General features: G+C 66.1%; 53 protein-coding genes and 1 tRNA gene (2 of these 54 only partly in view). 29 read left to right on the forward strand and 25 right to left on the reverse strand.

Translation table 11 applies throughout. The features are described 5' to 3' along the window. The 5 genes from ABZ720_RS11025 to ABZ720_RS11045 form a co-directional block, all read left to right on the forward strand. Nucleotides 1-313 carry the end of an alkaline phosphatase D family protein gene (locus ABZ720_RS11025; protein WP_366555577.1) on the forward strand. The gene continues 1,118 nt to the left of window position 1, outside the view, so the window shows 313 of its 1,431 coding nt (coding positions 1,119-1,431); the start codon falls outside the window, past its left edge; its stop codon occupies nt 311-313. A 60-nt stretch (nt 314-373) separates the two neighbouring features. Continuing rightward, nucleotides 374-1,507: a DNA-processing protein DprA gene (gene dprA / locus ABZ720_RS11030; RefSeq protein WP_366555578.1), complete on the forward strand. Its 1,134-nt coding sequence runs from the start codon at nt 374-376 to the stop codon at nt 1,505-1,507. 57 nt (nt 1,508-1,564) lie between these two features. After that, on the forward strand, nt 1,565-4,180 hold the full coding sequence (gene topA / locus ABZ720_RS11035) for a type I DNA topoisomerase (RefSeq protein ID WP_366555579.1): 2,616 nt from the start codon (nt 1,565-1,567) through the stop codon (nt 4,178-4,180). A 648-nt stretch (nt 4,181-4,828) separates the two neighbouring features. Next, entirely contained in the window at nt 4,829-5,323 is a 495-nt protein-coding gene (locus tag ABZ720_RS11040) for a hypothetical protein (RefSeq protein ID WP_366555580.1), read from the forward strand. A gap of 12 nt (nt 5,324-5,335) precedes the next feature. Next, nucleotides 5,336-6,343 carry a fatty acid desaturase gene (locus ABZ720_RS11045; protein WP_366555581.1) on the forward strand — a complete coding sequence of 336 codons (1,008 nt, stop codon included), beginning with the start codon at nt 5,336-5,338 and terminating at the stop codon, nt 6,341-6,343. A gap of 125 nt (nt 6,344-6,468) precedes the next feature. Here the strand turns inward: ABZ720_RS11045 and ABZ720_RS11050 are convergent, their stop codons facing one another. Then, nucleotides 6,469-6,930 (reverse strand): DUF1178 family protein, encoded by a 462-nt coding sequence (locus tag ABZ720_RS11050; protein WP_366555582.1) that lies wholly within the window; start codon nt 6,928-6,930, stop codon nt 6,469-6,471. 47 nt (nt 6,931-6,977) lie between these two features. Between ABZ720_RS11050 and ABZ720_RS11055 the strand changes: the two genes are divergently transcribed. The 3 genes from ABZ720_RS11055 to ABZ720_RS11065 all read left to right on the forward strand — a co-directional run bounded on the left by ABZ720_RS11055 (nt 6,978) and on the right by ABZ720_RS11065 (nt 8,815). Next, a complete protein-coding gene (locus ABZ720_RS11055; protein WP_366555583.1) occupies nt 6,978-7,532 on the forward strand; it encodes a class I SAM-dependent methyltransferase in 555 nt (184 codons plus the stop codon). Nucleotides 7,533-7,623: 91 nt separating this feature from the next. Next, on the forward strand, nt 7,624-8,259 hold the full coding sequence (locus tag ABZ720_RS11060; protein WP_366555584.1) for a DedA family protein: 636 nt from the start codon (nt 7,624-7,626) through the stop codon (nt 8,257-8,259). A gap of 73 nt (nt 8,260-8,332) precedes the next feature. Then, the gene (locus ABZ720_RS11065; RefSeq protein WP_366555585.1) at nt 8,333-8,815 is read left to right on the forward strand and encodes an RrF2 family transcriptional regulator; all 483 of its coding nucleotides are present in this window, start codon (nt 8,333-8,335) and stop codon (nt 8,813-8,815) included. A gap of 18 nt (nt 8,816-8,833) precedes the next feature. Here the strand turns inward: ABZ720_RS11065 and ABZ720_RS11070 are convergent, their stop codons facing one another. From ABZ720_RS11070 to hemC, 4 genes are read right to left on the reverse strand one after another with little or no spacing between them, the layout of a single operon-like run. Continuing rightward, on the reverse strand, nt 8,834-10,216 hold the full coding sequence (locus ABZ720_RS11070; RefSeq protein WP_366555586.1) for a heme biosynthesis protein HemY: 1,383 nt from the start codon (nt 10,214-10,216) through the stop codon (nt 8,834-8,836). 4 nt (nt 10,217-10,220) lie between these two features. Continuing rightward, nucleotides 10,221-11,768: a COG4223 family protein gene (locus ABZ720_RS11075; protein WP_366555587.1), complete on the reverse strand. Its 1,548-nt coding sequence runs from the start codon at nt 11,766-11,768 to the stop codon at nt 10,221-10,223. Continuing rightward, the gene (locus ABZ720_RS11080; protein ID WP_366555588.1) at nt 11,765-12,493 is read right to left on the reverse strand and encodes a uroporphyrinogen-III synthase; all 729 of its coding nucleotides are present in this window, start codon (nt 12,491-12,493) and stop codon (nt 11,765-11,767) included. The genes ABZ720_RS11075 and ABZ720_RS11080 overlap by 4 nt, the downstream gene beginning before the upstream one ends. After that, entirely contained in the window at nt 12,493-13,431 is a 939-nt protein-coding gene (gene hemC, locus ABZ720_RS11085) for a hydroxymethylbilane synthase (RefSeq protein WP_366555589.1), read from the reverse strand. The genes ABZ720_RS11080 and hemC overlap by 1 nt, the downstream gene beginning before the upstream one ends. Before the next feature lie 135 nt (nt 13,432-13,566). Between hemC and tsaD the strand changes: the two genes are divergently transcribed. The 3 genes from tsaD (at nt 13,567) to ABZ720_RS11100 (ending at nt 15,559) form a co-directional block, all read left to right on the forward strand. Beyond that, a complete protein-coding gene (gene tsaD / locus ABZ720_RS11090) occupies nt 13,567-14,646 on the forward strand; it encodes a tRNA (adenosine(37)-N6)-threonylcarbamoyltransferase complex transferase subunit TsaD (RefSeq protein WP_366555590.1) in 1,080 nt (359 codons plus the stop codon). Nucleotides 14,647-14,724: 78 nt separating this feature from the next. Beyond that, nucleotides 14,725-15,009 (forward strand): YciI family protein, encoded by a 285-nt coding sequence (locus ABZ720_RS11095; RefSeq protein WP_366555591.1) that lies wholly within the window; start codon nt 14,725-14,727, stop codon nt 15,007-15,009. An 88-nt stretch (nt 15,010-15,097) separates the two neighbouring features. After that, complete coding sequence (locus tag ABZ720_RS11100; protein WP_366555592.1) at nt 15,098-15,559, forward strand: PA2171 family ribosome-binding persister protein; 462 nt, start codon at nt 15,098-15,100, stop codon at nt 15,557-15,559. Nucleotides 15,560-15,599: 40 nt separating this feature from the next. Here ABZ720_RS11100 and cobT read toward each other — a convergent pair whose 3' ends face one another. From cobT to cmk, 9 genes are all read right to left on the reverse strand, one after another. Further along, the gene (cobT, locus tag ABZ720_RS11105; protein ID WP_366555593.1) at nt 15,600-17,489 is read right to left on the reverse strand and encodes a cobaltochelatase subunit CobT; all 1,890 of its coding nucleotides are present in this window, start codon (nt 17,487-17,489) and stop codon (nt 15,600-15,602) included. A 48-nt stretch (nt 17,490-17,537) separates the two neighbouring features. After that, nucleotides 17,538-18,185 (reverse strand): phosphoribosylanthranilate isomerase, encoded by a 648-nt coding sequence (locus tag ABZ720_RS11110; RefSeq protein WP_366555594.1) that lies wholly within the window; start codon nt 18,183-18,185, stop codon nt 17,538-17,540. Beyond that, complete coding sequence (locus ABZ720_RS11115; protein ID WP_366555595.1) at nt 18,182-19,006, reverse strand: hypothetical protein; 825 nt, start codon at nt 19,004-19,006, stop codon at nt 18,182-18,184. Before ABZ720_RS11115 ends, ABZ720_RS11110 begins: the two co-directional genes overlap by 4 nt. A 69-nt stretch (nt 19,007-19,075) precedes the next feature. Further along, on the reverse strand, nt 19,076-19,813 hold the full coding sequence (pyrF, locus tag ABZ720_RS11120; protein WP_366555596.1) for an orotidine-5'-phosphate decarboxylase: 738 nt from the start codon (nt 19,811-19,813) through the stop codon (nt 19,076-19,078). Continuing rightward, nucleotides 19,813-20,754 carry a bifunctional Delta(1)-pyrroline-2-carboxylate/Delta(1)-piperideine-2-carboxylate reductase gene (gene lhpI, locus ABZ720_RS11125; RefSeq protein WP_366555597.1) on the reverse strand — a complete coding sequence of 314 codons (942 nt, stop codon included), beginning with the start codon at nt 20,752-20,754 and terminating at the stop codon, nt 19,813-19,815. The genes pyrF and lhpI overlap by 1 nt, the downstream gene beginning before the upstream one ends. A gap of 44 nt (nt 20,755-20,798) precedes the next feature. Next, complete coding sequence (locus tag ABZ720_RS11130) at nt 20,799-21,113, reverse strand: lipopolysaccharide assembly protein LapA domain-containing protein (RefSeq protein ID WP_366555598.1); 315 nt, start codon at nt 21,111-21,113, stop codon at nt 20,799-20,801. A 30-nt stretch (nt 21,114-21,143) separates the two neighbouring features. Continuing rightward, entirely contained in the window at nt 21,144-21,461 is a 318-nt protein-coding gene (gene ihfB / locus ABZ720_RS11135) for an integration host factor subunit beta (RefSeq protein WP_366555599.1), read from the reverse strand. Between the two features lie 165 nt (nt 21,462-21,626). Next, on the reverse strand, nt 21,627-23,357 hold the full coding sequence (gene rpsA, locus ABZ720_RS11140; RefSeq protein ID WP_366555600.1) for a 30S ribosomal protein S1: 1,731 nt from the start codon (nt 23,355-23,357) through the stop codon (nt 21,627-21,629). Between the two features lie 81 nt (nt 23,358-23,438). Further along, on the reverse strand, nt 23,439-24,128 hold the full coding sequence (cmk, locus tag ABZ720_RS11145) for a (d)CMP kinase (protein ID WP_366555601.1): 690 nt from the start codon (nt 24,126-24,128) through the stop codon (nt 23,439-23,441). 251 nt (nt 24,129-24,379) lie between these two features. On the opposite strand from cmk, the gene ABZ720_RS11150 reads away from it, so the two are divergent. From ABZ720_RS11150 to ABZ720_RS11170, 5 genes are all read left to right on the forward strand, one after another. Beyond that, nucleotides 24,380-26,086: a cation:proton antiporter gene (locus ABZ720_RS11150; RefSeq protein ID WP_366555602.1), complete on the forward strand. Its 1,707-nt coding sequence runs from the start codon at nt 24,380-24,382 to the stop codon at nt 26,084-26,086. A gap of 157 nt (nt 26,087-26,243) precedes the next feature. Further along, the gene (sdhC, locus tag ABZ720_RS11155) at nt 26,244-26,630 is read left to right on the forward strand and encodes a succinate dehydrogenase, cytochrome b556 subunit (RefSeq protein ID WP_366555603.1); all 387 of its coding nucleotides are present in this window, start codon (nt 26,244-26,246) and stop codon (nt 26,628-26,630) included. A gap of 11 nt (nt 26,631-26,641) precedes the next feature. Continuing rightward, the gene (sdhD, locus tag ABZ720_RS11160; protein ID WP_366555604.1) at nt 26,642-27,016 is read left to right on the forward strand and encodes a succinate dehydrogenase, hydrophobic membrane anchor protein; all 375 of its coding nucleotides are present in this window, start codon (nt 26,642-26,644) and stop codon (nt 27,014-27,016) included. 54 nt (nt 27,017-27,070) lie between these two features. Continuing rightward, the gene (gene sdhA, locus ABZ720_RS11165) at nt 27,071-28,858 is read left to right on the forward strand and encodes a succinate dehydrogenase flavoprotein subunit (RefSeq protein ID WP_366555605.1); all 1,788 of its coding nucleotides are present in this window, start codon (nt 27,071-27,073) and stop codon (nt 28,856-28,858) included. A 31-nt stretch (nt 28,859-28,889) separates the two neighbouring features. Next, nucleotides 28,890-29,669, forward strand: coding sequence for a succinate dehydrogenase iron-sulfur subunit (locus ABZ720_RS11170; RefSeq protein WP_366555606.1), 780 nt, complete (start codon nt 28,890-28,892; stop codon nt 29,667-29,669). A gap of 115 nt (nt 29,670-29,784) precedes the next feature. Here ABZ720_RS11170 and ABZ720_RS11175 read toward each other — a convergent pair whose 3' ends face one another. Beyond that, nucleotides 29,785-34,653 (reverse strand): NAD-glutamate dehydrogenase, encoded by a 4,869-nt coding sequence (locus tag ABZ720_RS11175; protein ID WP_366555607.1) that lies wholly within the window; start codon nt 34,651-34,653, stop codon nt 29,785-29,787. Nucleotides 34,654-34,828: 175 nt separating this feature from the next. Between ABZ720_RS11175 and ABZ720_RS11180 the strand changes: the two genes are divergently transcribed. Together ABZ720_RS11180 and ABZ720_RS11185 are read left to right on the forward strand one after the other, a co-directional pair. Continuing rightward, complete coding sequence (locus ABZ720_RS11180; protein ID WP_366555608.1) at nt 34,829-35,257, forward strand: antitoxin Xre-like helix-turn-helix domain-containing protein; 429 nt, start codon at nt 34,829-34,831, stop codon at nt 35,255-35,257. Further along, complete coding sequence (locus ABZ720_RS11185; RefSeq protein WP_366555609.1) at nt 35,254-35,778, forward strand: RES family NAD+ phosphorylase; 525 nt, start codon at nt 35,254-35,256, stop codon at nt 35,776-35,778. The genes ABZ720_RS11180 and ABZ720_RS11185 overlap by 4 nt, the downstream gene beginning before the upstream one ends. Nucleotides 35,779-35,798: 20 nt before the next feature. On the opposite strand, the gene ABZ720_RS11190 is transcribed toward ABZ720_RS11185, so the two are convergent. Together ABZ720_RS11190 and ABZ720_RS11195 are read right to left on the reverse strand one after the other, a co-directional pair. Beyond that, nucleotides 35,799-35,875, reverse strand: a tRNA-His gene (locus tag ABZ720_RS11190). Between the two features lie 63 nt (nt 35,876-35,938). Continuing rightward, nucleotides 35,939-36,916, reverse strand: a complete 978-nt coding sequence (locus ABZ720_RS11195) for a lysophospholipid acyltransferase family protein (protein WP_366555610.1) — start codon at nt 36,914-36,916, stop codon at nt 35,939-35,941. A 231-nt stretch (nt 36,917-37,147) separates the two neighbouring features. Here ABZ720_RS11195 and ABZ720_RS11200 point away from each other — a divergent pair, with 231 nt between their 5' ends. From ABZ720_RS11200 to ABZ720_RS11245, 10 genes are all read left to right on the forward strand, one after another. Next, nucleotides 37,148-37,912, forward strand: coding sequence for a sterol desaturase family protein (locus ABZ720_RS11200; protein ID WP_366555611.1), 765 nt, complete (start codon nt 37,148-37,150; stop codon nt 37,910-37,912). Nucleotides 37,913-37,924: 12 nt separating this feature from the next. Beyond that, nucleotides 37,925-39,067, forward strand: a complete 1,143-nt coding sequence (locus ABZ720_RS11205) for a GNAT family protein (RefSeq protein ID WP_366555612.1) — start codon at nt 37,925-37,927, stop codon at nt 39,065-39,067. Continuing rightward, entirely contained in the window at nt 39,064-39,882 is an 819-nt protein-coding gene (locus tag ABZ720_RS11210; RefSeq protein ID WP_366555613.1) for an NTP transferase domain-containing protein, read from the forward strand. The genes ABZ720_RS11205 and ABZ720_RS11210 overlap by 4 nt, the downstream gene beginning before the upstream one ends. A gap of 54 nt (nt 39,883-39,936) precedes the next feature. After that, nucleotides 39,937-40,854: a metallophosphoesterase family protein gene (locus ABZ720_RS11215; RefSeq protein WP_366555614.1), complete on the forward strand. Its 918-nt coding sequence runs from the start codon at nt 39,937-39,939 to the stop codon at nt 40,852-40,854. A 50-nt stretch (nt 40,855-40,904) separates the two neighbouring features. Then, nucleotides 40,905-42,092 carry an LptF/LptG family permease gene (locus tag ABZ720_RS11220; RefSeq protein ID WP_366555615.1) on the forward strand — a complete coding sequence of 396 codons (1,188 nt, stop codon included), beginning with the start codon at nt 40,905-40,907 and terminating at the stop codon, nt 42,090-42,092. After that, complete coding sequence (locus ABZ720_RS11225; RefSeq protein WP_366555616.1) at nt 42,089-43,177, forward strand: LptF/LptG family permease; 1,089 nt, start codon at nt 42,089-42,091, stop codon at nt 43,175-43,177. The genes ABZ720_RS11220 and ABZ720_RS11225 overlap by 4 nt, the downstream gene beginning before the upstream one ends. Nucleotides 43,178-43,190: 13 nt before the next feature. Continuing rightward, the gene (locus tag ABZ720_RS11230; protein WP_366555617.1) at nt 43,191-44,147 is read left to right on the forward strand and encodes a diacylglycerol kinase family protein; all 957 of its coding nucleotides are present in this window, start codon (nt 43,191-43,193) and stop codon (nt 44,145-44,147) included. Nucleotides 44,148-44,155: 8 nt separating this feature from the next. Next, nucleotides 44,156-45,055, forward strand: a complete 900-nt coding sequence (locus tag ABZ720_RS11235) for a hypothetical protein (RefSeq protein WP_366555618.1) — start codon at nt 44,156-44,158, stop codon at nt 45,053-45,055. 327 nt (nt 45,056-45,382) lie between these two features. Next, nucleotides 45,383-45,808 carry a hypothetical protein gene (locus tag ABZ720_RS11240; RefSeq protein ID WP_366555619.1) on the forward strand — a complete coding sequence of 142 codons (426 nt, stop codon included), beginning with the start codon at nt 45,383-45,385 and terminating at the stop codon, nt 45,806-45,808. After that, nucleotides 45,787-46,161 carry a hypothetical protein gene (locus ABZ720_RS11245; RefSeq protein WP_366555620.1) on the forward strand — a complete coding sequence of 125 codons (375 nt, stop codon included), beginning with the start codon at nt 45,787-45,789 and terminating at the stop codon, nt 46,159-46,161. The genes ABZ720_RS11240 and ABZ720_RS11245 overlap by 22 nt, the downstream gene beginning before the upstream one ends. A gap of 116 nt (nt 46,162-46,277) precedes the next feature. Here the strand turns inward: ABZ720_RS11245 and ABZ720_RS11250 are convergent, their stop codons facing one another. The 8 genes from ABZ720_RS11250 to ABZ720_RS11285 all read right to left on the reverse strand — a co-directional run bounded on the left by ABZ720_RS11250 (nt 46,278) and on the right by ABZ720_RS11285 (nt 55,115). Continuing rightward, nucleotides 46,278-46,703: a GFA family protein gene (locus ABZ720_RS11250; RefSeq protein ID WP_366555621.1), complete on the reverse strand. Its 426-nt coding sequence runs from the start codon at nt 46,701-46,703 to the stop codon at nt 46,278-46,280. Between the two features lie 22 nt (nt 46,704-46,725). Then, nucleotides 46,726-47,940, reverse strand: coding sequence for a serine palmitoyltransferase (spt, locus tag ABZ720_RS11255; RefSeq protein WP_366555622.1), 1,215 nt, complete (start codon nt 47,938-47,940; stop codon nt 46,726-46,728). Further along, nucleotides 47,940-48,194: an acyl carrier protein gene (locus ABZ720_RS11260; protein WP_366555623.1), complete on the reverse strand. Its 255-nt coding sequence runs from the start codon at nt 48,192-48,194 to the stop codon at nt 47,940-47,942. The genes spt and ABZ720_RS11260 overlap by 1 nt, the downstream gene beginning before the upstream one ends. Continuing rightward, nucleotides 48,191-49,192, reverse strand: a complete 1,002-nt coding sequence (locus tag ABZ720_RS11265) for an NAD-dependent epimerase/dehydratase family protein (protein ID WP_366555624.1) — start codon at nt 49,190-49,192, stop codon at nt 48,191-48,193. The genes ABZ720_RS11260 and ABZ720_RS11265 overlap by 4 nt, the downstream gene beginning before the upstream one ends. Before the next feature lie 63 nt (nt 49,193-49,255). Continuing rightward, on the reverse strand, nt 49,256-51,031 hold the full coding sequence (locus ABZ720_RS11270) for a fatty acyl-AMP ligase (RefSeq protein ID WP_366555625.1): 1,776 nt from the start codon (nt 51,029-51,031) through the stop codon (nt 49,256-49,258). 296 nt (nt 51,032-51,327) lie between these two features. After that, nucleotides 51,328-52,707, reverse strand: a complete 1,380-nt coding sequence (locus tag ABZ720_RS11275) for a phosphotransferase (RefSeq protein WP_366555626.1) — start codon at nt 52,705-52,707, stop codon at nt 51,328-51,330. Nucleotides 52,708-52,710: 3 nt separating this feature from the next. Further along, nucleotides 52,711-53,472: an SDR family NAD(P)-dependent oxidoreductase gene (locus ABZ720_RS11280; RefSeq protein ID WP_366555627.1), complete on the reverse strand. Its 762-nt coding sequence runs from the start codon at nt 53,470-53,472 to the stop codon at nt 52,711-52,713. Then, a complete protein-coding gene (locus tag ABZ720_RS11285) occupies nt 53,469-55,115 on the reverse strand; it encodes an acyl-CoA synthetase (protein WP_366555628.1) in 1,647 nt (548 codons plus the stop codon). Before ABZ720_RS11285 ends, ABZ720_RS11280 begins: the two co-directional genes overlap by 4 nt. Nucleotides 55,116-55,226: 111 nt before the next feature. Here ABZ720_RS11285 and ABZ720_RS11290 point away from each other — a divergent pair, with 111 nt between their 5' ends. Beyond that, a protein-coding gene (locus ABZ720_RS11290; protein ID WP_366555629.1) for a DsbA family oxidoreductase crosses the window boundary here: on the forward strand, nt 55,227-55,822 show its 5' portion. It continues 73 nt past the right edge of the window; 596 of the gene's 669 nt are visible here — the first part of the coding sequence; its start codon is at nt 55,227-55,229; the stop codon falls past the right edge of the window.

The raw sequence follows: 55,822 nt of genomic DNA on the forward strand, positions 1-55,822 counted from the left end.
CCTCTCGGGCGAGATCCATCTGGCGACACGGGCTGAGATGCGTCTGGAGCAAGGCGCGCTGCACCAGCTGGTGGCCTCCGGCATCGCCCATCCGCCGCCGCCAAAAGCCTATGCGCGCGCACTGGGGCTGCTGGCCAGTTTCGGCGAAACGCCGCTGCCGGGCCGCCCGATCTCGCTTTATCCCTTACCGGGGCGAAGCAAAATCTATGCCGCCGAGCGCAACTTCCTGCTGCTGAACTGCAACGAGGCCGGCAGGTGGCAGGCTGTCTGGTTCCTCGAGGAAAGTGGCTGGACCAACCCGCTCGACCTGTAGGCGGTCCACGCTCTCCCGACGCGACTTGACCGAGTAATTTTTTCGGTTAAGAGTTGCATTATGGCAATCACAACGGCATGCGGCCTCTCCGAGGCGGAACGCCTGGCGCGCCTGCAACTGGCGCGCACGGAGAATGTGGGCCCGGTGACCTTCCGGCAGTTGCTGCAGCGCTATGGCAGCGCCGACGCCGCGCTCGATGCACTCCCCGAACTGGCACGGCGTGGCGGCCGGCGGCGACCGGTGAAGCTCTGCAGCCGGGAGGCAGCAACGCGAGAGGTGGAGCGGCTGGCCGGGATCGGGGCGCAGCTCCTGATCTACGGCGATAACGACTATCCGCCGCCGCTTGCCGCCGTGAGCGACGCACCGCCGACACTTTCACTGCAAGGCCGGCGCGATCTGCTGGACCGTCCGGCGCTGGCCGTGGTGGGGGCCCGCAATGCCTCGAGCAGCGGGCGCAGCCTGGCACGGCACCTTGCCCGGGACCTGGCGGCTGAAGGGCTTCTGATCGTATCCGGTTTGGCACGCGGCATCGATGCGGCCGCGCATGAAGGTGCGCTCGACGACGGCACCGCGGCCATCCTCGCCGGCGGCATCGACTGCATTTATCCCCCGCAGAACGAGGCGCTGCATCAGGCCATCGCCGAGCAGGGACTGCTGCTGGCGGAGCTGGCCCCGGGAACCGAGCCGCAGGCGCGGCACTTCCCCCGGCGCAATCGCATCATCTCCGGACTGAGCCGGGGCGTCCTCGTGGTGGAGGCCGCACCTCGCTCCGGCTCCTTGATCACTGCCCGACTGGCCGCCGAGCAGGGTCGCGAGGTCCTTGCCGTGCCCGGATCTCCGCTCGATCCCCGCGCCCGCGGCTGCAACGACCTGCTGCGCCAGGGGGCCACCCTGGTGGAAACTGCAGACGATGTGCTCCAGGCGCTGGCCGGCCCGCTCACGCCGCTACGTGAAGCCCCGCCGGTCGACTTCGAGCTGCCCGAGCCCGAAGAAACCGACAAGAATGCAGCCGATTCAGCCCACCGGGAGCTGCGCGAGCTGCTGTCTCCCACCGCGGTATCGGTTGACGAACTCCTTCGCCAGTGCCAATTCTCCGGACCGACGGTCAGCCTTGCGCTCCTGGAGATGGAGCTTGCCGGCTCGATCGAACGTCGTCCGGGCAACCGCGTGGCATTGGCCGCCGAGCCCGGCTAACGGCCGTCCGGCGCGCAATCCGGACGCCCCTGCTTCTGGATAGCGCAGTAAAACCGCATGCACGTTGTCGTTGTCGAATCCCCCGCCAAGGCCAAGACCATCAACAAATATCTGGGCAAGGATTTTGAGGTCCTGGCCAGCTATGGTCATGTCCGCGATCTGCCCTCGAAGGATGGCTCGGTCAATCCCGAGGCCGACTTCGACATGGCCTGGAGCGTCGATGATCGTGGCGAGAAGCGCCTGCGCGACATCGCCCATGCCGTGAAACAGGCCGACCAGCTCTATCTCGCCACCGATCCGGATCGCGAAGGCGAAGCGATTTCCTGGCACATCGTCGAGGAACTGCAGCGGCGCAAGGCGCTGAAAAAAGGTACGCCGGTCAAGCGCGTGGTCTTCAACGAGATCACAAAGTCCGCCGTGATCGAGGCCTTCAAGCATCCGCGTGAGCTGAACCGCGAGCTGATCGACGCCTATCTGGCGCGCCGCGCCTTGGACTACCTGGTCGGCTTCACGTTGTCGCCGGTGCTCTGGCGCAAGCTGCCCGGCAGCCGCTCTGCCGGTCGCGTGCAGTCCGTGGCGTTGCGCCTGGTCTGCGAACGGGAATCGGAAATCGAGATCTTCCGGCCGCAGGAGTACTGGTCGCTTGCGGCGGAACTGGAAGCGGTCGGTCAGGGTCGCTTCAAGGCGCGCCTGGCACAGCTCGATGGCGAGAAGATCGAGCGGCTGTCCCTGGGCAACGAGGGCGCTGCCCGCCATGCGGAGGAGGTGGTTCGCGCTGCCGGCACCTACCGTGTGGCCTCGGTGGAACGCAAGCAGGTCCGCCGGCATCCGCAGCCCCCTTTCACCACCTCGACCTTGCAGCAGGAAGCCTCGCGCAAGCTGGGCCTGGGCGCCACCCGCACCATGCGCCTGGCGCAGCAGCTCTATGAGGGGCACGAGATCAATGGCGAGACGGTCGGGCTCATCACTTACATGCGGACCGACGGCGTCGCCATGTCCAACGAGGCCATCTCCCTGGCGCGGGAGCTGATTGTCGAGCAATACGGTGATTCCTATCTTCCCGGCGCGCCGCGGCACTACAAGTCGAAGGCCAAGAACGCCCAGGAGGCCCACGAGCCCGTACGCCCGACCGATTTTCGTCGTACACCGGAGCAAGTACAGCGTTTCGTGCCACAGGACGAGGCGCGGCTTTATGAACTGATCTATTTGCGCGCCCTGGCCAGCCAGATGGAAAGCGCCCGCTTCGAGCAGGTGTCGGTGGACATCGCTGTCGGCGATGGCCGCACCCGCCTGCGCGCGACCGGCCAGATCCCGCTCTTCGACGGCTTCCTAAAGCTCTACCAGGAGGGCCGGGACGAGGACGCCGAAGACGAGAACCAGGCGCGGCTGCCCAAGCTCGAAGAGGGGCAGGACCTGCATCTGCGCGACGTGCTCACCGAACAGCATTTCACACAGCCCCCGCCGCGCTATTCCGAAGCCAGCCTGGTGAAGAAGCTGGAGGAACTCGGCATCGGCCGTCCCTCCACCTATGCCTCGATCCTCCAGGTACTTCAGGATCGCGATTACGTGCGGCTGGAGAAGAAGCGCTTCATACCGGAAGACCGGGGCCGGATGGTCACCGCCTTCCTGCAGGCCTTCTTCCAGCGCTACGTGGAGTATGATTTCACAGCCCAGCTCGAGAACCAGCTGGACGAAATCTCGGGCGGCCGGGAGGACTGGAAAGAGGTACTGCGCCGCTTCTGGAGCGCCTTCTCCACTGCCATTGAAGAGACCAAGGGGCTGCGCATCGCCGAGGTGATCGATGCGTTGGACCGCGATCTCGGCCCGCACTTCTTCCCGGTCGATCCGGAAAACCCGGACAAGGATCCCAGGCTCTGCCCCACCTGCAATGAAGGGCGCCTGGGCCTGCGCATCGGCAAGACCGGCGGCTTCATCGGCTGCTCCAACTATCCCGATTGCCGCTATACCCGGCCGCTGGCGCAAGCCGATGGCGAAGGCGGCGATCTCGCCGCCGAACCGCGCAAGCTGGGCCTCGACCCCGAAAGCGGTCTCGAAGTGACCCTGCGCAAGGGCCCCTATGGGCTGTACGTGCAACTGGGAGAAGCCGCAGCAAAGGGTGAGAAGCCTAAGCGCTCCTCGCTGCCCAAGACCCTGCCGCCGGACCAGGTCGATCTGGAACGCGCCCTGGCGTTGCTCTCCCTGCCACGCACACTGGGCCAGCACGAGGGTGAGGAGGTCACCGCCGGCATCGGCCGCTTCGGCCCCTATGTACGCAAGGGCAAGACCTACAAGTCGATCCCGGCCGACGAGGACGTGCTCACCATCGGGCTCAACCGCGCCGTGGACCTTCTGGCGCAGAAGGTGGAACGCGGCGGCGGCGCGCTGAAGACCCTGGGAACGCACCCGGATGGTGGTGAGATCACCGTGCACTCGGGCCGCTACGGACCATATGTGAAGCACGGCAAGATCAATGCGACCCTGCCCAAGGACAGCGACCCACAGGCGATCACGCTGGACGAGGCCCTGCCCCTGATCGCCGCGAAGGCGGCCAAGGCTCCAGCAGGCAAACGCAAGGCAACCACCGCAAAGAAGGCCCCGGCAAAGAAGGCCCCGGCAAAGAAGGCTCCAGCAAAGAAAGCAGCGGCAAAGAAGACGGCTTCCACTGCGAAATGACGGTGCTTGGCAGGGTGCTAAGCGGGATTGCGGCAACGACGACCAAAGACTCCTGGTCCCGCGCGTGAAGGAGCCTTTGGCGACCCAGCACAAATGCCTGTGCGAGCGCCGGGGGAAGCAGCAAGGGGCGGCAGGACCAATCAAGCATGGGGCAAAGGTGGCAACGACGGGAAAAGAAGGTGGGCAGCGCTGGTCCGGCGCGACACCTGCGATACCTTCAGTCCGATAGCATCAGCTCACCGGTAAAGCGCTAAAATCCAGTTCTGCCAGCCCTCATTCCCCTCTGCGTGCAAGGCGATTGGCTTACCTATCACAGAGCCCTTGTTCTGTCATAAATTATTACCATATAATAAGTGTGTTTATTGCCACGAACGCGCAAGCAATCACTCGTCATCAGATAGAGCGGAATGCGTTTCTGATGAATCATCGCGCATGGCTTCTGAGAAAGTATATTAACGAGCGATTAATTTTCATCTGACTAAAGACCGATATCTTATTGGCGATAGCTGCGATGAAGACTTGATAAAAGCACGCGCGGTAGGTTTACCCGAGGGTTGGTAAACTCAGTTTTTCTGCCTGTAAGATACGGAGTGGAGCGGCAAAGCAGAACGGGTGAATACTCTCAATTCAGCAAGGATGATGCAACTCATGGCCCCCACAACAGCAGACCCTTCTCCCTCGCCACCAGAGTCAACTGACCTTGAAAGGCGGGTTCTGGCCCACGAGCGCATCCTCCAATCCCTTCTCGCCTACATGGCCCGGACTGAGCCGCGCTTTGTCGACCACCTCAGGCAACGATTCGTCGAGCCGATGGCAATGACCCGTCACGAGCATGCCTACAGGGATGTCGACGACTATGCTGAAGAATTCATCCGTGCGGTCATGCACCTCGGGGTACCGCCCGCTCCCCAACGTTCGGAAGGCCAAGCGATCTCCAATTCAACGATCACGTCGGCAAGGGCTCTGGGACGCAAGCGAGCGTCCGCGCGATCGTCTTCTCCTGACACTCGACCCGATCGCGTTCAGCTCAAGGAGAGGGATGGCATGTGGGAGGTGACCGTCGATGGCAAGTTCCGGGGCGATTATCCCCTGAAAGAACATGCACTTGCCGCAGTGGCACTGGCCCATCTTTCCCTAAGGTGATGACTGAGACTTATGAGTGACTCGACCCAACTTCGCCAGAGCGCACGCCGCTTCCAGGCACCGATCCTAAGCAAGAGCGTCGCTCAGGCCATCACCTCATTCGGTGGCTTCTTCGCAACCTGCATCGCGATGTACATTCTGAGCAGCGTGTCCTACTGGCTCCCGCTGGTGCTGGCGCCGCTGGCTGCCGGATTTCTGATGCGCATCTTCATTATCCAGCACGATTGCGGACATCTGTCCTTCTTCCAGGGGCGGCGCGCAAACAACCTGCTCGGTTTCGCATGCAGCCTGCTGACCCTCACCCCCTACGCAGCATGGCGGCGACAACACGCCGGCCACCACGGGGTCTGGAACGATCTCGATCGCCGCAACAGCGGTGCGGATATCTACTCAGCCTGTCTGACCGTGGCTGAATATCGCGCGCTGTCCCCGTTTCGACGCTGGATGTACCGGGCGACCCGTCACCCCTTGGTGGCCAACATTCTCTTGCCTCCATTGGTGTTCCTCGGACTTTACCGCTTTCCCTTCGATACTCCGAAGGAATGGCGGCATGAGCGCAACGCCGTCTATGTCACCAACGCAGCGCTGATTGTGCTCTTTGGAGCGTTGGGATTGCTGCTGGGATTCGGCAAGGTTGCGGCCGTGCACATCCCGATCATCGTACTGGCGTCGATCATCGGTGTCTGGCTGTTCTCCATCCAGCACCGCGGTGAAACGACGATCTGGGCCCGCCACGATGAATGGGACGCCGTCTCCGCGTCTTTGCGCGGTTCGACCTACCTGCGCCTGCCCTCGATCCTGAATTGGTTCACTGGCAATATCGGGTACCACCATGTGCATCACCTGAACCCGCGCATCCCCAATTACCGGCTTCAGGAGTGCCACGAGGCGGAACCGGCGCTGCAGGATGCCACGACCCACTCCTTCCGGGACGGCTTGCATGCAGTGCGATTCGTGCTGTGGGACGAAGCACGCGGCCGAATGGTCACATTTCGTGAGGCAGAAGCGACAGCGGCTTGATCCAGCCGAGACGCTGTAATCAGCGCGATCACCGCAGCGATCGTGCGAAATGCTGATGACCCTGCGAGGCAGGCGATCGAGCGCCTGCCACTGACCGATCTCGATGATTGCGGATCAGATCGCTTTCAGGCGTCTTCGCGCGGCACCCAGGGAACTTGAGCGAAGTCGATGCCCTCGTCCGCCAGCGCTTCGGCCTCTTCCTGGGAGCTTTCGCCGTAGATGGCGCGTTCCTCGGTTTCACCGTAGTGGATCCGCCGCGCCTCCTCGGCAAAGTTCGTGCCGACATAGTCGCAGTTCTCTTCCACCTTTCGCCGCACTGCCTGCAGCAACTGACGCAGTTTCTCAGCCTGCGCCATGACGGCCTGGTTGGTCGGAGGCGTTTCCGTGGCCGACATCGGGGCCTGCTGCTGGTTCTCCACCACCTCCTTGCCCACGCGCGGCGCCATCAGGGCCTTGCTCACCGCAGTCGAACCACAGTGGGGACAGCTGACGTTGCCGCTGGCTGAAAGCGTGTCAAAGGCCTCGGAATTGCGAAACCAGGATTCGAAGCCGTGAGCGTTGTCGCAGGCGAGGGCGTATCGGATCATCACAGGTGTTGCGTAAGAGGTTGCACTGACTGCTAAATGGCATCGCCATGGCAACAAGTAAAGATCACGCGCCGGGATTGCCCCGGCCCTCCGCTTGGATCTGTCGCTTCGCGCCGCTGATTCCGCGGGGCGGGGCCGTGCTCGATCTCGCCTGCGGCAGCGGTCGCCATCTGCGACTGCTGCGCGCCATGGGGCACCCAGTGACCGGACTGGACCGGGATATCAGCCCGCTTGGCGACCTGGCGAACGTCACTGACGCCGAATTGATCGAGGCCGATCTGGAGGATGGCTCGCCCTTTCCGCTTGAGGGGCGACGTTTCGCCGGCGTGATCGTCACGAACTATCTGCATCGGCATTTGCTGCCGTGCCTGCCGGACCTGCTCGCACCGGGCGGGCTGCTGCTTTACGAGACCTTTGCCCAGGGCAATGAACGTTTCGGCCGTCCTCGAAATCCCGATTTCCTGCTGGCGCCGGGGGAGCTGCTGGAGATGGTGCGCCACCGGCTCCAGGTGCTGGGCTACGAGCACGGCGAGGTCTGGGAGCCGAGGCGGGCAGTGATGCAGCGCCTGGCCGCGCGCAAGACGGAGAGCGCGCAAGGCTGACCTGCACGTGCGTCCGTTGTCCCGCCCCACGGCTATGGCTAAATGAAGCGGTGTATATGGCCGCAAGCGGCCGCTGCGCGGAATCCCGACCTTGGAAGCCTTTCTCATACACTGGCTGGAGGTGGGCGGCCTGATTGCCCTGGCCGCCGTCATGGCGAGTGAGCGCTTCCTGCCTATCCTGCCGTCTTACGCCGTTCTCGCACTGGGCGGCATCGCCGCCGCGGAAGGTGCCTATGGCGTTGAGGCGGCTATTCTCGCCAGCGTGCTCGGCTCCTTCCTCGGAAGCCTGGGTTGGTATGCTCTGGGCCACGCCGTCGGGCCGGATCGCGTGGACAACTTCATCGCACGACGCGGTCGCTGGCTGGGCTTGACGCCACGCGCCTACGACCAGGCGGCCCGCGGATACCGCAGGCACAGCCGGCTGCTGCTGGCGCTGACGCAGCTTGTGCCCACAGTGCGCATCTTTGCCACCTTCCCCGCCGGCGTGCTTCGCGTGCCGGCAAAGGGCGTGCTGTTGCCTACCTTCATCGGAATTCTCGGCTGGAACGGGGCCTTCGTTCTGGCTGGCTATCTGTTGGAAGCCAGTCCGCTGGGAGAAGATGGCTTGGCCCTGCCAGTGCTGCTGGGCGTCGTGCTGGTGGAGGCGCTGCTGGTCTGGGGTGGCTATCTGCTTTGGCGCCGCTGGCGGGCCAGGCAGGCCGAACTGGCGGCGAACACCCCGCGTTAAAAAGGGTGACCTTCACGGCATAGATGTTAGGCTCTGCCCCCAACATTCTGAAGACAGATCGGATTGACGCGGAATGATGTCGCAGAAGGCGCGCTACGCCTTGCGTGCCCTTATGGCGCTGGCGCGCCTGCCCGCGCAGCAGACAGTGATGATCTCGGAGATCGCGGCCTGCGAACGCATTCCGCACAAGTTCCTCGAACAGATCCTGCTCGACCTGAAGCACCAAGGCCTCGTCTACAGTCGGCGCGGCCGCGGTGGCGGCTACGGCCTCCTGAAGCGGCCGGAGGAAATCACCTTCGGTCAGGTGGTACGCGGGATCGACGGGCCGATGGCGCCCCTGCCTTGCCTCAGCCGCACCGCCTATCGCCGCTGCAGCGACTGCCCCGATGAGGCGCGCTGCGGCATGCGCCGGGTCTTCGCCAAGGCCCACGCTGCCACGACAGCGGTTCTGGACAGCACCACCCTGGCAACGCTGCTCGACAACCCTGCGAGGGACCAGGAGGCGCCGACGTCCCTTGCCGTGCCGGCAGCGTCTCAGGGCGGTCACCCCGACTGAGCCGCGGCCGGACCCCGGTCAGGCAGCGGCCGGACTGGGAGAGGTTTCCTCCTCGTCCAGATCGACGGTCTCTGCCTCGACCGCCTCCACAACGGCCGGGACCGAAGGGGCCAGATGCGGCGGCGTGCGCCAGCGCAGGGTATCCAGACTGCCGCAGGCGCCGCAGTGGGGCGTCCAGTTCGGGGAAATGGCGCCACAGGTCTCGCAGAGCCAGGCCGGATCGGGAACCGCCACGGTTGCGCGCCGCAGCCACTCCTTGCCCGCCGCCTCGTCGTGCTCGCCCTCCTCGATTTCCGCCATCAAGCGGCAGACCCGCTGCTCGGGAGGAACCTCCGTGCTCAAGGGCGTCAGATGGCGGCGCGCTTCACCCCAAAGCTCGGCGCGCAGATCCACCCGCGCCTGCAGGATGCGGCTTTCGCGATCCTCGCTACGGCCCTGCACAAAGGCGGTGGCCCGCTTTGCCAGATCCAGGGGTGCGACATCGCCATAGAGGTCCAGCCAGGCATCCGCCAGGTCCGGATGGGGCGCACGCTGCCAGGCCTCTTCAAGCAGCGTCGCAGCCTTGCGCTTGCGGCCACGCTCCGCAAGCAGGCGCACCTGAAGCAGCGTCGCAGCAACCAGGTCCGGCTCCAGCTTGGCCGCGGCACGGGCCTTGCTCTCCGCCGTTTCCTTGTCGCCCTCGACCAAGGCTGCCTCGGCCCGCTCGTAGATGATGACGGCCCGCTTGCGCTGCGCTTCCGCTTTGGGCAACACGCCCTGGCGCTCGCTTTCCAGCATGACCGCTTCCGCCGTGGGCAGGTCGCCACTCTTTTCGCTGAGTTCGAAGAGGTTGCCCAGGACCCAGGGCGCATCGGGTTGCAGCGCCCGGGCCCGATCCAGATACTCCCGCGCCTCGGCCTCGTTGCCCTCGCGCAACGCAAGTATGGTGAGGCCGCGCAGGCCCAGGACTCGCGTTTCCTCCGCCTGGAGCATTTCGGTGTAGTGCTTGCGCGCCGAGGCCTCATCGCCGGAAAGTTGCGCGGTTTGTGCCTGCAGCAGCTTCAGCACCGGCTGCGGCTCGAGCAGGCTCGACGCCTTGCGCGACCAGCGTTCCGCACCCTTGGTATCGCCGACATGCACGGCCACCAGCCCCTGAGTCAGCGCCTCCTGGCCAAGACGCTCCCGGCGGCGGCCGAAGCCGCGACGCACACCGCCCGGTGCCCCGACCAGCCCACGGAACAGGTGGTAGAGCAGGACGATCACCACTGCCAGCACGGCCAACGCCAGGACGAGCAGCGCCATGCTGGTATCAATCCGGTATCCCAGCCACTCGAAAGCCACCTGCCCAGGGTTGTTCGCGAGCCAGACGGCAACGGCGACCAGGATCGCCAGCTTGATGAAGAAGAAGATGCCGCGCCACATGGCCTCAGCCCTCCCCGCCGCTCAGGCGATTCAGGGAGACACGGCCCAGTTCCCCCAGGGCAGCCTCGGCCTCCAGACGGCTCTCCGCGCGGGCGCGCCAGGCGCTCATCGCTTCGGCAGGCGCTCCCTCGAGTGCGTCGAGCTCAGCCAGGGCCGCGGCCACGTCTCCACCGTCCAGGCGGCTTTCGGCGCGGGCCAGGATGGCTTCCGCGTCGTTGCCCTCGGGCTCGCCCACGGACCGCACGGAGATGAGGTCCGAGACCCGCTCCCAGAGCATCCCCTGCCATTCGCTGTCGGCGCCTTCCGCCCGCTCGGCGGTGACCGCGCGCTGGGCCGCCTCCGCATAGCTGGACTGGAGCGCGGCGAGCGTCGGCACACCGACCTCGGCCTGCTGCTCGAGGCGTTCCAGAACGGCCTCGATGTCTTCATCCTGGCCGGCAAGTTGGCGCAGGCCGTCGAGTTCTTCGGAATAGGGCCGGCCGGTGCGGAAGGCTTCACGGAGCTGGCCCGCCGCCAGGGCAATCACCGTTTCCTCGCCGACGCGCGCACGTGCCGCGGCCACTTCGTCGAGCGCATCGCGCAAGCGGGCCTCGAGCGCCTCGATCCGGCCGGCCGCCCCTTCGATGCGCCCGTCCAGAGATTCCAGCCGCGATTGGGTGATCTCGTCGGCCTCGGTAGGCGTCTCAGCCACCTCCTGAATGCGGCCGGCCAGTTCCTGCAACCGTGCTTCCAGGGCACCGACCCGCGATTCCTCGTCATCGGCCCCCAGCGTGGTTTCCACACCCTCGAGGCGCTCCGACAGGCGCTCGGTCACCGTCCGCAGGGACTCAAGTTCGCCTGACCCCTCACCGGCGCTGCCCTCGACACTGGCCAATCGGCCATCCATTTCTTCCAGGCGACTGCGCGCCTGCTCGATGGCGCGCTGCATCTCGCTGGCGCCCTCACCGTCGATCCGCTGGTCCTCGAGGCGCTCCATGCGCCGCTCCAGCGCCTCGACCGCTGCCGCCGCTGGCGGCTCATCCCGCGGCATCCAGAGATCGCTCAGCAGGATGGCAATCACCGCGCCGGCAGCCACCAGAACCCCGCCCAACAGCATGGCGGGAAACGGGCTGGTCCGCGCCGGCGGTGCGTCCGCGGTTCCAGTCGCTCCGCCACGCTCCGAGGCCTTGTCCGCCTCCTCTCCGACACTGCGCCAGGGGGTGGCATCGGATTGTTCCGTTTCCAGGGAGGTGCCGCCGTGGCCAGCCTCCGCGTGGGACTCCCGGGTGGCGGCGTCAGCTTCTGCCTCGTCACCGGCATCGCCGCCGGAGGAGAAGGCTGCTTCGAGGTCGCTTTCCTCCAGTTCCAGCCCCTGCTCTTCCGCTGCTTGTTCGATCTGTGATCGACGCGCGGGCGGGATGTGACCGCGGATCTTCCAACCCTGAACGGTGGAAACGGCCACACCCAGCTTTGCCGCCATGGGACGAATACCGCCAAAGCGCGCGATTATCCGCTCCGCAGCGCTCCCGCCGCCCTCTTCGCCACCTGGGGTCTCGTCCCGGTCGTCACTCATGATCGCCCTTCCGCTTCTGTCTGTGCCGGCAGCAGGCTCAACAATGCCGCCTGGTTCGGCGCCGCGGCCGTACGAATTGAGTGCCACGGCATTGAATCCACCGTTTGGGCGACGGCGTCGCTCAAACAGTACGCCGTCATTGCACCGCAAGCCTGCTGCAATCCTGCCCCTTCGATCAAGGCAGCAAAAGTTGCGCCTGTACGAGGGGAGAAGAATAACGCGCCGTCAAGCGTACCCCTTGCCAGGGCGCTGACACAATCGTGTGATAAGTCCTCGGCAGCATCGGCCGCGTAAACCACACAGCGGCGCAGATCGAAACCCGCAGCGCGCAGAGGCGCGCTCAAGCCATCCGCAACATCGCGGCCAGAGGGATGCAGCAGCGCCCCGCCTTGGGGATCGAGGGAGCGACGGATCAGACCGGCGAGCGCGTGGGCGTCGCCGTCGGCGTCATGCACCTCGGCAAAGCCGGCGCGGCGCGCTTCGTCGGCGCTGCCCGGGCCCACGGCATAGACCGGAAGAGTGCGATCGGGCTCATCGGCCAGATAGGCCCGCAGCCCGTTGCGGCTTGTGATCACGAGCGCCTGCAGCTCGGCGCGCGGCGGCCATACCACAGCGAGGCTGCGCAGGCGCAGCAGCGGCTCGCTCACCCCCTCATGGCCAAGCCGATCCAGTGCAGCCATGGTCTCTCCGGCATCCTCGCGCGGCCGTGTGACCAAGAGTCGCATCAGTGGGACGCCAGGGATGCGAAAAACTCTTCCCCGGCCTCCAGGCGCAGCCTTTGACCCAACCCCTGCCCCAGCCGCAGAAAGTCTACCTGCTGTCCGGTCTCCTCGCCCTGCCAGACCCGGGCTCCGTCAGGGGTCGCCACCAGCGCGCGCAGGCGCATACTCCCCTCCTGCGTACACTCTGCCAAGGCAGCGATGGGCGTACGGCAGGAGCCGTCCAACACGGCGAGGCAGGCGCGTTCTGATTCGACCCGCTGGCGTGTCGGCTTGTCGTCAAGGCTGCGGAGCCACGTCTGCGTACGCACGTCCGCCTTACGACATTGCAGGCCGATCGCGCCCTGTCCAACGGCCGGCAGCATTTCATTCGTTTCGAGTACACTGTGCGGTCGGTCGTCCCGCCCCAGCCGACGCAAGCCCGCCAGGGCCAGGAGCGTCGCATCGATTTCTTTCGCCGCCAGCTTGCGCAGGCGCGTGTCGACATTGCCGCGCAGGGAGACGACGCGCAGATCCGGCCGCAGCGCCAGGACCTGGCTTTGTCGCCGCAGGCTCGACGTTCCCACCACCGCGCCCAGGGGCAGATCCACAATTCGACGGCAGTGCGGAGAGAAGAAAGCGTCACGCGGATCCTCACGCGGGAGATAAGTGGCCAATTCCAGTGACTCCGGCGGCCAGGTCGGCATGTCCTTCATCGAATGCACGGCCACGTCGATGCGCGAGTCGAACAGCGCCTCCTCGATCTCCTTGGTGAAAAGCCCCTTGCCGCCGATCTCCGACAGGGGGCGATCCTGGACGCGGTCGCCGGTGGTCTTGATCACGACGATTTCAACGGCGTCAGGCGCCGCAAGTTCCGGATGCGCTTCCGCCAGGCGGCGTTTGGTCTCTTCCGTCTGGGCCAAGGCCAGGGGACTGCCGCGGGAACCGAGACGAAGCAGGGGCATGAAGGCCTCCGGAAAAACAACGGTCAAAACAGGCCGCCCTTATAGGCCGCCTGCCTGCCATGCACAAACCGCGGCTATGCCGCCTTCGTCGGCTTTTGCCATGTCTCCTGCCCGCCCCCATGTTACACAAGCATCATGCTGATCCTAGGTATCGAGACCTCCTGCGACGAAACCGCCGCCGCCGTCGTTTCCGACGCGGATGTGGGCGAGCGGCTGCGCGCAAACCTCGTCTTCACACAGTTGGAAGAGCATCGTCTCTACGGCGGCGTCGTGCCGGAGATCGCCGCGCGCAGTCATCTGGAGCGGATCGACGCCTTGGTGGCCAAGGCGCTGCGCGAGGCCGGCGTGGGCTTTCCCGATCTGGATGCCATTGCCGCGACCACCGGCCCCGGTCTCATCGGCGGGGTCATGGTCGGCATGATGACAGCCAAGGCCATTGCCGCGGTCCACGCCAAGCCCTTCGTGGCGGTCAATCATCTGGAGGGCCACGCCCTGACCGCCCGCCTCACCCATGACCTGCCCTTCCCCTACCTGCTGCTGCTGGTCTCCGGCGGCCATTGCCAGCTGCTGGCGGTCGAGGGCGTGGGCCGCTATCGCCGCTTTGGCGGGACCATCGACGATGCCGTGGGCGAAGCCTTCGACAAGACGGCGAAGCTGCTCGACCTGGGCTATCCCGGCGGCCCCGCCGTGGAACGCCACGCCCACAGCGGTGATCCGGATCGGATCGCACTGCCTCGGCCCATGGTGGGCCGCCCGGGCTGCGACTTCTCCTTCTCCGGCTTGAAGACCGCCGTGCGGAATGCGCTCGGCAAGCTTGAACCCGTCACGGCGCAGGACAGGGCCGATTTGGCCGCAGCCTTCCAGACGGCAGTTGCCGACGTCCTCGCCGACCGTTCTGTCCGCGCGCTGGCGCGCTTCCAGGCGGAAACCGGCCAGGCCGGGCCGCTGGTGGTGGCCGGCGGCGTTGCGGCCAATGCCACCTTGCGTGCCCGCCTCTCACATGTGGCGCAGTCCCAGGGCACCGAACTGATCGCGCCGCCAATGGCGCTCTGCACTGACAATGCCGCCATGATAGCCTGGGCGGGGCTGGAGCGATTTCGCCTGGGTGCCGTCGACGGCTTGGACTTTCCCGCCCGCCCGCGCTGGCCGCTGGACAGTCTGAGCGCACCCGACAGGGTGGCACCGCCAGCAATCGCTCGCGAACGCGCGTCCTGAGCCGTTGCAGAGGCCGCTTGGCGGCCCACCGCAAATCAGGTTAGGCTTTTCACCTGAACGCGCAGGGAGCCCCGGGAAATGCTGTTCGCATTGATCTGTCACGACAAGCCGAACCAGTTGGAGTTGCGCATGCAACACCGCCCGGATCATCTCGCCTACCTGGACGCCCACGCCGATCAGCTGGTCTACGCCGGCCCGCTGCTCGACGAGGACGAGAGCGCGCCGGCCGGCAGCCTGCTGGTGCTCGACGTGCCCGACCGGGGGTCGGCCGAAGCTTTTGCCAGCGGCGATCCCTATGCGCGCGCCGGGCTCTTCCGCGAAGTGCGCATTCTGCCCACGCGCCAGGTGTTCCCCAAAGCCTGACGCGCCCCAGTATCGGACCAGTCTTGGAACCCTCTGCACCGCGACGGGTTACTTCCCGCAGTGTTTCACACCAGCAGGGAGGCCCGACATGCCCAAGGACGCCATTGCGCTGCTCGAGGAAGATCACTCCAAGGTCCGCGATCTTCTTACCAAGCTGGCCAGCACCACCGAACGCGCCGAGAAGAGCCGTCAAGACCTCCTGGCTCAGATCGCAACTGAATTGAAGGTTCACACGGCGCTTGAGGAGGAAATCTTCTATCCGGCCTTCCGCGACGCCAACGGCAAGGAGCATCTCAAGCTCTACCACGAAGCGCTTGAGGAGCACCGGGCGGTCGAGGAAATGATCATACCGGACCTGCAGAAGACCGATCCGCAAAGCGTCCAGTTCTCCGGCCGGGCCAAGGTGCTCAAGGAACTGGTGGAGCACCATGTGGAAGAGGAAGAGGAGATGATGTTCAAGATGGCGCGCGAGAGCCTGAGCAAGGACGCGCTCCAGCAGCTGGGAGACAAGATGGCGACGCGGAAGAAGGCCCTGATGGGCAAGGCCTGAACCGGCCTCAGAACTCCGGACTCATCTCAAGCGAGCAGCTTCAGCGAGCGGCGGCCCGCGTGGTTCCTCCGCGCCGGGCCCCGCCGCGCCCTGCCATCTGGGCCCCCTCCTCGTCAAAGAGTTCGGCCAGCTTCTCCAGCATGGTGCCGCCGAGCTGCTCGGCATCGACGATGGTCACAGCCCGGCGATAGTAACGGGTGACATCGTGGCCGATGCCAATCGCGATCAGTTCCACCGGGCTGCGGGTCTCGATGTAATGAATCACCTCGCGGAGGTGGCGTTCCAGGTAATTGCCCGGATTGACCGACAAGGTGGAATCGTCGACCGGCGCACCGTCGGAAATCACCATCAGGATGCGACGCTGCTCGGCACGGGCCAACAGGCGGCTGTGCGCCCAGAGGATCGCCTCGCCGTCGATGTTCTCCTTCAGAATGCCTTCGCGCAGCATCAATCCGAGGTTCTTGCGCGCCCGGCGCCAGGGCATGTCGGCGTCCTTGTAGACGATATGCCGCAGGTCGTTGAGACGCCCCGGGAGCGGCGGCTTGCCGGCAGCGATCCAGCGCTCCCGACTGTGTCCACCCTTCCACATGCGTGTGGTGAAACCCAGAATCTCCACCTTCACGCCACAGCGCTCCAGGGTGCGCGCCAGTATATCCGCGCTCAGCGCCGCCACGGAGATCGGCCGGCCGCGCATTGAACCCGAGTTATCGATCAGCAGGGTGACGACCGTGTCGCGGAAGTCGGTATCCAACTCGCGCTTGAAGCTGAGCGCGTGGGTGGGATCGACCACGACCCGCGCCAGACGGGCGGTATCCAGGATCCCTTCCTCGATGTTGAACTCCCAGGCCCGGGTCTGCTTGGCCATCAGGCGGCGCTGCAGGCGATTGGCCAGGCGGGCCACCACGCCCTGGAGCGTGTTCAGCTGCTGGTCCAGCAGATGGCGCAGGCGCGCCAACTCTTCAGGATCGCACAGCTCAGCCGCAACCACCTCCTCGTCGAACTCTGTGAGATAGGCCCGGTAGCCGTCATTGGCCTTTTCGTTCTGGCCATCCCAGTTTGGTCGGCGGGCCTGGCTGCCCGGCTTGTCATCCCCTTCGGCGGCCATCATGTCGCCCTCGGGATCGACCTCACCACCGTCTTCCGCCTCGCCGGCCTCTTCGGCTTCCGCGCTCTCGCCCTCTTCGGAAGCGCTCGCCTCGGAGGAGTCCTGCTCGCCACTCTCGCCGCGGCTCTGCATGGAGTCGTCCGGCTGGTTCTCGCCCTCGCTCTCCTGCTCGTCCTCCAGGGGATCCTGGTCGTCGAGGCTGTCGAGAGCAAGATGCTGCAGCATGCGCCGGATGGCCTTGGCGTAGCCCTGCTGGTCCTCCGCCAGATCCGGCAGCTGGGCGAAGTCCTCCAGCGCCTGCGGGTCCAGGTGCGGCTTCCAGACCTCAACCAGGCGCTGGGCCTCCCGGGGCAGGGGCCGGCCGCTCAGCCGCTCGCGGGCCAGCAACCGCAGGGCCTCGCTCAGCGGGATCTCCTCATGGCTCTGCGCCCGATTGAGACCGCGGTTGCGCAGATTCTCCTGCAGTGCGGCATCGAGATTCGCCGCGCTTCCACCGAAGCGCCGCATGCCCAGGGCTTCGCAGCGGGCCTGTTCCACCGCATCGAAGATCTCGCGCGCCTCACCCGGTTGGGGCTGCTGCTCCGCATGCAGCCCGGCATCGTGGTGGCGCAGCTTGAAACCAAGCGAGTCGGCCGAGCCCCGCACCAGGGCCACTTCTTCCGCCGGCAGATCGCGCGCCGGCATCGGCAGACGCGCTTCCGTGCCGGACAAGCCATGGCCGCCGGGCGAAAAGGCCACGGTCAGGTCGTCCCGCTCCGCCAGGGCCCGCATGGTCGCCTCGGTGACGCGCTTGAAGCGTTCGATATCGGATTCGTGCTGGGTCATATAGAGCGAAACATAAGCGCTACGCCCCGAAGGGCCAATCCCCCCGCGCTAGACTTGCCGGGCTGCGGAAAGAAAGGCCGCTATGCGCGCGGGATCCTTGACACCCGGCCGGGCCTCCACCCCCGAAGACACGTCGACGGCTTCCGCTCCGGTGAGCGCCACGGCCTCGGCGAGATTGTCAGGGTCGAGGCCGCCGGAGAGCATCCAGGGCTTGGGCCAGCGCCGCCCGGCCAGCAGCCGCCAGTCGAAACTGAGCGCATTGCCGCCCGGCAGGGCATCCACCATCTCCTTGGGCGCCTTGGCATCGAAAAGGATGCGGTCGACCACCTCGGCATAGTCCGGGACCACCGCAAGGTCCTCGGCCCTGGCGATCTTGATCGCCTTCATCACCGGCAGGCCCCAGCGGGCGCGGATCTCGGCCACGCGGCGCGGCGTTTCGCTGCCGTGCAGCTGCAGCATATCGAGATCGACCCGGCCGAGCGTGGCGTCCAGCAGGGCATCGTCGGGGTCGACGAAGAGGCCGACCCGCTCCACCCGGCCTGCCGCTTCCGCGGCCAGGACGGCAGCCTGCTCGGGCGTCAGCGAACGCGGGGAGCGCGGAAAGAAGACGAAGCCGACCCAGCGCGCCCTGCCCTGCACGGCAGCCTGCAACGCCTCGGGGTCCCTGATGCCGCAGATCTTGCAGTCAACCGTCATGCCTGCATCCTCATGAGCGGCTGTTGCCCGCCCGGCCGCTGCCAGCCGGTACGCTTGGCAAAGGCCACCGCGAGCACGGTGGACGCCAGCGCGACCGAGAGATAGTTGGCCGCCGTGCCGACGGCCGCACGCGGGATCACGAGATTGGTGGCAAGTTGAAGCTGCAACAGCAGCAGGTCGATCAGGGCAATCGCCAGATCCACAGGAAGCACGATGACCACGAACAGTCCGAACAGGGGCGCCAGGGCACCGCGTGATTCGCGCCAAGCGCGCTTGTAGCCGTAGCCACGGCCAAGCGCTGCCGCCGGCAGGGTGAAGCTGAGCCCGAGCGTGGTGATGGCGGCCACGATCAGTGGCCCCAGGATCCAGGGCCCGGGTTGCGGCCCATCCGGCCCCAAACCGCCGCCCATAGACCCGAAGATGAAGCTCGCCGGCAGGGTCACCAGCATGGCGATGGCCATCACACCCAGGCCACGCAGCGCCAGACGCCCATCTGCCGGCCGCCAGTTGGGCAGTGGACGCGCCAGTTCCGGCCCCGGTCCCAACAGCAGCAGCCGAAAGACCGAGCCCGCGAACCAGACCAGAAGATAGAGCTTGGCCCCGACGACGAAGAAGTGAAAGCCGGCTCCCAGGGAGAAATAGAGCGCAACAGCGGTCAGCCCGAAGGCGATCGACACCGGCAGCAGGGCGAGCCGCGCCATCGCGCCGGCATTGAGATACAGCAGGGCGAAGATTTCACGTATCGTCTCACGCAAGGACAGGGCAGCCAGGGGGCGCGCGTCCGGCAAGCGGGAAAAATCCGGTTCATTCTCGCTCGTCACGGCCACCCTCTTTCGCTTTCCTGAGCTTGATCTAGTGGTCGGCACGCCGGGGAGCAAGCAGACTCGGCCTCACGCGATCTGCGCGGCGGCGATTTCCGTAGCGATGCGTCGCGCTGCTTCGGCAGGATCGGGCGCAGCGGTGATTGGCCGGCCGATCACCAGGCGGTCAGCTCCCGCCGCCACGGCCTCGGCCGGCGTCATGATCCGCTTCTGATCGCCGGCCGCCGCCCAGTCCGGGCGGATCCCTGGCACCACCAGCTTGAAGTCCGGCCCACAGGCAGCCCGCAGTGCCGCGATCTCCCGCGGCGAACAGACCACGCCGTCCAGCCCGCAATCCTGTGCCAATCGGGCCAGGCGCACCACCTGATCCGCCACCGGGCCACTTTGGCCAACAGCGGCCAGGTCCGCATCGTCCAGGCTGGTGAGCACCGTGACGGCGATCAGCCAGGGGCGAGGCTTGCCGTGGTCCTGCGCGGCGCGCTCGACCGCCTCGGCGGCGGCACGCAGCATGGCCGGCCCGCCGCAGGCATGGACATTGACGATGGCCGGTTCTTGCGGCGCGAGGGCGCGCAGGGCCGCAGCCACGGTGTTCGGGATGTCGTGGTACTTCACATCAAGGAAGAGCGGCGCCGCGCCAACCACTTCACGCGCCGCTTTGGGTCCTTGTGCCGCCAGGAACTCCTTGCCCAGCTTGAAACCGCCCACCAGCCCGGAAAGCTGCTCTACGAGATCCTGGGCACGGGCGTAGTCCGGAGTGTCCAGGCCAACGAAGACCCGCTCCATGCCCGGCGGACAGGACTGGGTCATCACCCGTCCGTCCGCTCCACCACCAACTGCGCGGCAGCGAAGTCTTCCACCGCCGTGCCGACGGACTTGAAGAGCGTGATCGCCTCGGCGCTGCTGCGTCCCGCATGGCGCCCGGCGGTCATGTCCAGCAGATCGGCCACGACATCGTTTGCGGTCATCACGCCATCGGTCAGGGGCTGGACGATGTCGCCGCCTTCCTTCAGGCAGCCGGCGCGCGTGTCCACATAGACCTCGGCGCGCCGAACGGCCTCGTCGTCGCTTTCGCGCATTCCCGGGGTGAAGGCGCCCACCAGATCCAGGTGCTGGCCCGGCCGCAGCCAGGCGCCCTTGACCAGGGGTTCCGTCGACAGGGTGGCGCAGGAGATGACATCGGCCTCCGGCACCGCAGCCTCCAGCGACTCAACGGCCGTGACATCGATTCCCGGCAGGTCGACCGACGCGGCCACCGCACGGGCCTTCTCAGGATTGCGCCCCCAGACGGAGACCGAACGGATCGGCCGCACGGCGGCATGGGCTTCGATCAGGTGGGTCGAGAGGGCTCCCGTGCCCACCATCAGGAGCCGCTCGCTGTCCGGCCGGGCAAGGTAGTCTGCCGCCAGGGCCGAGGCCGCTGCCGTGCGCCGGAGGGTCAGCATGGGGCCGTCGATCAGGGCCAGGGGCGCACCGGTTCGCCCGTCATTGAGCAGATACACCCCAAGGATCGCGGGCAGAGAGCGACTCGAATTGCCAGGCGTGACGGTGACGATCTTGATGCCGACATAACGCTCACCCTGCCAGGCCGGCATGAGCAGCAGAGTGGCATCCGGCTCCTCGGCCCGCGCCATGGTGTGATGGTGGCGCACCGGCACTTCGATGTCGCTGCGGAACGCCTCCCGCAGCGCCTCCACCAGCGAAGGGAAATCCAGGGCCTTGTGGGTTTCCTCGGCGGAGAAATTACGCATGGGGCACCGTTACGCTTAACCGTTGCAGGACAGGGCGGATCGAATCAGTGGCTGGTGCTCGCCGGCAGGGCCGGCTGGCCGCGGCTGCGGCGGAGCGTTTCCACTTCGTGCTCCAGACGCCGCAGACGCTCACGCTCGTCGCGCTGCGCACGCCGCTTGCGTCCGGCCGCAAGCCAGCTCGCGATGCCGCCCAGCACGAAGCCGACGAATATCGCCAGCAGCACCACGAGGAACAGCGGTGCCTGCAGCGCGATCTCGAACGGCCAGAGTTGCACGTCCACGGGCTGCCGGTTGACGATCGCGAAGATCACCGCAATCACCAACAAAGGAATGGTAATAATCCAGCTCAACCGTCGCACGGTTCGGCGCCCTTCCTCTTGGTGAGTGTCCTAGCCACCGTTCAGCCGCTCACGGAGCTGCTTGCCGGTCTTGAAGTAGGGAACGGCCTTGGCATCGACGTCAACCGTGTCGCCTGTGCGGGGGTTCCGTCCGGTCCGCGCGTCCCGCTGCTTGGTGGAGAAGGCGCCGAAACCGCGCAGTTCCACGCGATCGCCCTGCTCCAATGCGCTGCCGATTTCATCGAAGATGGTGTTCACGATGCGCGCAACATCGCGCTGATAGAGATGCGGATTGCGCTCGGCAATACGCTGGATCAGCTCGGACTTCGTCATGCCGTGTTCCCGACAAGGCCCTGCCGCGTTCGACAAGGATGGCAATGACGGGCCGGAGGAGTCCCGGCCCGATGTGCGAAGCCTTAGCCTGCCAGAGGCCCGCTAAGCGGTCAACGATGCCTTTCAGAACAAGAAGATACAAGAAAGGCGCCGATCCGAAGATCGGCGCCCTCTTGTCATGTCAGAAGCCTGACGAGGCGCTCAGCTCTCGGCCGAGTCGTCGGTCTTCTGCTCCTGGCGCTGCTTGGCGATGGCCGCCCCCAGGATGTCGCCCAGGCTGGCACCCGACTCCGTGGAGCCGTATTCGGCCATGGCCTGCTTCTCTTCCTGGATCTGCAGCTGCTTGATCGACAGGGTGATGCGGCGGGTCTTGCGATCGACCGCGGTCACCTTGGCATCGAGCTTCTCACCGGTTGCATAGCGGTCCGGACGCTGCTCGCTGCGCTCCTTGGACAGCTCCGCCTTGCGGATGAAGCCCGTGGCGCCGTCGGCCAGTTCGACCTCGATGCCGTTGTCCTGAACCTCACGCACGGTGCAGGTGACCACATCGCCCTTCTTGATGCCGTCGGCAGCCGCTTCGAAGGGATCGGACTCGAGCTGCTTGATGCCCAGGCTGATCCGCTCCTTCTCGACGTCGACTTCGAGGAGCTTCACCTTCACGACCATGCCCTTGGCATAGTCCTGCACGGCTTCCTCACCCGAACGCTCCCAATCGAGGTCGGAGAGGTGGACCATGCCGTCGATCTCGCCGGGCAGGCCAACGAAGAGACCGAACTCGGTGATGTTCTTGACCTCGCCCTCGAGCACGGAGCCCTGCGGGAACTTCTCCACAAGGTCTTCCCAGGGGTTCGCCATGGTCTGCTTGAGGCCGAGCGAGATGCGACGCTTCTCCTCGTCCACATCCAGCACCATGACCTCGACCTGCTGGGAGGTGGAGACGATCTTGCCCGGATGGACGTTCTTCTTCGTCCAGCTCATCTCGGACACGTGCACCAGACCCTCGATGCCCGGCTCCAGCTCCACGAAGGCGCCGTAGTCGGTGATGTTGGTCACGCGGCCCAGGAACTTGGCGCCGACCGGATACTTGGCGGCCACACCCTCCCAGGGATCGGCCTCCAGCTGCTTCATGCCGAGGCTGATGCGCTGGGTCTCCGGGTTGAAGCGGATGATCTGCACCTGCACCTGCTGACCGATGGACAGGGCCTCGGTCGGGTGGTTGATGCGACGCCAGGAGATGTCGGTGACGTGCAGCAGGCCGTCGACGCCACCCAGGTCCACGAAGGCACCGTAATCGGTGATGTTCTTCACCACGCCGGTGAGGATCTGGCCTTCCTTCAGGTTGGCGATCAGCTCGCTGCGCTGCTCGGCACGATCCTCCTCGAGCACGGCGCGGCGGGACACCACGATGTTGCCGCGCGAGCGGTCCATCTTGAGGATCTGGAAGGGCTGCGGCGTGTGCATCAGCGGCGTGACGTCGCGCACCGGGCGGATGTCGACCTGGCTGCCCGGCAGGAAGGCGACGGCGCCCGAGAGATCGACAGTGAAACCGCCCTTGACCCGGCCGAAGATCTGGCCGGTCACACGGCGGCTCTCGCCAAAGGCCTTCTCGAGCTGGTTCCAGGCTTCCTCGCGGCGAGCCTTCTCGCGGCTCAGCATCGCTTCGCCGTTCTTGTCTTCCATGCGCTCCAGGAAGACCTCGATGAAATCGCCGGCCTTCAGCTCGGCATCTTCCCCGGCCTTGGAAAACTCGCGCAGCGGGATGCGGCCTTCGGACTTCAGTCCGACGTCGACGACGACGGCATCGTTGTCGATGGCGACGACGCGCCCGCGCAGGACGTTGCCTTCAAGGCCGTCCTCGGTGCCCAGGCTCTCTTCGAGCAGGGCGGCAAAAGATTCTTTCATTTGCGGCTGGGCCGCAGTCTCGGTGGTCATTCAGTCTGTCCTTTCAAACACTCGGTTTCGGGCCTGCCGGTTGTCTCCGGCGGTCTTCCCGGATGTGGCCCGGGCTTATCCTTAGTTCGGTTCGCTTGGCACCGGTTTGCCGATGGCGGCAAGCGAACGCCCCGTCTTTTCGGCAATGATCTCCAAGGCAGCCTGAAAGACTGCCTCGGCGCTCAGGTCGGTGGTGTCCAAGGTGACGGCATCGTCTGCCGCACGCAAAGGCGCGACGTCGCGATCCCGATCCCGGGCGTCGCGCGCCTGCATCTCGGCCTGAACCTCGGCGTATATAACCTTCTCCCCGCGCGCGAGCAACTCTTCATAGCGCCGCCGCGCCCTGGCCTCGATGCTGGCGGTGACGAAGAGCTTCACGCTCGCATCGGGGCAGACCACGGTGCCGATGTCACGGCCGTCAATCACGGCTCCGGCGTGCTCGCCTGGCGGATTGCCCGCAAAACGGCGCTGGAAATCCAACAGAGCAGTGCGCACGGCCGGATGAGCGGAAACGCAGGAAGCCGCGGCACCAGCGGCCTCGCTGCGCAGATCCTCCCGGTCCAGGTCGGCTGGGTCCAATTGCGCAGCGATGGCGGCCGCCTGCTCGGGATCGGCCGGATCGCCGCCGGCTTCGAGCAGCCGGGCTGCCACGGCGCGATAGATGCTGCCGGTGTCGAGGTAGGCCAGGTCGAGCGCAACGGCGAGACGCCGGGACAGCGTGCCCTTGCCTGCAGCGGCCGGTCCGTCGACGGCTATGACGAGGTGTGACATGGGCGCGGTGGATAGCGCCTGGCGCGAAAGAGTGCAACGCCGCTCGATTCGGGTTCGGGCCAGGTTTCCGGTCGCAATGGTGCATGACGCCAAGAAACGGGCACGAGGCGCCTGTTCGAGGCGCTTTGATATCGGTCATGCAAACAACCAGTCCCTCATGTAGCTTTTATCTCGGCTGAGCTTTCAATGCCTGGCATGAAAGCGCCAATGGGGCAGACTCGGTAAGCATCGATCGCAGCGGGGGCATCGACTTGGAGCACGAAATCGCATCGGTTTTCATCGAGGTGGCCGGCCTGCTCGCCTTGGCGGCGGTGGTCGGCTTTGCAGCCCTGCTGCTGCGGCAACCCCTGATCGTCGCCTTCATCGCTGCCGGGATCATCGCCGGACCTGACGTGCTCGGCCTCGCCCAGTCGGCCGACCACATCGAACTGCTGGCCGAGATCGGCGTGGCGCTGCTGCTCTTTCTTGTCGGTCTCAAGCTGGACGTCGGTCTGGTGCGCACCCTTGGCGCCGTCGCCGTCGCCACCGGACTGGGCCAGGTGGCCTTCACGGCAGGCATCGGATTCCTGATCTGTCTGGCCCTGGGCATGGATTGGGTGACCAGCACCTACGTCGCCGTGGCCCTCACCTTCTCCAGCACAATCATCGTCGTGAAGCTGCTGTCCGACAAACGCGAAATCGATTCCCTGCACGGGCGAATCGCGCTTGGTTTCCTCATCGTCCAGGACATCGCCGTGGTGCTGGCGATGGTGATCCTCTCGGCTGTCGGCGTCGGGGCTGCAGCCGGCGACGGCGGAGGCCTGGCCCTGCTGCGGGTGCTGCTCGGCGGTGTGGCGATGGTCGCCGGAGTCGTGCTCTTCATCTACTATGGCGCCGACCCGCTGCTGCGCCGCCTGGCCCGCAGTCCGGAACTGCTGGTGACCTTCGCCATCGCCTGGGCTGTGGTGCTGGCCGCCGTGGGGGACTTGCTGGGTTTCGGCAAGGAGTTGGGCGGCCTTCTGGCCGGCGTCAGTCTCGCCTCCTCCCCCTTTCGCGAGGCCATCGCTGCGCGCCTGTCCAGCCTGCGCGACTTCCTGCTGCTCTTCTTCTTCGTCGGCCTGGGCGCGCGACTGGATCTGGGCATGCTGGGCAACGAACTGCCGGCTGCCCTCATACTCTCCCTCTTCGTCCTGATCGGTAATCCGCTGATCGTGCTCGCCATCATGGGCTACATGGGCTACCGGCGGCGCACCGGCCTGCTGGCAGGCTTGACCGTGGCCCAGATCAGCGAGTTCTCCCTGATCTTCATGGCCATGGGGCTGGCCCTCGGCCATGTCGGCCCCTCGGCCATGGGGCTTGTGACTCTGGTCGGCCTCGTGACCATCACACTCTCGACCTACATGATCGTGCACAGCCAGCGGCTCTATTCCCTCGTCGAGCCCATGATCAAACCCTTCGAGCGACGCCATCCCTTCCGCGAGGACGCGGCCGAGGCGGTCCAGGGCCCCACCAACTTCGACACCATCCTCTTCGGCCTCGGCCGCTACGGTCGCGGCATCGCGCGCGGCCTGCACGATCGCGGTCAGACCGTGCTCGGAGTCGACTTCGATCCCGAGGCCCTGCGGCGCTGGACCGCCCGCGGCCTGCCCGGCACCTACGGCGATGCCGGAGATCCGGAGTTTCCCGCCAGCTTGCGCCTTGAAGGCGTTTCGTGGATCGTGCTGGCGACACCGCCCCATCGCGTGCCGCCGGGGCAGAGCGACCCGCGCCTGGCCATGATGCAGGCCTTTCGCGAAGCCGGCTTCAGGGGCAGGTTTGCCCTACCCAGCACCGATCTCCTCGATGCCCGCACCCTCTACAAGGCCGGTGCCGACCTGGTTCTGAACCCCTTCCACGATGCCTCGATTCGGGCGGTGGAAAGGATCGCCGGCGAACTGGGCGAAGAGGACGAGCCCTGGGAGCAGGAAGCCCGCTCATGATTGCGTGTATTCATGCCGCACGCGGGTGCTCGGCGACGCGCGATGGCAGGAAAAGCTTGGAAAAGGTCGTTTCGTTGACTTGAATGCCGCAGCGCACTAAACCAACGCACCAAGGGCCGGGCAGCCAAAGGCCCGAACAGACGAGGGGATCGAGCCAATGTCCGCTGATCGGCGGCCGCTATCGCCGCACCTGCAAATCTATCGACCGCAGCTCACCTCGACGCTCTCCATTCTGCACCGCCTGACCGGCATCGCGCTGGCTGTCGGCACCCTGCTCCTGGTCTACTGGCTGGCCGCGGCCGCCGCCGGACCGGATGCCTTCCACGGGGCGCAGAGCTTCATGGGCTCCTGGCTGGGCGTGCTGCTGCTGTTCGGCTGGTCGGTGGCGCTCTTCTACCACCTCTGCAATGGCATTCGGCACCTCTTCTGGGATGCCGGATACGGCTTCGAACTGCCTCAGGCCTATACCTCCGGCTGGGCCGTGCTGATCGGCACCGGCACGCTGACGGTGCTGGCCTGGGTCATCGGCCTGATCGTGATGTGAGGAGCGACCCCATGAGCCTCAGAACGCCCCTCGCCCGCGTCCGTCACCTCGGCTCCGCCAAGGACGGCACCCATCACTGGTGGTTGCAGCGCGTGACCGCGCTGGCCCTCGTGCCCCTGCTGTTGTGGTTCGTCATTTCAGTGATCGGCATGCTGGGCGCGGATCACCGCAGCATGGTCGACTGGGTGAGCAACCCGGTCACGGCCGCATTGCTGATCCTTCTGATCATCGCCACCTTCTACCATGCCGTGCTTGGCCTGCAGGTGGTCATCGAGGACTACATCCATGACCGGGTGGCCCGCATGGCGGTGCTGCTGCTGGTGCAGGGGCTGGGTTTCCTGCTCACCACTGTCGGCGTCATCTCGGTTCTGTCGCTGCTGTTCTAGCGTTTTGCATCCGACCCACCCGTCGGCCCCACGATAACACGAAGGCACGATCTCATGCCGGAAGCCTATACCAAGATCGACCACACTTATGACGTTGTCGTCGTCGGCGCCGGCGGCGCCGGACTGCGCGCCACGCTCGAACTGGCCCGCTCCGGCCTGAAGACCGCCTGCATCTCCAAGGTCTTCCCGACGCGCAGCCACACCGTGGCCGCCCAGGGCGGCATCTCCGCGGCGCTCGCGAACATGGGCGAGGACGACTGGCGCTGGCACATGTACGACACCGTCAAGGGCTCCGACTGGCTGGGTGACCAGGATGCCATCGAGTACATGACCAAGGAGGCGATTCCCGCCATCATCGAGCTGGAGCACTTCGGGGTGCCCTTCAGCCGTACCCAGGACGGCAAGATCTATCAGCGCCCCTTCGGCGGCATGACGACGGAGTTCGGCAAGGGCACGGCCCAGCGCACCTGCGCGGCCGCCGACCGCACCGGTCACGCCATGCTGCACACGCTCTATCAGCAGTCCCTGCGCAACAACGCCGAGTTCTTCATCGAGTACTTCGCCCTCGATCTGATGATGGAGGATGGCGAGTGCCGGGGCGTCGTCGCCTGGAATCTGGACGACGGCACCATCCACCGCTTCCGCGCCCACAAAACCATCCTGGCCACCGGCGGCTACGGCCGGGCCTACTTCTCCTGCACCTCGGCCCACACTTGCACCGGCGACGGCGGCGGCATGGTGGCCCGCGCTGGCCTGCCGCTGCAGGACATGGAGTTCGTGCAGTTCCACCCCACCGGCATCTACGGTGCCGGCTGCCTGATCACCGAGGGCTCGCGCGGCGAAGGCGGCTATCTCACCAATTCCGAGGGCGAGCGCTTCATGGAGCGCTATGCGCCCAACGCCAAGGACCTGGCCAGCCGCGACGTGGTCAGCCGCTCCATGACCATCGAGATCAACGAGGGCCGCGGTGTGGGTCCCGAGAAGGACCACATCCACCTGCATCTCGAGCACCTCGACCCGAAGATCCTGCACGAGCGGCTGCCGGGCATCTCCGAAACCGCGCGCATTTTTGCCGGTGTGGACGTGACCAAGGAGCCGATCCCCGTCATCCCCACCTGCCACTACAACATGGGCGGCATCCCCACCAATGTGCACGGCGAGGTGCTGACCGTGATGGACGGCAAGAAGGATGCGGTGGTGCCGGGATTGCTGGCCGCCGGTGAGGCCGCCTGCGTCTCGGTGCACGGCGCCAACCGCCTTGGCTCGAACTCTCTGCTCGATCTGGTCGTCTTCGGCCGTGCGGCCGGCAAGCGCTGCGCCGAAACCCTCAAACTCGGCGAAAGCCACCGTGCGCTGCCGGACAATGCCGATGAGCGTGCGCTGGAGCGTCTGGACCGCTTGCGCCACGCCAAGGGCGACACGCCGACGGCCCGCCAGCGCCTGGCCATGCAGCGGGTGATGCAGAGCCACGCCGCGGTCTTCCGCACCGGCGAGAGCCTGGCCGAAGGCAAGCGCAAGCTGGCCGAAGTCTGGGCCATGAAGGCCGACCTCTCGGTCAGTGACCGCTCGATGATCTGGAACTCCGATCTGGTGGAAACCCTGGAGTACGACAATCTCAGCTACCAGGCCGCGGCCACCCTGGAAGCGGCCGCCGCACGCGAGGAAAGCCGCGGCGCCCATGCACGCGAGGACTTTCCCAATCGCGACGACGACAACTGGATGAAACACTCGGTCGCCTGGGTCGACGATGCCGGCTCGGTGACGCTGGGGTCGCGTGCGGTCATGCTGCAACCCCTAACCAACGAGGTTCAGGCGTTCCCCCCGCAGGTACGCTCCTACTGATTAGCGAGACCCAGGAAAGGCGCGAAGTCCGATGGTCGCTTTAACGCTGCCCGCCAATTCGAAGATCACCGACGGAAAGTCCTGGCCCGCCCCCTCCGGGGCCAAGCGGACCAAGACCTACAAGATCTATCGTTGGGACCCCGATTCCGGCGCAACGCCCCGCGTCGATAGCTATCAGATCGATCTCGACGACTGCGGACCGATGGTTCTGGACGCGCTGATCAAGATCAAGAACGAGATCGATCCGACGCTGACATTCCGCCGCTCCTGCCGCGAGGGTGTCTGCGGCTCCTGCGCCATGAACATCGACGGGACCAACACGCTGGCCTGCACGAAGAACATGGACGATGTGGAAGGCGAGGTGAAGGTCTACCCCCTGCCGCACCAGCCCGTGGTCAAGGATCTGGTGCCCGACCTGAACCAGGCCTATGCCCAGCTTGCCTCCATCGAGCCCTGGCTGAAGACCACGACTCCGGCACCGGAGCGCGAGCGCCTGCAGAGCCCGGAAGAACGCGCCCAGCTGGACGGCCTGTGGGAGTGCATCCTCTGCTTCTGCTGCACCACCGCGTGTCCCAGCTACTGGTGGAACGGCGACCGCTACTTGGGTCCCGCCGTGCTGCTGCAGGCCTATCGCTGGATCGCGGACACCCGCGACGAATTCACCGGCGAGCGCCTGGACCAGCTGGAAGACCCCTTCCGGCTCTACCGCTGCCACACCATCATGAACTGCACCAAGACCTGCCCCAAGGGCCTCAACCCGGCCAAGGCCATCGCCGAGATCAAGAAGCTGATGGTCGAGCGGAAGACCTGATAGGGCTGTCTGGTCACAGAGCGGCGTGCACGTTTAGGCGGCATCCCCCCAACCGGGATGCCGCCTTTTCATTTCCTGAAATTCGGTTGCGCTTCGGGGCCTCCCGTGGGGACTCTCAGCTCGACTCCGTCAGCGTCTTGAGCTGGCGGTTGGCGACGGTGAGCATTGCCAGGTTCGGCGCGGCCATGGCCTGGAGTTCGCCGATCAACTGATCGCTGCGCGCTGCCACCAGCGCACGCGGCTCCAGCCATTCGGCCATCCTGTCCTCGTAATCGCCCGTCCTGGCAAGAACGGCCGCCGAGATCCGGGCCTGGGACTCGTAGAGGTCGTCGATCAGCGCCGTGATCGCCAGGCGGTTCCAGGCCAGGTCTCGCGGCAGCTGCGCCGCGGCTTCGCGCAGCCAGTCGAAGCCGAAGCGCGTCCCCACCCGGAAGTAGGCCGCTGCCACCACATCCAGTTCCCGGCCGCACTCGTTCGCCAGGCGGACCACGTCGGCCGCCGTGGCAACCTGGGCCACCATGGCAACCCGCGTGGCCAGCGGTTCGGGAACACCCTGCTCGCTGAAGCCCGCTGCTTCACTCTCCAGCAGATGCCGTCGATGATCCGCCAGCAAGCCCGGCAGCGATTCGCTCAGGCGCGTCAGACCGGCGGCATAGCGCTCCACGCAACTCTGGATATCGGCCACCTGGAAAGGTGAGCGCAACAACCAGGAGGTCAGGTGCTCGGTCGCCCGGCCGCAAGTCAGCAGCATGGCAATCTGCGCGCGCGCCGGCACCCGGTTGTCCAGGGCCTCGATATCGTGCCAAAGCGCCGGCAGGTTCAGCAGATCGCGGGTCGCCACAAAGGCCCGCGCCACGGCCGATGACGGCAGACCGGTCTTCTCCCGCGCCTCATGGATGAACGTGATGCCCAGGCGGTTGACCAGTTCGTTGCTCACCTGGGTGGCCACCAGCTCACGGCGCAGGCGATGGCGGCGGATGTCCGAAGCGAAATCCTGTTGCAGGGGCTCCGGGAAGTAGGCGAAGAGATCGCGCTCCAGCCAGGGATCGTCCGGCATGTCGGAGGCGAGAAGCTGCTGATAGAGATCTAGCTTGGCATAGGCGAGCAGCACGGCGATCTCGGGCCGGGTCAGTCCGACGCCATTGCCGACACGCTCGGCCAGGGTCTCCTCGTCCGGCAGGAACTCCAGCGCGCGATTGAGCTGGCCCGCGCGCTCCAGTGCCCGCATGAAGCGGCCCAATCGGTCCAGCAGACGGGTGCCCAGCATATTGGTCACCGAGATGGTTTGGCTCTGCAGGTAGTTGTCGCGCAGCACCAGTGCCGCTACCTCGTCGGTCATCCGCTCCAGCAAGGCATCCCGGCGCTTGCGCGCCAGCCGGCCGCGCTTGGCGGCCGCGCCCAGCAGCACCTTGATGTTCACCTCGTGGTCGGAGCAGTCGACGCCGGCCGAGTTGTCGATGGCATCGGTGTTGAGCCGCCCGCCGGCCAGCGCGTACTCGATACGACCGCGCTGGGTCATGCCGAGGTTGGCCCCCTCGCCGATGACGCGGGTCCGCAGCTCGCTGCCATTCACCCGGATAGAGTCGTTCGCGCGGTCGCCCACCTCCGGATGGCTTTCGTCGCGTGCCTTCACATAGGTCCCGATTCCGCCGAACCAGAGCAGGTCGACTTCGGCCTTCAGCATCGCGCTGATCAGCTGGTTCGGCGTTACGCTGTCTGCCTCCAGGCCGAAGCAGCGCCGCATTTCCTGGGACACCGGGACTGACTTGGCCTTGCGGTCAAAAACGCCGCCGCCCTTGGAGATCAGCTTGGCCTCGTAGTCCGTCCAGGCACTGCGCGGCAGCTCGAAGAGCCGCTTGCGTTCTTCCCAGGAGGCGGCCGGATCGGGATCGGGGTCGACGAAGATGTGCAGATGATTGAAGGCCCCAACCAGCTTGATGTGCCGGGACAGCAGCATGCCGTTGCCGAAGACGTCACCCGACATGTCGCCACAGCCGACGACAGTGAAATCCTCCGACTGGATATCGCGTCCGAGTTCGCGGAAATGCCGTTTGACCGACTCCCAGGCACCGCGCGCGGTGATGCCCATGTCCTTGTGGTCGTAGCCGGCCGAGCCGCCCGAGGCGAAGGCATCGTCGAGCCAGAAGCCATAGTCGACCGCCACCCCGTTTGCGATGTCCGAGAAGGTGGCCGTGCCCTTGTCGGCCGCCACAACCATGTAGGGATCGTCATCGTCGTAGCGCACGACCCGCTCGGGCGGCACCACGCGGTCGCCGTCGAGGTTGTCCGTCACATCCAGCAAGGCACGGATGAAGGCCTTGTAGGCCTCGATCCCTTCCGCCATCCAGGCATCGCGGCCGGCTTCGGGCGGCGGCAGACGCTTGGCGACGAAACCGCCCTTGGCGCCCACGGGCACGATGACGGCATTCTTCACCTGCTGCGCCTTGACCAGGCCAAGCACCTCGGTGCGGAAATCTTCCTTGCGGTCAGACCATCGCAGGCCACCACGGGCCACCGAACCGAAACGCAGGTGGACGCCCTCCACCCGAGGGGAGTAGACAAAAACCTCCCGATAGGGCCGCGGCGCCGGCAGTTCCTCGACCGCCCCGGCATCCAGCTTGAAGGCAATGGTCGGCTTCGCGCTGCCATCCTCCGCCTGCTGGAAGTAGTTGGTGCGCAGGGTGGAGAGAACCAGGTTGAGGTAGCGCCGGATAATGCGGTCCTCGTCCAGGTTGGCCACGTCCTCCAGGCCGGCCTCGATCGCATCGACCAGTCGTCCCTGCGCCGCCGCGCCACCGCCCTCCTCCTGCCGCTGCGGGTCGAAGCGCTGCATGAAGAGTTCCGCCAGCTTGCGGGTCAGATCGGGATTGGCCGCCAGCGTCGATTCCATATAGGCCTGACTGAAGGGGATCTGGGCCTGGCGCAGGAATTTGCAGTAAGCGCGCAGGATCTGGATCTCCCGCGCCCGCAGGCCGGCCGCCAGCACCAGACGGTTGAAGCCGTCGTTCTCCATCCGGTCGAACCAGACGTGCGAGAAAACCTCATGGAAGGCATCGCGCACTGCTTCGAGATCGGCCTCTCCGGCGGGGCGCTCAAGATCGAAGTCGTGGATCCAGAACTCTTCCTCGCCGTCGCCTGGCCGCACCGCATAGGGTACCTCCCCCAGCACGCGCAGCCCCATGTTCTCCAGCATCGGCAGCATGTCCGAAAGCGCGAGCTGGCGGCCGCGGATATAGACCTTGAAGCGCAGTACGGTATGCGGTGCGGCCTGCGGCCGATAGAGGTCCACCTCCAGTTCGCTGCCTTCGATAAGGCGTTCGATCTTGGCGATATCGGCGACGGCATCGCTTTCCTGGAAGTCCTCCTGGTAGCTGGCCGGAAAGGCCCGCTGCCAGTGGGCGAAGCGGCGCAATCCCTGCTCTTCACCATGTACACGCACCAGGCCCTGCTCCAGCAGGTCGACCCATGAGCGCGCCACTTCGGCCAGTTCGCCCTCCAGGGCCTCCACATCGACCTTGGGCACCCGGCCTCGTTCCGTGCGGACGATGAGGTGCAGGCGCGCCAGCGGCGACTCACCGATCTGGGTGCCGAAGCTTTCCACACGCCCGGCATAGGCTTCAGCCACCTTGGCCTGGAGCTTCAAGCGCAGGTTGGTGTCAAAGCGGTCGCGCGGCACGAAGATCATGGCGGACACGAAGCGCTCGAAGGGGTCCCGCCGCACGAACAGCGCGGTGCGCTGACGTTCCTGCAGATGCAGGATGCCCTCGGCGATCTGGTGCAGCTCCACCGCATCAATCTGGAACAACTCGTCACGCGGGTAGGTCTCCAGGATGTGCAGCAGCGCCTTGCCGTTGTGACTGCCGGGCACAAAGCCGGCAGCGGCGATGGTGTCATCCACCTTGCGCCGCAGCAGCGGGATTTGCCGCGGGCTGCGGCTGTAGGCCGTGGAGGTGAAGAGGCCGACGAACACGCGCTCGCCGATCACGCGACCAGCCCGGTCGAAGCGCTTGACCGCAATGGTGTCCATGGGGACGGGCCTATGCACCGTGGCACGGCGGTTGGCCTTGGTGATGCGCACGAGCTGGGGCGACTTGACCCAGGCTCGCACATCCGAAGGAAGCTTTCCCAGGCTGCGCAGGCCAGCAAAAATCGAGTAGTCCGGGTCGCGCAGAATGCCCAGGCCGCTCTCGGCGTCGATGTCGGCCACAGCCTCGGCGCCCTTGCCGCGGAAGGCATACTCGCGATAGCCGAGGTAGGTGAAGTGGTCGTCGTCCAGCCACTCCAGGAAGTCGATGCCCTCGATGATCTCCTCGCGCGGCAGACTCGGCGGATCGCGCTCGAGTTCGCGCAGCAGTTCACGGCAGCGCTGGCGCATCAGGCGCCAGTCCTCGACGGCATTGCGCACGTCAGCGAGTACGGCTTCCAGGCCGGCGGCGATCTCGGCATGGCGCTCGCGCGGCTGCTCGCTGATCAGCAGCAGCATATGGGATTCCGGCCGGCCATCCGCGTCCGGATCGGTCGCTTCGGCCAGGGCGTCCAGCCGGCCCTCCGCGTCACGGCGCACCAGCAGGATGGGATGCACCACCAGGAAGACCTCGGCCCCAAGCCGATTCAGTTCGGCGGAGACCGAGTCCACCAGGAAGGGCATGTCGTTGTTGACGATGGCAACCGCGCTGTGCGCGCTGCTCCAGCCTTCCTGCTCCGGGGTGGGATCATAGACCTTGATCTTGGCCTGGCTCGCTTCGTCGCGCTGGCGGGCGAAGCGGAAGAGATCCAACGCCATGCCGGCCAGGGTCTCAGGCGTCTCATGCCGGACATCCTCGGGCGGCGCATCGGCCAGGAAGGCGCGCGCGAAGACCTCCAGGGCTGGGCAGTTATCAGCAGCGCCGCGGCTCAGCACCGCTTCCAGCGCCGTCTCCACCAGTTCATTGCCCTGCTTGCGCGCCCGCTTTGCCATGTCCTCCCCCATTTCTTGAGCCGGCATGCTTCTGCCTTGGGCACAACGCCTCGAAGGCAGCCTAGTGCCTTGAGTCGGTGGTGGGAAGGGATGGCTTCGCGGCGCGATTGCCAAAGGCCGAAGCGCCAAACGCCGGGGCGCGCCGTCTTGCCGCCCGTCTCAAATGAGACTATATTCCTTCTCACTTGAGAAGGAGGCACCTATGCTGACGATGGCGCGTGTAGCGGATGTACTCGGCTTGCCTGACAAACTCGTGCCAGACTCTCCAATGGCGCTCATGGCCCGGATTGAAGATGGGCTGCCGCTCGCCGCGCTTGACCGCGTTGCCGCAATGGTCGCCCCGGGAGACACCCAGTTCAAGTATCGCTTGGTGCCGCGCGCAACCTATGAGCGCCGCAAGGGCAAGAAGGTCCTTTCTGCCGAGGAGGGGACGCGGCTAACGCGTGTCGCCCGCGTATGGGGCCAGGCCGTGGATGTGTGGGGGACTCAGGCGGAAGCACGGGATTTCCTGTTCCGTCCCCATGCCATGCTGGAGAACGAGCGGCCGATCGACGTGGTCATCCAAAGTGAGTTCGGCGCGGAAATGGTGTCCGACATCCTGCGTGGGCTGAAGTACGGCAGCGCTGCGTGAAGACGCAGGTTCTCGACCGGACCCTGACCTGCTATCGGATCGGGGGTCCGATTAGCACCTATCCGATTTTCGATGCAACGGGCTCAACGCTGGCACCGGGCCGGTGGAACACACCCGGCTGTCCGGTCATCTACAGTTCCGAGCACTACTCGACCGCGCTGCTTGAAAAGCTGGTTTACGGCAGCGGGAGACTGCCGCCAAACCAGCACTACATCGAGATCACGATTCCGCGCGGCCTCTCGTACGAGGTCTTCTCACCCCCGTCGTTGCCGGGCTGGGACAGCATGCCCGCCACGGTCAGCAAGGAATTCGGCGAGGCATGGTGCAAAGAGCGTCGCAGTTCGATCCTCATCGTGCCGAGCGTGGTCGCGAGGCTCGACAACAATGTGCTGATCAATCCGGCTCATCCGGAGTTTCACGCGATCACCGCCAGCCTGCACCGACCCGTCTCCTGGGACAGCCGCCTGTTCGGCAGTCAGGGACCAACGCCGCCCACACCGCTTGGTGAGAACGCTCACTAGAAATTGGATTTTTGGGAGAATGGGGTGGCTGATGGGATTTGAACCCACGGCCTCCAGGACCACAACCTGGCGCTCTAACCAACTGAGCTACAGCCACCACAAGGATCGAGCGCACCTGCTCGTTCAGTGGCGCACCATGTACTCCGCGCGTTCCCGCGGGTCAAGCGCCTCTATCGGGCGCCTCTGGCAGCGGGATGTCCTTGGGAAAACGCCGCTTGGTGCAGAGCCAATCGGCGGGGCGCAGGCGAATCCAGGCAGCGAAACGCGCGTTGATCTGTTCCGTCATCTCTCGAGCGCGCACCTGTGCCGAAGCTGCGGGATCGCGGGGCTGAATGGGCCTGTCCACGGTGACGCGAAAGCGCGCTGGCGCCAGCCGCTCGACTCGGACCGGGATCAATTCCGCCTTGGCCATGAGAGCAAGTCGGGCCGGCGCCGTGCTGGTCATGGCGGGCACGTCGAAGAACGGAATTGCCTCACCCTCGTCGCTGCGCAGGTCCACCAGCAGGCCCAAGCTCTCCCCCCGGCGCATTGCCTGCAGCAAGGCACGCACGCCCCCCTGCTTGCCGACGAAGGCGATGCCCGGGCTGCGGCGCAGCCACTGCAGCAGGGAATCGGTCAGCGGATTGCCCTGGGGCGTGTAGATCACGGCTGCCTTGCCGCCCAGCTGCACCAGCAGGCGGGGCAGCAGCTCCCAGTTTCCCAGGTGAGCAGTGACGAACACGAAGGCCTCGCCCTCAGCCAGGCGGTCCGGGATATCCTCCGCCCCTTCGGCCGTACAGAGTTCCACGGCCGGCGGGCGGCGCTCTAAATCGGCGAGCCGGCCCAGGTGCGGCATTTCCGCAAGCACGGCGCCCAGCGTGCGCCAGCTTCCTCGCGCGGCTGCCTCTCTCTCGCCCGACGTTCCCTCCGGCAGAGCGAAGGCCAGGTTGCGATTTACATGGCGATGCTTGGCCAAGCGCGGCCCGATCCATCCGGCCAGCGCCGCCCCGAAGGACGACGCGCGCTTCGGCGGCAGCAGCGCCGCGAGCGCCAGAAACAGCAGGAGAACCAGCGCTTCCAGGCTTTGCAGCAGGAGTCGCAGCGGGGCGAGGCGCGCGGCCAATCGCTGTGCCTTCTTGCCGAAGAGCTCTCCTGCCACGCCTTCCGTCCTTTCAGCCCGTCAATCCTTGTTACAGGCTCGCATCCCGCAAACTCGCGAAAGCTATGGCCCCCGCCGGCGCCAGGCAAGAGCGTGCAACGCCGGCGGACTTTCCGGTCGCCGGTGCGCCTTGTCCCTTTGCGGCGGGCTCACTAGCTTCCAGCCTGCCGCGTCATGGGATGCGCCGTCGCGGCGTGATGCCACCCTGATACAGTTCAATGAGGCAGATCCGTGAGCCCAGCTATCGGCCCCTGGTCCGGGCGCAAGTACTTTCTCGACAAGATGACCTTGCGCGATCTGGTGATCGCCTACTTCACCTACTATGCGATCCTGGTCTACCTCCTGCTGGCGGCGGGAGCCGTTGCGCTGACCCTGTCCTGGGCCGAGGGTTGGGTCGGTCCCGCCCTTGCCGCAGGCATCGTTCTGCCGCTCTATCCGGCCGTCTGGTATGGGCTGCACCGCTGGGTCCTGCACGGTCAGTGGCTCTATCGCTTGCCCTGGACTGCCAAGGTCTGGAAGCGCATCCACTATGATCACCACCAGGATCCGCACGATCTCTCGGTGCTCTTCGGTGCGCTCTACACCACGCTGCCGACGATCCTCCTCGTCACGCTGCCGCTGGGTTGGGTCATCGCCGGACCTGCCGGGGCCGCTGCGGCCGCGGCCGCCGGGCTGCTGACCACCTGCTTCTACGAATTCTGTCACTGCATCCAGCACCTGCCCTTCAAGCCGAAGTGGAATTGGCTGAAGCAGATGAAGCGGCTGCACCTTGCCCACCACTTCCACAGCGAGAAGGGCAACTTCGGCATCACCAATTTCCTCTGGGACCGCCTGCTGAACACCTACTACGGCCACCCGCGCGATGTGCCGCGCAGCGATACCGTGTTCAATCTTGGCTATACGGCTGAGAAGGCCGAGAACTATCCCTGGGTCGAAGCGCTTTCCGATGCTGCGCATCAGCAAACGGGGGCCCTGCGGCCGGCCCGCAGCCGCTGACGCCGTCCGGGAATGGCCGGCATCCAGGTCACGAGCGTCGAGACTGCCGGGGATCTCGAGACCTTTCTGCGGGTTCCCTGGCGGATCTACGCCGAGGATCCGCAGTGGGTGCCGCCGCTGCTCCTGGAGCGTCGCCAGCATCTCAGTCCGAAACACAATCCCTGGTTCGAGCACGCCGAGGCCAGGCTCTGGATCGCCTGGTCCGACGGCGAGCCCGTCGGGCGTATCAGTGCGCAGGTAGACCGGCTCCGCCTGGAACAGCACCGCGACGAGGCCGGGACTTTCGGCTTCCTGGAGGCGATCGACCACCCCGAGGCCTTCTCTGCCCTCTTCAGTGCGGCGGAGGACTGGCTGCGCAGCAAGGGCCTGCGCCGTGCCTTCGGCCCCTTCAGCCTCTCGATCAATGATGAAAGCGGACTGCTCGTCGACGGCTTTGATCGCCCGCCGTCGATGATGATGGGCCACGCCCGTCCCTGGTACGGCCCGCGGGTGGAGGAACAGGGCTACAGCAAGGCGCGCGACCTTATGGCCTATTGGGTCGACATGACGCAGCCCTTCCCGGACTCCCTCAAGCGCCTGATCGCCTCTGGGATCGGAGACAGCCGCGTCACCTTCCGGCCGATGGATTTCTCCCGCTACACCGAAGAACTCCGGCTGATCGTCGACATCTTCAATGATGCCTGGCGGGACAACTGGGGTTTCGTGCCCATGACCGAGGGCGAGGTGCGGCACCTGGCCAAGAGCCTGCGCCCGCTCATCAAACCCGAGTGGGTCACCATCGGCGAGGTGGAGGGCGAGCCGGCAGCCTTTGCCGTCACGCTGCCGAACGTCAACGAGGCCATTGCCGACCTGAACGGCCGGCTCCTGCCCTTCGGCCTGGCGAAGCTGCTCTGGCGCATCAAGGTGCGCGGCACCACCACCGGCCGCATGCCCTTGATGGGCGTGCGCAAGCGCTACCAGGGCGGCGTCCTGGGCGCGGCGCTTGCGCTCGGCGTCATCGAGCGGGCCTATGAGTACCACCGGGCCCGGGGGCGCGTGACGGGCGCGGAGCTCTCCTGGGTGCTGGAGAACAACCGACCGATCCGCCGCCTGATCGAGCGGCTGGCTCCCCAGGCCTACAAGACCTATCGGATATACCAGAAGGAACTGTCGTGAGCGCTGCCGCACCACCGCCGGGCACCGTCACCGCGTTCGTGCTCGCCGGCCAGCGCGGTCCGGACGATCCCGTGGCGCGGCACAGCGGACAGCGCTGGAAGGCCCTGGCGCCGGTCGCGGGTCGGCCCATGGTGGAGCGGGTGCTGGACGCGCTGCTGGCGGCCCGCAGCATCGGCCGGATCGCCGTGGCGGCACCGACGCCCAGCCTGCTCTCCGGGTTGGATGGCTTGAGACCTGCGCTGGAGTCCGGTCGGATCGTCATGCTGCCCACCGAAGCCGGCCCCTCGGGCAGCGTCGCCGCGGGTTGGGCACAGTTGGGACATCCCTGCCCCACCCTGGTGACCACTGCCGACCACGCCCTGCTCACGCCCGAACTGATCGATGCATTCTGCGCCCGTTCGCTGGCGCAGGAGAGCGACATCGATGCCGCCCTGGTGCCGGCCAGCGCGATCCGGGCGGCATTCCCGGAGAGTCGCCGCACCTTCCTGCGCTTTCGCGAGGAGTCCTACAGTGGCGCGAACCTCTTTGCCCTCAAGCGCGCGGCTGCGGCCGCCGCCATTGCCTTCTGGCAATCGGTGGAGCAGGACCGCAAGCGCCCCTGGCGCATCGCGCGGCGCGTCGGTCCAGGCACGCTGCTCGCCTATCTGCTGCGCCGACTGACGCTGGAGCAGGCTATGGGCCGCCTGTCCCGCGTCGCCGGCGCCCAGGCGCGTGCCGTAATCCTCCCGGAAGCCTGGGCAGCGGTGGATGTGGACAAGCCGGAGGATCTGGCCCTGGCTGAGCACATCCTGGCAAGCCGTAATGCCGAAGCCTAGACTGCAGCTTCCTGGCTTCGCGCCAGGCCACCGCCACCACCTGGATCCCCGCGCTTGACCTTCCTTCTCGCCCACATCTCCGATCTGCACCTGCCGCCCCTGCCCCGCGCCCGACCGCAGGAGCTGCTGGGCAAGCGCCTGCTGAGCTGGTTGTCCTGGCACAGCAAGCGCAAGGCGGTCCATCGGCCCGAGGTGCTGGAGGCGCTGCTGGAGGACCTGCAGGAGCAGGCACCCAATCACATCGCGCTCACGGGCGACCTGGTGAACCTCTCCCTGCCGGCCGAGTTCAAGGCGGCTGCCCGCCTGCTCGAACGCCTCGCGATGCCCGAGCGGCTGACGCTGGTTCCCGGAAATCACGACCATCTTGTGCGCCAATCCTGGGAGCAGTCCTGGGGCCACTGGCAGGCCTATCTGCCCGGCACGCCGGCGGGCCGAGGGTCACTCGCCTTCGCCAACCCCTTCCCCTCCCTCACCCGCCGCGGCCCCCTGGCCCTGATCGGTCTTTCCACCGCCGTGCCCACGGCGCCGACCTTGGCCAGCGGCCGCCTCGGCCAGGCGCAACTCGAGCGGTTGGACCGGATGCTGGCGGAGCTGAATCAGGAAGCGGTCCAGGTAATCATCCTCATTCATCACAGCCCCGTCGCCGGCCGCAACAGCCGCCGCAAGGCCCTGAGCGATGCCGGTGCGCTACGGGACATTCTGGCGCAGCGGGGCTGCAGCCTGCTGCTGCACGGCCACGACCATCGCTTTCTGCAGGATGAGCTCGCGGGACCCAATGGCCCGTTCCCGGTGCTTGGCGTGGCCTCGGGCAGCGCGCTCGCCTGGCATGGCCGACCGGCGGCGGGTTATCATCTCCTCGGTTTCGCCGAGGACGGCAGCCTGGAACTGCGCCGGCGGGGCTATGACCCTGAAGGCGGCCGCTTCCTGGAGCGCGACAGCCGCACACTGGCCTTGCCGGGCCGGCTGCGCTAGGACAGTCGCGCCGGACGGGGCCAGTGCTCCGGGACGGAAAGCGGGACGCAATGCCCATCTTCAACCGCTATGTGATCAAACTCCTGCTGCCGCCTCTGGGGCTCACGCTGCTGATCGCCCTGATGGTGCTGCTGGTCGAGCGCATGCTGCGGGTGCTGGACTTCGTGCTCGGCGCCAAGGGGCCCGTGCGCGTGGTCGTGGAGCTGCTGGCCTATCTCGTCCCGCACTACCTCGGCCTCGCACTGCCCATGGCACTGTTCCTGGCCATATACTTCGCGTTCCGCAAGCTGTCGCGCGACAGCGAACTGGATGTGATGCTGGCTACGGGCACGGGACTGCATCAACTGCTGCGCCCTGCCCTGGCGGCAACGCTGCTGCTGGCCATGCTCGCCTTCGTGATCTTCAATTCACTGCAGCCCCACAGCCGCTACGCCTATCGCGCTGTGGTCTATGCCGTCACCAACGTGTCGCTCCAGGCGCTGCTGCAGCCCGGCGTTTTCGTCTCCGCCGACGGCTTCACCTTCATGGTGGAAGGCGCCTCGCGCGACAAGGAGCGCTACGAGCGGGTCTTCGTTTATCGCGAAACCGATGAGGACCAGGCACTGGCCATCACCGCCCAGGACGGCGTTCTGGTGGAAACCGGCAGCAATCACCCGCCGGTGGTTCGCCTTTTTGATGGCGTGCAGCTTACAACGCGCTTGAATCCCGCCGAAAACCGCGACAGCCCGGAAGCCTCCGAGGGTGTGCTGCGCTTCGACGAACTGCGCACGACCATCGGCGATGGCGCCTTCACAGCCTTTCGCGCCCGCGGCATGGATGAGCGCGAACTGACACTCGCCGAGCTCTGGAACCGGCGGGACGACCCGGACGTCGGCATCGACCGCGAGCGCCTGATCGGCGAATTCAACATGCGCCTGGCGCGTATCGTCTCGATTCCCATTCTGCCCTTCCTCGCGATTCCGCTGGCCATGGGGCGCAGACGCAGCGCGCGCAACTACGGCGTCTTGATCGGCGTGGTGGTCTTGCTGCTGTTCAACGAACTCCTGCAGTCCGGTCTGCGCGAAGTGCGGCGCGGCAACATTGAACCGGTCGTTGGTATCTGGCTGCCGGTGGCCGGCTTTGCCTTGCTGTCCTTCACGCTCTTCCTGCGCGCCTCCTTCCGGGTGCCGGGTTCGGGACTGCTGCGCCGGCGCAGACGCCGACGGCCGGACAGCGGCGAGGGAGCCGCGACCGGATGACCACGCTGCATCGCTACTTCGCCCGCCTGTTCATCCTGCGCTTTCTGCTGGTGCTGTTCGGTGTCTCCCTGGCGGTGGTGGCCTTCGAGATGACCGAGGCCTTCAGCGGCGACGAATGGACCAGCGCGACGATGTCCCGCTACACCCTGTTGCGCCTGCCCTCGCTCATGGCGCAGCTCCTGCCGATCGCGACCCTGATCGCCGCGCTCCTTACGGTGGCGGAACTGCTGCGCCAGCGGGAACTGGTGGCCGCCTGGGGCAGCGGCTTGTCGCAGTTCCGCCTGCTCACCGGCCTCCTCCCGGTTCTGCTTTCGCTGGGCCTGCTGCAGTTCCTGCTCAACGACCAGGTGGTGCCGCACACGACCGACAGCCTGCGCGATTGGGGTGTGGGCGAGTTCCGCAGCGGTGGGCTGCTGAGCGGCGACCGGGAGTTCATCTGGCTGCGCAGCGGCAGCGACATCGTGCGCATCGCCGCCCAGAACCTGCAGGACGACCAGCTCGATCAGGTCACTCTCTTCCGTCGCAGTGAGGATGGCACACTGCTGGACAGGCTCGATGCGGCCATCGCCGTCAAGACCCAGGACGGCTGGCTGCTGCGCGACGTGGTCCGGCACGAAACCGACCCGTACCGCACGACACAGATCCCCGAACTCGCCTGGGACGGCCACGTGGAGGTCGCGCAGCTCCGCCTTGTAGAGCGACCCCCGCGCGAACTGGCGCTGGTCGATCTCTGGGACTTGCTGCAAAGCGACGGCTATGGCCAGCGCCCGCGCGAACTCTACGCCACCTGGGTGAACGCGCGTCTGGCCCAGTTCTTCGGCGCGCCGCTGGTGCTCTGCCTCGCCTTTGCCCTCGGCCAGGGCTGGCGGCGCACTGGCGAGGTCACGCGCCTGACGCTGAGCGGACTGGCCTTCGGCTTTGCCTTCTTCATTCTTGACGGCATGTCAGTGGCCTTGGGCGAAGTCGGCTTCCTGCCGCCGCTCCTGGCCGCCTGGGCTCCGCCCATCCTGCTCGCCTGTCTGGTGGCGCACCTGTTGCTGAAGCCGGAAGCCACGGCGCCGATCACCCTGTCCCGACGTAACTGAGAAAGCAGCGCCTGTGCTCAAAGTGGGCCTCGTCAGCAACCCTCTCAGCCAGCAGAACAAGCGCGGCATGCCGCGCCTGCAGGCCGCGGCCGATGCCTTGCCGGAGCTGCTGCATCACCGCCTGGAGGATGTGGCGGAGATCCCGCATGTCCTGCGCGATTTCGCCCGCCGCGAGGTCAGCGTTCTGGTCGTGGCCGGAGGGGACGGCACGGTGCAGGCGGTGATGACCAGCCTGCTGGAGGAGCGGCCCTACGGCGACCAGCCGCCCCTGCTGGCCCTGCTGCCGCGCGGCATGACCAACATGACGGCGGCAGACGTTGGCCTGCGCGGGCGCCCGGGTGGCATTCTGCGGCGGCTGACCACCCTGGCGCACAGCGGCGAGGCCAACTCCCACCTGCGCCACCGACCAATCCTGCGCCTGGAAGGCATGGCCGACGCCCCACCCCAGCGCGGCATGTTCTTCGGTGCTGCCGGCATCCATCAGGCCATCGAGATCTGCCGGGACCGGGTGCATGCACTCGGGATCGAAGCCGACTGGGCAGCGGGTCTCACCATCGCCGGCCTGCTGTTCGGCTGGGCCCTGGGCACCAGCCGCGATGCAGTGCCCGGCGAGACCATCGCCACCGCTCTCGACGGCGCCCCGCCCAGCCAACGGCATGAACTTCTGATCCTGGTCACCACGCTTGACCGCCTCGTGATCGGCTCGCGTCCGTTCTGGAATCAGGACGGCAGCCCCCTGCGCTACACGGCCATCGCCCATCCACCCCGGCGCCTCTTGTGGAACGCGCCCCGTGTCCTCTACGGCGGGCGCACGCGCCGGATGCCGGAGGGCTATCGCAGCCGCGGAGCGCGCAGCATCGAGCTGCAACTGCGCGAGCCCTTCACCCTGGACGGCCAGTTCTATCAGCCCGATCCGGCACGCCCCCTGCGGATCACTGCCGACGACAGCCTGTCCTTCCTGCGCTTCTGAGGCAGCCGATGGACCTGTCCCCCCTCCAGGCGATCGTCGAAGGCGAGGTCGATGCGCCCGCCTCTGCCGCAGTGCAGGCCGTGGCCGAGGCCGCCCGCGCGCGCCACCCCGGAACACTTGCCATCCTCTTCTACGGCAGTTGCCTGCGCAGCGGGAGTGACGAGGGAGGCCTGGTGGATCTTTACCTGTTGGTGGAAGGCTACCGGCAGGCGCACCGCAACCCGTTGTCAGCGCTGGGCAACCGGGTGCTGCCGCCCAACGTCTATTACCAGGAGGTGACATTCGAAGGCCGCACCGTGCGTGCCAAGTACGCGCTCGTGACCCTCGACGCGCTGGAGTGGCTGGTCACCCAGCGCAGCTTCCACCCTTACTTCTGGGCCCGCTTCGCCCAGCCCACCGGGCTCCTCTGGTCCGGTGGCCCCGCGGTGCGGCAAAGGGTGGCGGCGCTCCTGGCGCAGGCCGTGGCCACACTGGGCACCCAGACGCGCCCGCTGCTGCCGGAACGGACCACCCCTGCTGCGCTGTTCGAGCGGGCCTTCGCGGAGACCTATCGCACGGAACTGAGGGCCGAACAGCCCGGCCGGGCCGCAGAACTGGTCGCGCGCTACGCCGAACGATACGAGGGTCTCGGCGCAGGCCTATTGCCCCAGCTGCCGGCACCGTCCAGCCAGGCTGAGCGGCGCGCCCGGCGGCGCTGGGCCCTGCGCCGGGCCTGGGGCAAGCTGCTGTCGGTGGCACGCCTGACGAAAGCCGCCTTCACCTTCGCCGGCGGCCAGAGCTACCTGCTCTGGAAGATCGAGCGCCACTCGGGCGTGCGCGTGGTTCCAAAGCCCTGGGAACAGCGCCATCCCCTGTTGTCCGCGCCCTTCCTGGCCTGGCGCCTCTATCGCAGGGGCGGCTTTCGCTGAACCGATTATGAGCAGAACGTACAGGAACTTCCCTTCCGTTGTTGCATCCAGGGAAAAGCCGCAACTCTCACACAGGTTGCATCTCCAGCACTTTGATTCTACCCTCCACCCTACCTTATTTGGGTTCCATAGTTTCCAGCGGGCATCGCGCCCCTCAATTAGGACCAGAAACGAGACGCCATTAGAAATTTAGGTAGATCACGTATGGTGTCCTATTTTAGGCATCAGTTATATTTAGGATGATTCAACAGTAAACGTATTCATTTGTTGCGTGCTGCGTTTCTTGTTATTATCTTTAACGCACTTAAACGCCATAGGAACTAGAACATGGCATTTGGATTGAAGCGGACTGATTGCCAGAGGGTCGCTCAAGCGAAGCTTGAGGATGCGACACTCTTATTAAATAGTAGTCGCTACTCTAATGCATACTACTTAGCTGGCTATGCTGTCGAAATAGGCCTAAAGGCATGTATAGCAAGGCAGATCAGCGCTGACACGATCCCTGACAAATCTTTCATCGATGCGACATACAGGCATGAGTTCAAGAAGCTCGTCGGGGTGGCCGGATTAAGCAATGAACTAAGGGAGTATCAAGACAAAAGTCCGATTTTCGGTGCCAACTGGGCTATAGTGTCCGAATGGAGGCCTGAAAAGCGATATGAATCGATAGATAGGTACTCAGCGCAAGCGATTATCCAGGCAATCGCGGATCCAAATGAAGGAGTGTTCTTATGGATCAAGAAATTCTGGTAAAGGCTGGCCACGATATCATTGAGTACCTTGAAGATGGTGGCTTCAGGCCCAGAGCTGCTATGTGGGTTCACAATACAGACACCGACACGTGGCGCTTATGGGTGGTGCCTCCGGAGCGGTTCACGGACAAAAATGAATTCTACCGTCGCGTGTCTGAGATAGTAACAAAGCATAGAGAAGCGCTCCATGGTATCGATGCCAGCGATACAGAAATGGTTCTCGACACTCACCCTGCGATCAAGCCGCTTAGCAGAATGTTTAGGGTCGACGGAAAGAGCAGTGTCTTTGTCAGTGATAACATGGTTAACGGCTTCTACATCCCCGACGGAATTATTTTACTTATGCGCCTTTAGAGAACTCACACCTCGGAGAGCGGTGGGCGAACTATTTCCAATCCGTTTGCACTCTACAAGGAACTATTCTTGCCTATTATCCGCAGGCACAGGTCTCACTTCCCAGTTGTGATTGATCATTCTTCGGGCGTGAAGCGGAGGGTGCCGGCCACCCGGGGCGCAGCGCCGGTGTCGGAAGGGTGCTGGACCCCATCCATCACCAGCACTTCAGGGAAATCAAAGGGACTGACGCCCTCGATGCAGGCGACATTGACGCCGAACTCGCGCGGGTTCGAGCGGCGCTGATGGTGGGTGTAGATGCCGCAGACGCTGCAGAAATAGTGTTTCGCATTGCCCGTGTTGAAGGTGTAGAGCGTGAGCTTTTCTTCGCCCTGCAGAAAGGTGATATCCTCCAAACGCGCGGAGGCCGCGATGGCGCCGCGCATTCGGCAATAGGAGCAGGAGCAGCGGCGGACCGTCTCGAAGCCGTCGCTCAGCCGCACCTGGAACTGCACGGCCCCGCAGTGGCATGCCGCCGCGTGCTGCTTCCCGTCGCCCTGCATTGCTCGCTTCAGGTCCCCTGGATCAACTTGCCGGTGCGGCCGCGCCCAGCGCTTCGCGCACCTCGACGAAGGTGCGCACCACACCCTCGATCTGCTCGGGCGTGTGCGCCGCGGAGACGGAGCAGCGCATCAAGCAGCTGTTGTTGGGCGTTCCTGGCGGCACCGCCAGATTCACATAGATCCCGGCCTGCAGCAGCGCGTTCCAAAAGGCCACTGCCAGGCGCTCGTCGGACAGCTTGACGGCCACGACCGGGCTGACCGGTGCGGCGATATCGAAGCCCGCGGTGGCGAGGCCGCTGTGCAGCGCCTCGGCATTGCGCCAGAGCTGCCTTATCAGCTCGGGCTCCTGCTCGATCCGCTCAATGGCCGCGATCACCGTGGCGATGCTGGCCGGTGACGCTGAGGCCGTGAACATGTACGGCCGGCTGCAGTAGCGCAGCCGCTCGAAGTGCGGGTGATCCGAAACACCAAAACCGCCAATGCCGCCGAGGGACTTGGAGAAGGTGCCGGCCAGGAAGTCCACGCCCGCTTCGATCCCTTGCGCCTCGGCAACGCCACGGCCGCAGTCGCCCATCACGCCTAGCGAATGGGCCTCGTCCACCAGGAGGAAGGCGCCATGCCGCTCCTTGACCTCGACGAACTCAGGCAGCGGGGCAATGTCGCCGAGCATGGAATAGATGCCCTCGACGATCACCAGCAGCGCCCCGTTCTCTGCTGCACCCTGGCGGCGCAGCCGGGCCAGGCGCTTGTCGAGATCGGCCGGATCGTTGTGCCGGAAGCGCACCAGCGTCGCGCCGGACAGGCGGCAGCCGTCATAGATCGAGGAGTGGGAGTCGGCATCGAGCAGGATGGTGTCGCCCGGCCCGGCCAGTCCGGCAATCATGCCAAGGTTGGCCTGATAGCCCGTGGGCCAGACGATGGCCGACTTGCGCTTGAGGAAGCGCGCGATCGCCTCCTCCAGGGCTTCGTGCAGGGCATAGCTGCCGTTGGCGATGCGCGAACCGGTGGTGCCGGTCCCCTGCTCCTGCAGCGCCTTCACGCCGGCCGCGATGCAGTCGGGATCGAAGGTCAGGCCGAGGTAGTTGTTGGTTCCCACCAGCAGCGTGCGCCGCCCATTCACCAGCGCTTCCGTCGGCGAGAGAATCTTCTCCATGCGCAGCCCGAACGGATTGGCCCCGGCCTGGAGCATGAGATCCCGCCGCTCGGCGAGGCCATCGTACTTGGCGAGAATGTCCATCAGGCGCCTTCCTGCTGGCTGCGAACCGTGGCGACGAGATCCTTCACGGTGCGAAGGTCGCCCACCAGGTTGATCGGGATGTCGATGTCGAACTTGTCCTCGATCTCCATGATCAGGTCCATGGCCGCGACCGAATCAATGTTGAGTTCGGCATTGAGATCGGTCTCGGGACGCAGCTCCCGTCCGTCGCGGTTGTAGCGCTGCAGCAGCTCACAGACCGTATCGTAGACCGACTGCTCGGTATCGCTCATCATCCTGCCTCATTGTGAAGGGCGCGGCTCGCAGAAAGCCACCCCTGCTTTTCATACCATTGGAGGGTCAGGGTAAAGCCCTCGGTAAAAGGAACGCGCGGTCGGCCGTCTGGCGGCAGGCGTTGCGGTTGCGCTTTGGCCACCCAGTCCAGCCAAGCCAACTCACGCAGCTTGCCCGGCGAGATCATCGCAGGCCTGCCCGTAAGCCGGCTCACGCCCGCGCTTCCCCAGGCCAGCGGTGCCAGGAGTGCCGGCGGCAATTGCAGCACGCGCACCCGACGCCCCAGCGCCCGACCGGCAAGCGCGGCCAGTTCACTCCAGGCATACCCCCCTTCAGCCCCATCATCCAGGGGCAGAGGCTCACCGTCCCAGGCTGCAGCGTCGGGATGCTCGACCAGGGAGACCAGCGCGCGCGCCAGGTCTTCGACGTAGATCAGGGAAAAGCGCGCGTGCGCGCTGCCGGGCATGACCACCAGGCCGCCGGCCAGCTGGCGAAAGATCGGCAGAGTGGCGCGGTCTCCGGGGCCGTAGACTCCGGGCGGCCTGACGATGGCACAACGCAGGCCTGGTGCCGCACGCACCAGCGCCTTTTCCGCGGCGTTCTTGCTCGCGGCGTAGGGAGAGAGCTCGGGCTGGCGGGCTGCAAGCGAGGAAACCAGAAGGAAGCGCCGGACACCCGCAGCCGCGGCCGCCCCGGCCAGGCGTTCCGTCGCCACGCAGTTGATCCGATGAAAATCGGCCGACCGCACAGCGGAAACCAGCCCGCCGATGTGCACCACCACGTCCGCGCCTGCGACCAGGCGTTCCAGGGCGCTGCTGTCGGTGAGATCGCCGCGCACCACCCCGGCCACCATGGCTTCCAGAACTGGATCCGGGCGGCGCAACAGGATGCGGGGCCGCAGCCCGCGGGCCGCCAGACGCGCAACCGTGGCCCGCCCGACAAAGCCGCTGGCCCCGGTCACGGCGATCACGGCGGGCGCCGAGTCTGAAACGGAAGTCACTGGGTCAGCCGGCTTTCACATCCGCTTGCGTAGAAGCCAATCTGGCAGAGGCAGCGTCCCTGCCTACTCCGCCCCGACGGCCAGGGCATAGGCCGCTTCCTGCTCTGCATCACCATCGAGATCGCTGATGCTGCCGGAGATATAGTCGGCCTTGGCAGCAGCCCGACTCAACTTGCCCGAGGAGGTGAAGGTCAGCGAGTTCGGACGCGTCAGCACCACATCGCAGGCAACGCCGGCGCTGCGCTGCACGACAGCCGCAATCTCGCGACGCAGCAGCATGCGCTCGCTGGCGTCCCTCAGGCGGCATTCCACCACCAGGACCACTCTTTCGCCCTCGTCCCCATCCGAAACACCGAAGGCCGCCACGTCGCCGGCGCGGACCCGGTCGAGCGCTTCGACCGCCCATTCCAGGTCCTGCGGCCAGATGTTGCGACCGCCGATGATGATGAGATCCTTGCTCCGCCCGGTGATGACCAGCTCGCCCTCGGCCATGTAGCCGAGATCACCGGTGTCCAGCCAACCGGCCTCGGGCATGGCCTTCTCGGTGGCTGCGGGATCACGAAAATAGCCTTCCATCAGGCTGGGCCCAGTGACATAGACGCGGCCGATCCGGCGCTCGGGCAGGACCCGCCCCTGGGAGTCGCGGATCTCCACACGATGCTCAGGCAGAGGGGTGCCGCAGCGCACGAAGGTGCGCGCGCGCTGCGACGTGCCGTCATGGCGCAGAGGCAGGGCGAGATCGCGCTTGGCTGCGGCCTCAAGATCAACCGTGTCGGTCTTCACGCCTTCGCCCAGACGGCTGAAACTGATGGCCAGCGTGGACTCTGCGAGACCGTAGCTCGGCAGGAACGCCTTGCCGTCAAAGCCGCAGTCGGCAAAGCGCTCGGAGAAGGCTTCGAGCACGGAGGCCCGCACCATCTCGCCGCCGATGCCGGCAACGCGCCAGCGCGACAGGTCGAACTGGCCCGGCTCCACCTTCGAGGCGCGGCGCAGGCAAAGCTCGTAGCCGAAGGTCGGCGCGAAGGTGATGGTGCCGCCCCGCTCGGAAAGCGTCTGCAGCCACAGCAGCGGCCGCCGGGCGAAAGTCGTGGTGGCGAGGTAGTCGACGGAAACCTGCGCCATCGCCGGGGTCAGGCAGAAGCCCACCAGGCCCATGTCGTGATAGAGCGGCAGCCAGGAGGTGGCGCGGTCCCCGGCACGCAGTTGCAAGCCATGCTGGCCGATGCCGCGCGCGTTCGCCATGATCGAGCGCTGCGTGACCATCACGCCGCGCGGCAGCGAGGTGCTGCCCGAGGAGAACTGGATGTAGGCCGAATCCTCCTTGCCCAGCGGCCGGATCTCACCGCCCGCGTAAGACAGCGCAGCAAACTCCTCGTAGGTGCCGACACAGTCCACACCGGCCTGCCCGGCCGCCTCGTCCAGCATCGGGAAGAGATCATCGGAGGTGATCGCAGCCGACACGTGGGCGCGCTTCATCATCGCGGCGAGGCGAGTTACATAGGCCTCGCGACCACCTAGGTTGACGCTGAGCGGCAGGGGCACAGGCACCAGGCCGGCATACTGGCAGGCGAAGAAAGCCACCATGAATTCCGGCCGGGTCTCGGCGATCATCGCCACCCGGGCACCGCGGCCCAGATGCGAAGCCGAAAAGCGTAGCGCCAGATCCAGCGCCCGCTCGCGGATCTCGCGATAGGTCAGGGACAGGCTGGGCTTGCCGCGCTCGGAGAAGAAGTTGAAGCCGGTGGCGCCGCGCGCGGCGTAATCGAGGCCTTCCACGAGCGTCTCGAAAGCACCGACCCGCAGCGGCAGGTTATCGTTGCTGGTGGTCGTTAGCTGCATGCAATGGCTCCAATCGGACTTCGGCCGGCTTCGGCCAAATGGCGGAAGCACGAGACAAATCACCAGATCGGAGAAGTTCGTTGGCACCCCAGCCATTTGGCTGGCTCAACAACTCAACGCTTCCGACCCGTTACTCAGTTATAGGCGGTGATCGCAATGCAGCAAAATGAACTCGCGTTGCAAAAGGACCACCCCCGCAATCGCAGAAAAAGGGGATTAAGGTCTTGTACCGCAATGACGAATGCCGAATACGAGCGCGGGTTCCCGGCCAGGGCCAGGATAATTGCAACGCGCTGTCAGCCAGACCCGGCGGGAGTTTCCAGCGCAGAGGGGTTGGCGACGGCCGTACGCTGCTCGGCATCGGCCAAAAGTTGCGCGTGCACGCCGCCGTCCCGGTCCAGGGTGCCGGCACGGATCCTCGAAGCGAGATCGTTCAGCGCGGCCGCCTCGTCTGCAGCGCTGGCAGCAAGCAACTCACGCTCGGCGATGCCCATGGCATTGCCGATCATGGCAGCCTGGAAGCGCGCACTGCCCTGCAGCGAAGGCGAAATGGCTTCACGCAGCACCCGGCGAGCCTCCGCAAGCAGTTCGGCGCCGCTCGGCCGATCCTTGCTTGCGGGCAGGTCGCTCTTGGCCCCTGAAGCGCCTTCGGCGGCCTTCGGTGCCGTCATGCGCAGCAGGGCCAGTTCCAGTTCAGCGGCGATTCGTCCGGTCAGGGCCAGTTCCAGCGAACGCTCAGCGCCGCTCCAGTGGCGCCTGCCTTGCTGCACCGCAATGACCGCCCAGCGCAGATGCGCCGCCACCTCCCAGTAGCGCACGCGCGCATCGTCGATCTTTCGCCCACTCTCCGCCTCGTAGCCGCGGTAGAAGTCGGCGCGCGCCGCAATGCCGCCGGCTTCGAGCTCGGGCCGGGAGAAACGCCAGCAGGCCGCACAGAACCAGCCTATATCGGACTCGGGGTCGCCCCAGCCGGCAAACTCCCAGTCCAGCACCGCGGTCAGACCGTGCGAGTCCACCAGGTAGTTTCCGGTCCGGAAGTCATTGTGGACCAGCGTCACCTGCGTGGGCGGCTGCGGTGCCTGCAACTCCAGCCAGCGCAAGGCCCACTCCAGCGCCGGGCGCGGCTGCCCCAGAGTGTCAAGTTGCGCGCGATAGTCCGTGACGAATGCAGCGGCCGGGTCATCGGACGGGGTGCCGAGGAAGGCAAGTTCGTCGCGCGGCGGCCGGATGGCATGAATGCGCGCCAACTCGCACCCCAGCCGCTCGGCCAGTGCGGCGCGATCTCCGCCCAGGCTGGTGTCCTTCACCACCTTCGCACCCAAACCCACACCCTCGGCCTTGGCCATCAGATAGAAGGGACGCCCCAGCGGGCCGTCGGCATCCGCAAGCCAGTAGGGCGCCGGCGCGGTCACACCGGCAGCCCGGGCGGCCTGCAGCAGGGCGAACTCCTCGGCACGGCTGTGGCTGACCGCCACGCCGGAGGGCGCATCCGCCCGCAGGACGTACTCGGCATGGCCGCTGCCAGGGCCGTCCAGCAATTCCACCGCAAGCAGCCAGTTCTCCTGAATGGCACCGCCCGACAGGGGCCGGGCCTCACGGATTGCGCAGTCCTTCACCCCCGCCCGCTCGGCAATCCAGGCAGCCAGGGCTTCGCGCGTCGTATCATCCAACAGCATGATTCAGGCCGCCGCGCTCTGGCCGCCATCGACCACCAGGGCACTGCCGGTCATCCAGCGCGAGGCGTCGGAGGCCAGCAGCAGCAGTGGGCCGTCGAGATCGCTCGCCTGCCCGAAGCGGCGCTGCGGAATGCGCCGGCTCAGTTTCTCGCCCACCGGGCCTTCCAGGAACTCGCGATTGAGGTCGGTGATGATGTAGCCGGGACAAAGCGCATTCACCCGGATGTCGTGGCGCGCCCACTCGATGGCCAGGCTGCGCGACAGGTTGATCAGGCCGGCCTTGGCCGCCGTGTAGGCCGCCACCCGCGGCGTGCCCAGAATGCCCAGGATCGAAGCCACATTGATGACGCTGCCGCCCTTCTCGGCCGCGACCAGGCGCCGGGCGCCCTCGCAGGCCACCATCCAGGCGCCCTTGAGATCGGTGTCCACCACCCGGTCCCACTCCTCCTCGCTCTGCTCCAGGCTCGGACGGTCGATGGTCACGCCAGCGTTGTTCACGATGATGTCGGGGGTGCCCAGTTCGGTCTCCGCATGGGCGAAGGCAGCGGCAACGGAGTCCCGGTCGGTCACGTCCAGGCGCAGCGGCAGGGCCCGCCCGCCGGCCGCGGCGATTTCCGCCGCCAGGGATTCCAGCTTCTCACTTCGCCGGGCGCCGATGGCGACCCGTGCCCCGGCCCGCGCCAGGGTCTGGGCAAAGTGGTGGCCGATACCGCTGGACGCGCCGGTAACCAGGGCGACGCGGCCGCTCAGGTCGGTGTGGATCATTTCTGCTCCTTGGCCTGCTCGCGCAGAACGAACTTTTGGATCTTGCCCGTGGAGGTCTTCGGCAGGGCGCCGAACACCACCGTTTTGGGCAGCTTGAAGCGCGCGAGGTGATCGCGGCACCAGGCGAGGATTTCTTCCGGCGTTGCCTCCTCCCCCTCCTGCAGGGTCACGAAGGCGCAGGGACTCTCGCCCCACTTCGGGTCGGGTCGGGCGACCACCGCCGCTTCCATGACCTTGGGGTGCCGGTAGAGCACCTCTTCCACTTCCAGGGAGGAGATATTCTCCCCGCCGGAGATGATGATGTCCTTGGAGCGGTCCTTGATCTCCACGTAGCCGTCGGGATGGAGCACGCCGAGGTCGCCAGTGCGGAACCAGCCGCCGGCGAAGGCTCTTCGCGTGGCCTCCGGGTTCTTCAGGTAGCCCTTCATCAGCGTGTTGCCGCGCAGCATCAACTCCCCCACCGTCTCTCCGTCGGCCGGCACGGCTTCCAGGGTCTCGGGATCGCGCACACTGGCTTCCTGCAGTGTCGGATAGGCCACGCCCTGGCGCGCCATCTTCATGGCGCGTTCCTCCAGCGGCAGGTTGCTCCAGTCGTCCTGCCAGGCGCAGAGTGTCGAGGGGCCGTAGCATTCGGTCAGGCCGTAGAGGTGCAGCACCTCGAAGCCCTGTTGCTCCAGGCGAGAGATCACCGTCGAGGGCGGCGCCGCACCGCCGGTACCGACACGCACCCGCCGCGGCAGCGGACGCCGGACGTCGGCCGGGGAATGCGCCAGCAGGTTCAGCACGATGGGCGCGCCGCAGAGGTGCGTGACACCCGCTTCCTCGATCAAGGGATAGATCAGCGCCGGGTCCACCTTGCGCAAGCAGACATGGGTCCCCGACATGGCCGTCACCGCCCAGGTGTAGGTCCAGCCGTTGCAATGGAACATCGGCAGGGTCCAGAGGTAGGCGGCGCGCCGGTCGATCCCCAGCACCATGGCGTTGCCCACCGCGTTCAGGAAGGCGCCGCGGTGATGGTAGACCACGCCCTTAGGATCGCCGGTGGTCCCCGAGGTGTAGTTCAGCGCCAGCGCTTCCCATTCGTCGGCCGGCGGCTGCCAGGCGAAATCGGGGTCGCCCTCGGCCAGCAGGGCTTCGTACTCCAACTCGCCGATAAGCGGCCCGCGCGTGCCGCCCTGGGCTTCGGTCATGGCATCGTCGTAGTCGATCACCAGCGGCTTGCGATCCAGTTCGGCCAGGGCGGCCTGGATCACCGGCGAAAACTCACGATCGACGATCAGGGCCTTGGCTTCGCCGTGCTGCAAGATGAAGGCGATGGTGGCCGGGTCGAGCCGGATGTTGAGGGCATTGAGTACCCCGCCGAACATCGGCACGCCGTAGTGGGCTTCCAGCAATGCCGGGACGTTGGGCGCCATGACCGCCACGGTGTCACCCTGCCCGAGACCGCGCTTCTGCAGGGCCGAGGCGAGACGGCGGCAACGCTCTGCGAATTCGCGGTAACTGTAATGGCGGCCATGAATGACAGCGGTCGACTCCGGATAGATCGCCGCGGAGCGCTGCAAAAAGGAAACCGGCGACAAGGCGACGTGGTTGGCTTCCCGACGCGGCAGATCCTGGTCGAACTTGCTGATGGCTTCAGCCATTGGCACTCCCTCGCTTTGGTCCCGTGGCCTTGCGGCCCGTGGGCGGCTATGGTCGTGAGGCAGTCGGTAAAGGTCAAGCCGTCCTACCCACTCCAACCGGAAAGACCAGCCATGCGCATCGACATCTTCTCCGACGTCATCTGCCCCTGGTGCTACGTGGGCAAACGCCGCCTGGAGCGCGCGCTCGCCGCCCGGCCCGAAGTGGCGCAAACTGCGGAAATCCGGTGGCGCGCCTTTCAGCTCAACCCGGACATGCCGGAAGAGGGGATCGAGCGTGATCTTTATCTCAGACTGAAGTTCGGCCCCTCGGCCACCAGCGCCGAGGTCTATCGCAATGTCTCAGCCGTGGGCACGGAAGAAGGCATCGCCTTCAACTTCCCCGCCATCCAGCGCACCCCCAACACGGTGGAGGCGCACCGCCTGATCCGCTTCGCAGGTGGCCACAGCCTGCAAGATCCCCTGGTGGAGGGGCTGTTCCAGGCCTACTTCCTGGCCGGACGGGACATCGGGCAGCGGGAAACGCTGCTGGAGGTGGCCGAGCAGGCAGGTCTGCCGGCGGCGGAAACCCGGGCGTACCTGGAAAGCGATACCGACAGCGCGGCGGTCCGCAGCGAGGACCAGCAGGCGCGGGCGGCGGGGATCAGCGGCGTGCCCTGCTTCATCATCGATGGACACTACGCCCTGCCGGGCGCGCAGCCGCCCGAAGC

The organism is Aquibaculum sediminis (assembly GCF_040712085.1).
Lineage (GTDB): Bacteria > Pseudomonadota > Alphaproteobacteria > Kiloniellales > DSM-21159 > Aquibaculum > Aquibaculum sediminis.

Bases quoted from the DNA above. Each gene is read 5' to 3' on its own strand.
- cobT (WP_366555593.1), bottom strand. From the start codon at position 17,489: ATGACCCAGCACGAATCCGATATCGAACGCTTCAAGCGCGTCACCGAG.
- tsaD (WP_366555590.1), top strand. From the start codon at position 13,567: ATGCTGATCCTAGGTATCGAGACCTCCTGCGACGAAACCGCCGCCGCC.
- ABZ720_RS11055 (WP_366555583.1), top strand. From the start codon at position 6,978: ATGGCAACAAGTAAAGATCACGCGCCGGGATTGCCCCGGCCCTCCGCT.
- ABZ720_RS11095 (WP_366555591.1), top strand. From the start codon at position 14,725: ATGCTGTTCGCATTGATCTGTCACGACAAGCCGAACCAGTTGGAGTTG.
- lhpI (WP_366555597.1), bottom strand. From the start codon at position 20,754: ATGCGTAATTTCTCCGCCGAGGAAACCCACAAGGCCCTGGATTTCCCT.
- rpsA (WP_366555600.1), bottom strand. From the start codon at position 23,357: ATGACCACCGAGACTGCGGCCCAGCCGCAAATGAAAGAATCTTTTGCC.
- ABZ720_RS11110 (WP_366555594.1), bottom strand. From the start codon at position 18,185: ATGACGGTTGACTGCAAGATCTGCGGCATCAGGGACCCCGAGGCGTTG.
- ABZ720_RS11225 (WP_366555616.1), top strand. From the start codon at position 42,089: ATGACCACGCTGCATCGCTACTTCGCCCGCCTGTTCATCCTGCGCTTT.
- ABZ720_RS11270 (WP_366555625.1), bottom strand. From the start codon at position 51,031: ATGCAGCTAACGACCACCAGCAACGATAACCTGCCGCTGCGGGTCGGT.
- sdhC (WP_366555603.1), top strand. From the start codon at position 26,244: ATGTCCGCTGATCGGCGGCCGCTATCGCCGCACCTGCAAATCTATCGA.
- ABZ720_RS11070 (WP_366555586.1), bottom strand. From the start codon at position 10,216: ATGTGGCGCGGCATCTTCTTCTTCATCAAGCTGGCGATCCTGGTCGCC.
- ABZ720_RS11065 (WP_366555585.1), top strand. From the start codon at position 8,333: ATGATGTCGCAGAAGGCGCGCTACGCCTTGCGTGCCCTTATGGCGCTG.
- topA (WP_366555579.1), top strand. From the start codon at position 1,565: ATGCACGTTGTCGTTGTCGAATCCCCCGCCAAGGCCAAGACCATCAAC.
- pyrF (WP_366555596.1), bottom strand. From the start codon at position 19,813: ATGACCCAGTCCTGTCCGCCGGGCATGGAGCGGGTCTTCGTTGGCCTG.
- ABZ720_RS11075 (WP_366555587.1), bottom strand. From the start codon at position 11,768: ATGAGTGACGACCGGGACGAGACCCCAGGTGGCGAAGAGGGCGGCGGG.
- sdhD (WP_366555604.1), top strand. From the start codon at position 26,642: ATGAGCCTCAGAACGCCCCTCGCCCGCGTCCGTCACCTCGGCTCCGCC.
- ABZ720_RS11245 (WP_366555620.1), top strand. From the start codon at position 45,787: ATGGATCAAGAAATTCTGGTAAAGGCTGGCCACGATATCATTGAGTAC.
- dprA (WP_366555578.1), top strand. From the start codon at position 374: ATGGCAATCACAACGGCATGCGGCCTCTCCGAGGCGGAACGCCTGGCG.
- ABZ720_RS11080 (WP_366555588.1), bottom strand. From the start codon at position 12,493: ATGCGACTCTTGGTCACACGGCCGCGCGAGGATGCCGGAGAGACCATG.
- ABZ720_RS11180 (WP_366555608.1), top strand. From the start codon at position 34,829: ATGCTGACGATGGCGCGTGTAGCGGATGTACTCGGCTTGCCTGACAAA.
- ABZ720_RS11170 (WP_366555606.1), top strand. From the start codon at position 28,890: ATGGTCGCTTTAACGCTGCCCGCCAATTCGAAGATCACCGACGGAAAG.
- ABZ720_RS11275 (WP_366555626.1), bottom strand. From the start codon at position 52,707: ATGCTGTTGGATGATACGACGCGCGAAGCCCTGGCTGCCTGGATTGCC.
- ABZ720_RS11045 (WP_366555581.1), top strand. From the start codon at position 5,336: ATGAGTGACTCGACCCAACTTCGCCAGAGCGCACGCCGCTTCCAGGCA.
- ABZ720_RS11175 (WP_366555607.1), bottom strand. From the start codon at position 34,653: ATGCCGGCTCAAGAAATGGGGGAGGACATGGCAAAGCGGGCGCGCAAG.
- spt (WP_366555622.1), bottom strand. From the start codon at position 47,940: ATGGACATTCTCGCCAAGTACGATGGCCTCGCCGAGCGGCGGGATCTC.
- hemC (WP_366555589.1), bottom strand. From the start codon at position 13,431: ATGCCCCTGCTTCGTCTCGGTTCCCGCGGCAGTCCCCTGGCCTTGGCC.
- ABZ720_RS11220 (WP_366555615.1), top strand. From the start codon at position 40,905: ATGCCCATCTTCAACCGCTATGTGATCAAACTCCTGCTGCCGCCTCTG.
- ABZ720_RS11250 (WP_366555621.1), bottom strand. From the start codon at position 46,703: ATGCAGGGCGACGGGAAGCAGCACGCGGCGGCATGCCACTGCGGGGCC.
- ABZ720_RS11235 (WP_366555618.1), top strand. From the start codon at position 44,156: ATGGACCTGTCCCCCCTCCAGGCGATCGTCGAAGGCGAGGTCGATGCG.
- ABZ720_RS11050 (WP_366555582.1), bottom strand. From the start codon at position 6,930: ATGATCCGATACGCCCTCGCCTGCGACAACGCTCACGGCTTCGAATCC.
- ABZ720_RS11280 (WP_366555627.1), bottom strand. From the start codon at position 53,472: ATGATCCACACCGACCTGAGCGGCCGCGTCGCCCTGGTTACCGGCGCG.
- ABZ720_RS11285 (WP_366555628.1), bottom strand. From the start codon at position 55,115: ATGGCTGAAGCCATCAGCAAGTTCGACCAGGATCTGCCGCGTCGGGAA.
- ABZ720_RS11260 (WP_366555623.1), bottom strand. From the start codon at position 48,194: ATGATGAGCGATACCGAGCAGTCGGTCTACGATACGGTCTGTGAGCTG.
- cmk (WP_366555601.1), bottom strand. From the start codon at position 24,128: ATGTCACACCTCGTCATAGCCGTCGACGGACCGGCCGCTGCAGGCAAG.
- ABZ720_RS11100 (WP_366555592.1), top strand. From the start codon at position 15,098: ATGCCCAAGGACGCCATTGCGCTGCTCGAGGAAGATCACTCCAAGGTC.
- ABZ720_RS11040 (WP_366555580.1), top strand. From the start codon at position 4,829: ATGGCCCCCACAACAGCAGACCCTTCTCCCTCGCCACCAGAGTCAACT.
- ABZ720_RS11205 (WP_366555612.1), top strand. From the start codon at position 37,925: ATGGCCGGCATCCAGGTCACGAGCGTCGAGACTGCCGGGGATCTCGAG.
- ABZ720_RS11240 (WP_366555619.1), top strand. From the start codon at position 45,383: ATGGCATTTGGATTGAAGCGGACTGATTGCCAGAGGGTCGCTCAAGCG.
- sdhA (WP_366555605.1), top strand. From the start codon at position 27,071: ATGCCGGAAGCCTATACCAAGATCGACCACACTTATGACGTTGTCGTC.